This is a genomic window from Microbacterium maritypicum MF109, assembly GCF_000455825.1.
GTDB lineage: Bacteria > Actinomycetota > Actinomycetes > Actinomycetales > Microbacteriaceae > Microbacterium > Microbacterium maritypicum_A.
The window spans coordinates 1-57,671 of record NZ_ATAO01000195.1; the positions used below are offsets into that span (position 1 = coordinate 1).

The following is a 57,671-nucleotide window of genomic DNA, read 5'->3' on the forward strand; positions in this document are numbered from 1 at the left end:
GATGGAGACGAAGTTCGATGCGCGGTGCGATGCGATGGAGACGAAGTTCGATGCGCGGTGCGATGCGATGGAGACGAAGTTCGATGCCCGGTGCGATGCCCTGGACGCGAAAATCGATGCCCGGTGCGATGCCCAGGATGCGAAGTTCGATGCCCGGTTCGACACGATGGAGACGAAGTCCGATGCGCGTTTCGATCGCGTCGAGCAGCAGATCTTCGAGGTGAAGATCGCGATCGCGCGTCTGGAGGGGCCGGCACCCCGGCTCATCGCCGCGCGCTGAGAAGTGACGCCTCAGAACAGTCGGGGGATGCCCGACTCGATGCCCTTCATGTCGTCGTAGTCGAGCACCAGGCAGCGGATACCGCGATCCTCGGCGAGCACGCGTGCCTGAGGCTTGATCTCCTGCGCGGCGAAGACGCCCTGCACGGGGGAGAGGTGCGGGTCGCGGCCCAGCAGTTCGAGATAGCGGGTCAGCTGCTCCACGCCGTCGATGTCGCCGCGGCGTTTGATCTCGACCGCGATCGCGGCGCCGTCGGCATCGCGCACCAGCAGGTCGACGGGCCCGATGGCCGTCGGGTACTCGCGGCGTACGAGCGTCGCGCCCTCGGAGATGCGGTCCACCTGTTCGGCGAGCAGCCGCTGCAGATCGGCCTCGACGCCGTCCTTCTGCAGCCCGGGGTCAATACCCAGCTCGTGGGAGGTGTCGTGGATGATCTCGTAGATCTGCACGCGCAGCGCATCACCGGTCTTCTTGTGGGTGACGCGCCAGACCTCGACGACGCCGGCGCTGGCTTCTTCCTCGCCGGGGGTCTCGCTCGAGAGCGAGCACGGCGGGCTCATCCAGTTCAGCGGCTTGTAGCTGCCGCCGTCGGAGTGCACGAGCAGACTCCCGTCTCCCTTGTGCACGAGCAGACGCGTGGCAAGCGGGAGATGGGCGTTGAGCCGACCGGTGTAGTCGACCGAGCAGCGGGCGATGACGAGACGCACCCGTCGAGCCTACTTCGTCGGGAGTGCTGCGCGGTCGCAGGCGGTGGGCGCGGCGGTCATCGGTCGAGGAACGACCCGATCGCCTGAAAGAGACCGAGCTCGGTGGCGGCGGAGCGGGCGATGAGGAATCCGATGATGCCGATGATCCAGGCGGTGTTCTCCGCGCCGGTGCGCTCCATCCAAGCCGCGAAGCGTTCGAGCGGCCGCTGCACCAGGGGAGCGGCGACCAGGCGCAGGACGAGCAGCACGACAGCGGGCAGGATCATCAGCGCGCAGTACCCGACGAGCGACAGCACACGCAGCGGAGTGTCGATCCCCGCATCCGCCAGCATCGTCATCGCGACGATATACGGGAGCATGGTGGCGATCTCGACAAGCCCGGCGGCGATCGCGACGGCCATCACGGCGGTCCCGCGAGTGCGCGGGTCGAGCAGTCGCTCGCGCCACCGGGTGATGCGACCGGGGCGCGGCGCGGCGTCCGTCGTCATCGCGGGAGTCGGAGGGGGTGGCGTCGTCATCGACGAGCTGTGCGCAGCCGACCTCGTCGGCATCCCCGTCCACGCCGAGACCTGCGGGGTCGTGGGTCCCGACGTGGGGGTCGTCGACGTGGGCTTGGCGCGCTTGTCACCGGTTGGCATCACGAAGGCCGTGATGAGGAGCGCTCCTCCGACGAGCAGGCGGATGACCAGGCCGGCGGGCGAGGCCAGGAAGTCGGACGCCACGTCGACGAGATTCACCAGCCCCCAGAGGAAGAGGAGCCCGACGAGCAGGTAGAACGCGGCGATCGTCACCAGATACAGCAGGATGCGTCCGGCGCGCACCCGCCCCGGATGCAGGAGCAGGAAGACGGGGATGAGGAGAGTGCCGACGCTCAGCCCATCGATCAGCGCCAGGAGGGCGAGGGAGAGGGGAAGCGGCATTCCGCCGAAGAGTTCCATGTCTCCACGTTCACGGAACGGGGGACGGCTGCGGATCGGGCGAAAGTATCGTCTCCTTCGGCTCCCTCATCCCTTCGTCGGATGCGCGAGTGCGCGCGCCGTGGTTGCATGAGGGCATGCACGAGCAGGTCGAAGGCGGGTTCGGAGCCTGGTACCGCCGGCACCGCTGGTGGGCGGATCCGCTCGGGATGGCGATCCTCGCGGTCGTCATGGCGGGCTTCGGGTTCCGCGGCATCTGGGGTCCGTTCTCGATCCTCGAGACCTCCGTCTCGCCTTGGTGGGCACTGGCCCTCGCGCTTCCCGCGTGCGCGCTCGCCCTCGTCAAGCGGCGTATGCCCGTGACGGTCCTCGCGTTGGTCACGCTCCTCTTCGTGGTCGATCTGCTCACCGTCGGCGGCATCGGCACGCTCGTGGTGCTGCTGGACGTGTTGTGGACGGCGGCGTTCCTGGCGGGGCCGCAGGGGAGGCGGGTGCTGCTCCTCCTGCTGGGCGCTTCGACGATCATCTTCTTCCTCGCCGCCTGGTTCTTCACCGACGTGCCGTTCGCCGTGGCCTTCCTCATCGGCGTGCAGTTCGGCGCGATCTTCGGCACCGACTACTGGTGGGCGGTGGCGGTCTCCCAGGCCCACGAACTCGCCGAGCTGCATCGTCAGCGAGCGGAAGAGGCCGCCGCCGCCGCCGAGCGGGACCGCGTCGAAGCGGTGCAGCGTGAGCGCGAGACGATGGCGAGAGAGCTGCACGATGTCGTCGCCGGTCACGTGATGGCGATGGCGATCCGTGCCGAAGCGGCATTGTCGTCCGCACCCGACCGTGCCAGGGATCGAGAAGCCCTGCAGGCTGTGCGCGACGCGGGACTCGATGCTCATGGTGCGCTGCGATCCCTGATCTCGGTGCTCCGTCGCGGCGACGGGACTCTGGCGCCCGCACCGCGCTGGGCGGATCTCGGCGGAATCGTGCAGGAGGCGGAGCGGGCAGGGCTCGTCGTGCACCTCGTCGTCGATGACATCGAGGACATCGGTGCGGCGCGCGAGCAGGCCGTCATCCGCATCGTGCGCGAGGCGCTGAACAACTGCATCCGCCATGCGAGCGGCGCCGTCGTCGGCATCACGGTTCAGGAGCAGGACTCCGAGGTGCGGGTCGAGGTGCGCTCGCATGGCGGTGCGCCCAGCCGCGCTGCTGCACACGGCGACGAAGGCTGGGGGCTGCAGATGCTCCGGGAACGCGTCGGCGCGTTGGACGGCGTCTTCTCCGCGGGGCCGACCCCGGGCGGATGGGCGGTCGAGGGGCGCATCCCGATGGAGGTGCGGGCATGACGGCGCCGACCGTGCTGCTGGCCGATGATCACAGCGCGATCAGGGCGGGCCTGCGCATCATGCTCGAGACACAGGGCATCACGGTGGTCGGAGAGGCCGCGGATGGTGAGGTCGCTGTCCGCAACGCCGCGGCACTGCGCCCCGACGTCGTGCTCATGGATGTGCGGATGCCGGGGCGGGACGGGATCTCGGCCACCAGAGAGATCGTCGAGCGCGGTCTCGGCGACGTCCTGGTCCTGACGAGCTTCGACGAGGACGACCTCGTGTTCGGGGCCATCCGCGCCGGGGCCGTCGGATTCCTGCTCAAGACGGTCGACGCCCCTACCCTCGGGCAGGCTGTCCGCGCGGTCGCCGCGGGCGACGGCGCTCTGGATCCGCGGGTGACGAGACGTGCGCTCGCCGCCGTCGCCGAGAACGCCGCGCTTCCCGTGCCGGTGCCGGATGCGGGGAGGCTCGCGAATCTGACCGGCCGGGAGCAGGAGGTGCTCGAGGGGATCCTGCAGGGGTGGTCGAACGCTCAACTCGCTGCACGGCTGCGCATCTCGGTGCCGACGGTCAAGACTCATGTCTCGAATGTGCTCACCAAGCTCGGCGCGCGCAGCCGTTCACACGCGGCAGCGCTCGTCCGTGGTGGCGAGGACTGAACCTCACTCCGCCGCCGTGATCACTCCGCCGCCGTGATCAGCCCTGTGACGTCGTCGCGGCCGGCGTCTTCTCGTCGTCGCGGAGCGGGCGCGCGGCGCCGGAGAACAGCCCGGACATCACGACCAGTGCGACCAGGATGAACAGCGTGTTGAGCAGACCGATGTGCTCGCTGATGACGCCGAGCACGGGAGGTCCACCCAGGAACGCGATGTAGCCGATCGTGGCCGCAGCGCTCACCCGGGCCGCTGCCTTTGCCGGATCGTCGGCCGCCGCCGACATGCCGAGCGGGAAGCCGAGGGAAGCGCCGACGCCCCAGAGCGCCGCCCCGACGAGCACGAGCGGGAAGGTGGGCGCGAGGATGAACAGCAGGATGCCCGATGCCGCCGCGACCGCGAGGATGCGCAGCACCAGCACGCGGCCGAAGCGGTCGACGAGCGGACCTCCGAACAGACGCACGACGGTCATGCCCACCGAGAACACGGCGAGCGACACGGCGCCGGTACCCTCGGCGAAGCCGTGCCCCTGCTCGGTGCCCAGGGCGATCCAGTCGTTGGCGCCGCCCTCGGCGAATGACATGCCGAGCATGACCACGCCGATCAGATAGGTGCGCGGTTCGCGCCATGCCTCGAGCGCGGTGTGCATGCGTGCACGGAAGGCCGGCTTCTCGTGCGCCGCGGGATCGAGGGCGGCCTCGCGCACCGGCACCTGGAAGAAGCAGACGATCGCGATCACGGCGATCAGCGCACCCATGACCGCGGCGTGGGTGGCGACGTTGATGGAGAGCTGCGCCGCGAGGGCCCCGATTCCCGCGCCGATGACCGTGCCGAAGCTGAAGAATGCGTGGAAGACCGGCAGGATCGTGCGGCCCATCTGCTGCTCGATCGCCGTGGCTTCGACGTTCATCATCACGTCGACCGATCCGTTGCCGAACCCGAACAGCACCATGCCGATGATGACGACGGGTACGGAGCCGAACACATTGGCCCCGAGGCCCACGAGGACGATCCCGGATGCGAACATCAGCATCGTCAGGAGCATGCCCCGCCGGGCACCGAGGCGCGCCATCACGGCGGGACCTGTCGAGATGCCGATGATCGATGACACGCCCATGCCGAGCAGGATGAGGCCGACCTGCGCGTTGTCGAGCCCCAGCGCCTCCTTGATACCGGGTACGCGCGACGCCCAGGTGGCGATCGACAGCCCGCTCGCGAGGAAGATGGCGAAGATCGCCGCGCGCCAGCGCACGAACTGCGAACGGGAGAGGGCTGTTTCCATGCCGGACAGCCTATCGAATCGATTCGACCGAAGGGAACCGTGGGGAGCTATCCTCGAAGTATGAGCAGTCAGGAGACGCCGCGTCGGCCCACGATCGCCGACGTCGCACGTGAGGCGGGCGTGGCGACGTCCACCGCCTCGGTCGTCTTCAGCGGCAAGGCGAATGTGGCGGCCGCCACGCGGGAGCGTGTGCTCACCGCGGCGTCGGACCTCGGATACGCGGGTCCGGATCCCCGCGCGGCGTCGCTGCGTCGCGGACGCAGCGGCATCGTCGCCGTCGTTCTCGAGGGGCACCTGCGCGCGGCATTCCTCGATCCGGTGACGACGGCCATGATGGACGGCCTCACCGACGGTCTCGCCGACCTCAGTGCGGGCATCCTCCTGATGCGCGACGAACCGGGGGAGGAGGGGGCCGCCATCACGAACGCCCCCGTCGATGCCTTCGTCCTGATCGGATGCTCGGGGCGCACGAAGGCCTCGCTCGAGGTGGTCGTCGGCCGTGGTCTGCCGGTGGTCGTGATCGAAGGAGATGCCGGTGAGGATATCCCCCGCATCACGCTCGACAACGTCGCAGCGTCCGCCGACGTCGCGCGGCACGTCCGCGACCTCGGTCACCGCGACGTGGCGCTGGTCACGCTCTCGCTCGACAGCGAACGGGAACGGGCACTGGTGACCCCCGAACGGATCGCGAACGCGACCGTCGACGTCTCGGTGCATCGCCTCGAGGGGATGCGTCAGGTGTTCCCCGATGCGCCGGCGATCTCGGCGTCCGGCAGCCTCATCGACGAGGGCGTGCTGGTCGGACGGATGCTTCTGACCGACCCCGCCACCCGCCCGACGGCCGTGCTCGCCCAGAGCGACCTGCTCGCGGTCGGGGTGATCCGAGCGGCCGAGGACCTGGGGCTCCGCGTGCCCGAGGACCTCTCGGTCGCCGGTTTCGACGGGATCCCGCTCGACGGCTTCGGGGATCTCACCCTCACCACCAGCGTGCAACCGGCGGTCGAGAAGGGTCGCGCGGCGGGGGAGCAGGTCGCCCGCATGCTCCGCGGAGAACCGGGCGAGACGCAGCATCTCACCTGTGTGTTCCGCGCCGGCACGACCACCGGCCCCGTCCCACGCTGAGCGGCGCCCGCTCAGCTGCGCTGCGGACCGAGCGGCAGGCCGTTCTCCCCGAAATCGAGGATGCGGTAGCGCCCGCAGTCGATCACCTCGTCAGGGATGGCCGGTGACGAGAGGCGCCAGGGAACCGTCTGGGCGTCCTCCACGAGGAATGACACCTCACCGACATCGAAATCCGCTCGGCTCACGAGCCACGCGTAGCCGTTGAGCTCATGATCGACCTGCACGAGACGGGCGGGATCCTCCAGATGCAGCTTCGGCAGGCGTACCGTCCAGAACTGGCCGGCCCCGACCCGGCCCGACGCATCGACCCAGTCGGTCACACAGGCGAGATCGGCATCGGGGGCGGCGCTCGCAGCGGCGAGCCGGGGAACGCTGAACGTGCCGCCGATCACGAGCACCACGGTGGCGGCCGCCGCGAGGAGAGCACCGGCACGCCGCGGCACCCGCCAGGCACGGGGAGCCGCCACCACGGCGAGCACCGGCGCGAAGACGAGGGGCTGCAGGTACCGGGCGGCGTGGGTGCCGAGAGCGATCGCGCCGATCGCGACGAGCACGGGGGTGACCCATGCGACGGTCGCGACGAACCGCGTGCCGGGATCGCCCGCTCGCGCCGTGCGCGCGATGGCCGACGCGATGAGGGCGAGCACGATCAGGGCGCCGATGATGCCGGCGGGCGTCGCCGTGCGGTCGAGGAGAAGGGTTCCGTAGTAGCCCGCCGACTCCGGCCAGAGTTCGGGCTGGGCGTAGCCGGCTCCGGTGTTGGCGATCCATGCCCGAAGAGGAATGCGACCGAGGAAGCCCATCGCGGTGCCCAGGACCAGCACGACGAGCATCGTCGCCGTGCGGGTGCGTCGAGGCGACCGGATGAGCATCACGGCGAGGAGAAGAGCGATCGGAACCGTCGCCCAGGCGGCGAACAACGGGTTGGAGAGGGTGGAGACGGCGGCCGTCGCGCCCAGAGCGATCAACGACCCGGTCCCGCCCTCGTCGCGGTCGATCACCCGACGCACCAGACCGACGGACAGCACGACGGCGATCACCGTCGAGCAGTAATACGTGGTGGTGAGCAGCAGGGAGGCGAGTTCGAGCGCGTCCCGAGAACCCGAGACATCGGTCATCGCCAAGATGCCGAAGACCGCGAGCCCGAGGAGCGCCCAGCTGACCGGGGCGGTGTCGTCGCGTCGACGGCCCGAGACCAGCCGGAGGGCCCCGTAGAGAGCGAGCATGTTGATGACGGCATTGATCGTGAGCAATCCGTTCACGTCGACGGGCAGCACCGCATCGAGGCCGGCGAACACAGCAGACTCGGGCAGGAACAGCACGCTGGACATCGCCCAATCCAGCGGAGCGCCGGACAGGACGGATCGTGCGAACATCGCCACGACCAGGGAATCTCCATCGCGGAACAGCAGGTCGGCGCGAGCAGATGAAGCGACCTGCGCCACCGTGATCATCGCCACGGCCAGTGCCCCCACCCAGCCCGCGAGCTCTCGAACCCAGACCCGCCGCATGAGGCTACTCTCGCACGATCGTGCAAACGTGGACCGCAGGAACCTCTCGCGCCGGTAAACTGGTCTGACACCCGCCCGCCTGTGCCGAAATGGCCGACGAGCCCTGAGGGAGCCGCGTATATGCTGATGCTCCTCGCTGTGTTCCTCCTCGGGTCGCTGTTGATGCCCGTTCTGGTGCGCTGGCTCGGAGCTCAGGCTTTCGCCATCGCCGCCCTCGTCCCGGCCGCCGCCTTCGTGCATGCACTCGTCATGACGCCGCAGGTGCTCGACGGGCCGGTACCGTTCGAGTCGGTCGAGTGGATCCCCCAACTGGGTCTGAACCTCTCCATGAACATGGACGTGCTCGGCTGGGTGCTCACCCTGATCGTCACGGGCGTCGGAGCACTGGTTCTCCTCTACTGCCGTTGGTACTTCTACGAGGACTCGGCGGGCGTCGGACAGTTCGCCGGCGTGCTGTTGGGCTTCGCGGGCGCGATGTACGGACTGGTCCTGACCGACGACCTCGTGATCCTCGTCATGTTCTGGGAAGTCACGAGCATCCTCTCGTACCTCCTCATCGGTCACTACCGCCGCCGTGCCGCCAGCCGTCGTGCGGCGCTGCAGGCTCTGCTGGTGACGACGCTCGGTGGCCTCGTGATGTTCGTGGGCGTCGTGCTGCTCGTGGTCGACACCGGCACCTCGAGCATCCGCGAGATCCTCGTCATCGCGCCCAGCGGACCTCTCGTCGATGCTGCGATCGTCATGCTCCTGATCGGGGCGATCAGCAAGTCGGCACTGTTCCCGTTCCACTTCTGGCTCCCCGGTGCGATGGCCGCGCCCACGCCGGTGAGCGCGTATCTGCACGCCGCCGCGATGGTGAAGGCGGGCATCTACCTGATCGCCCGGTTCGCGCCGATCTTCGCGTTCAGCACCACCTGGCGACCGATCGTCATCACCCTGGGCATCATCACGATGCTGCTCGGGGGCATCCAGGCGTTGCGTGAGACCGACCTCAAGCGCATTCTCGCCTTCGGCACGGTCAGCCAGCTCGGCTTCTTCGCGATCGTCGTCGGCTACGGCACGCAGGCGGCGGCGCTCGCCGGTCTCGCCCTGGTCATCGGGCACGCGCTGTTCAAGTCGGCGCTCTTCCTGATCGTCGGCGTCATCGACCGTCAACTGTCCACCCGAGACATCAACGAGCTCTCCGGCGTCGGTCGGCAGGCACCCGTCATGGCGACCGCGGCATTCATCTCCGTGGCATCGATGGCGGGCATCGCGCCGACCATCGGCTTCGTCGCCAAGGAATCCACGCTCACCGCCCTCCTCGACGACGCACAAGGCGGATCCCCGTGGGGACTCGTCGCCCTCATCGGTATCGTCCTCGGATCCATGCTGACTGCGGCATATGGGGTGCGTTTCCTCTGGGGCGCGTTCTGGAGGAAGCGCGATGAGCAGGGCCAGCAACTCCCCGACACAGCCTGGCCCGACCCGCCGGTCGGCTTCCTCTCGGCCCCGATCATCCTCGCCGGCGTCACGCTCGCGGCGGGGATCGGCGCCCCCGCTCTCGACACGGCTCTGCAGGGGTACGCCCTCACCGCGACCCCGGGGCTCGACCATGCGGGCGAAGCCGTCGAGGGCCCCGGCCATCTCGCGCTGTGGCACGGCTTCGAGCCCGCACTGGGCATCTCGATCCTGTCGATCCTGCTCGGCATCGGGCTGTTCCTGGTCACCCGCAGGACCGGATGGGATCGCAAGCCGCGGATCCTGCGATTCACCGCGGCCGACATCTACTACTTCGTCATGCGCGGCGTCGACCGGCTCTCGGTGCTCAGCACCACGCTCACCCAGCGGGGCTCGCTGCCGGTGTACGTCGGCACCATCTTCGTGGTGTTCGTCGCCGCCGAGGTCACGGCCCTCATCGCGAGCGACATCGATCGGTACAACCTGTCCCTCTGGCACACCCCGGCGCAGATCGTGGTCGCGCCGATCATGGCGATCGCCGGCATCTTCGCCGTCCGTGCGCAGAAGCGCTACACCGGCGTGGTGCTCGTCTCGGTCACCGGACTCGGCATGGTCGTGCTGTTCGCGACGAGCGGTGCACCCGACCTCGCGCTGACGCAGATCCTGGTCGAGACGGTCACGATGGTCACGTTCGCGCTGGTGCTCCGTCGCCTCCCCGCGCGGATGGGCGAGCACAACGCCTCGGTCGGACGCATCCCCCGCGCGCTGCTGGCGATCGGCGTGGGCGTCACGATGGCCTTCGTCGCCGTCGTCGCCACCCAGTCGCGCATCGCCGACCCGATCTCGGAGGCGTTCCCGAAGCTCGCGTACGAGATCGGACACGGCAAGAACGTCGTCAACGTGGCGCTGGTCGACCTGCGCGGCTGGGACACCATGGGCGAGCTCTCGGTGCTCGTGCTCGCCGCGACCGGTGTGGCCTCCCTGGTGTTCGTCACGCACCGCGCCGACCTGCTCGCCGCCACCAAGAATCTCCCCCGGGCGACGCGCAAGGCCGCACGCAGCCGCCCGCTCGTCGAGACGACCGAGGGCATCCGATTCCAGACCTCCGAGAACGAGAGCAGCCCGCGGGCGTGGCTCGTCGGCGGTCAGAAGATGAAGCCCGAGAACAGGTCGATCCTGCTCGAGGTGATCGTCCGCATCCTGTTCCACACCATCATCGTGGTGTCGATCTTCCTGCTGTTCTCCGGCCACAATCTGCCGGGCGGCGGCTTCGCCGGCGGTCTCGTCGCGGGCATGGCACTCGTGATGCGCTACATCGCCGGCGGACGCTGGGAGCTGGGCGCCGCGGCCCCCACGGATGCGGGACGACTGCTCGGCACCGGCCTGATCCTCGCCGTCGGCACGGCGGTCGTTCCCCTGTTCTTCGGTCTCGCGCCCCTGACCAGCACCTTCTGGGAGTGGGAGATCCCCGGCATCGGACACATGGAGTTCGTCACCTCGACCATCTTCGACATCGGCGTGTACCTCGTCGTGATCGGGCTCGTCCTCGACGTGCTGCGCAGCCTGGGCGCCGAGGTCGACCGTCAGGCGGCGCTGCGCACCACACCGGGTCCTGAAGGATTCCTCTCCCGGGGCGGGAGGAGCAGCTGATGGACGTCTCCCTCACCCTGATCGTCATCATGGCCATTCTCTTCGCGTGCGGCGTGTACGCGATGCTGGAGCGCAGCCTGACCCGTGTACTGATCGGCTTCCTGCTGCTCGGCAACGCCACGAACCTGCTGCTCCTGATCGTGATGGGCGTTCCCGGCAACGCGCCGTTCTTCGGGACGGAAGGGGAGATGAGCGACCCGCTCCCGCAGGCGCTCACCCTCACCGCCATCGTCATCACGTTCGCGGTCTCGGCTTTCCTGCTCGCCCTGATCTACCGCTCCTGGCAACTGGGTCAGGCCGACACGGTCGAGGACGACGAGGCCGACATCGCGCTCCGCGAGCGCACAGATGCCGACGAAGACCTCATGGACGACGAGTCCGAGACCGACGACGACGAGGCGACCACCGACTTCGTCGGCGTGCAGACCGCGCCGATCACGGTGCTGCACATGCGCGATCATCCCTCGATCCACGACGATGCTCCGTTCGACGCCCCGACCGGGTGGGGGAGCGAGCCCTCCGAACCGTCAGAACCCTCCGACGAGGGCCGTGAACCGCGCCCAGACCAACCCCATGACCGCGACGAGAACGAGGAGGGCAAGCCATGACCGCCCTCGTCCCGCTCCTCGTCGCACTGCCTCTGCTGGGCGCCGCGGTCACCCTCGTCTTCGGTCGCAATGCGCGCCTGCAGGTCGTCGTCACGGTGGCCACTCTGGCCGCGGTCTCGGTCATCGCCGCCGTGCTCCTGGTCGTGGTCGATTCCGGTGCTCCGCTGGCGGTGTCGGTCGGCGGCTGGCCCGTGCCGTTCGGCATCGTGCTCTACGTCGACAGGCTCGCCGCCCTCCTCGTGCTCATCTCCAGCATCGTGCTGCTCGCGGTCCTGCTCTTCTCCATCGGCCAGGGTGCCGCAGACGGCACCGACGAGACGCCGATCTCGATCTTCAACCCGTCGTACCTGATCCTCGCGGCCGGCATCTTCAACGCCTTCATCGCGGGCGACCTGTTCAACCTCTACGTCGGCTTCGAGATCCTGCTCGTCGCGTCGTACGTGTTGATCACCCTCGGCAGCACCGAGTCCCGCATCCGTACCGGCGCGGTCTACATCGTGGTGTCGCTGGTCTCGTCGATCCTGTTCCTCGCGTCGATCGCGATGATCTACGGCGCACTCGGCACGGTCAACATGGCCCAGATCGCCGAGCGCATGTCGGAGCTCCCGCAGGAGACGCAGCTGGTGCTGCACCTGATGCTCGTGGTGGCCTTCGGCATCAAGGCCGCCATCTTCCCGGTGTCGTTCTGGCTGCCGGACTCGTACCCGACCGCACCGGCCCCGGTCACCGCCGTGTTCGCCGGCCTGCTGACGAAGGTCGGCGTGTACGCGCTGATCCGCACCGAGACCCAGCTCTTCGCCTCGAACAGCATCGACACGCTGCTCTTGATCATCGCGCTCGCGACCATGATCGTCGGAGTGCTCGGTGCCGTCGCACAGGCCGAGCTCAAGCGAATCCTGTCGTTCACACTGGTCAGCCACGTCGGCTACATGATCTTCGGCCTCGCGATAGCGACCCCCGCCGCGATCGGCGCCACGGTGTACTACATCGTGCACCACATCGTCGTGCAGACCACCCTGTTCCTCGCCGTCGGGCTCGTGGAACGTCGAGCCGGAAGCACCTCGATCCTGCGGGTCAAGGGGCTGCTGAAGGTCGCCCCCCTGATCGCCGTTCTCTATTTCGTCCCCGCGATCAACCTCGGCGGACTGCCGCCCTTCTCCGGCTTCATCGGCAAGTTCGCCCTCTTCGAGGCGGCGGCCTCGGTCGGTACACCGATCATGATCGTGCTGATCTTCGGCGGCATCGTCACGTCACTGCTGACCCTCTACGCCCTGATGCGCGCCTGGAACCTCGCCTTCTGGCGCGAAGAGGAGGACTCCACCGAGACCGAGGGACGCATCTCGTACCTCGGCAACGCGCCGGCGGCCGATGAACAGCAGGAGCGCCGTCGCATCCCGAAGATCATGACCGTGGCGACCGGCGGCATGGTCGCGGTCACGCTCGCGTTGACGATCTTCGCTGGTCCTCTCTACGCCCTCTGCGACCGCATCGGCGCCGCACTGCTGCAGCCGGTGAGCCTCGTGCAACTGGAAGAGGAGGTGGGCTGATGGCGCGCGACACCCGACGTCACCTCTGGCGCGACATTCGCGTGCAGCTGCCCTTCCTCGCCTGGCTCGTGGTGCTCTGGATGCTGCTGTGGGCGCAGTTCACGGTGCTGTCGTTCCTCACCGGACTCGTCGTCGCGATCTTCGTCACCCGCGTGTTCCGCCTGCCGACCGTCGCGCTCTCCGGCCGCATCAACCTCTGGTACGCCGCACTGTTCGTGGTGCAATTCCTGTTCGCGGTGCTGAGCGGTGCTCTCTCGGTCACGGTGCAGGTGTTCGACTTCCGTCGCCAGCCCGGCACGGCCATCATCGCGGTGCCGCTGCGGTATGCCGACGACCTGGTGATGACGCACGTCGCCGTCGTGTCGTCGCTGATCCCCGGGTCTCTCGTCGTGGAGACCGACCGCGACCGGCGGATCCTGTACCTGCACGTGATCGGGGTCCGGAATCTCGACGACGTGGAGAAGCAGCGCGCCGGCGTGCTCCGGTGGGAGCGACGCGTGGTGCGTGCGCTCGGCGACCCCGATCAATATCGTGCCCTCAAGGCCGACGAGCGCGCGGGCCTCGGAACGATGAAGGGCGGTGCCCGATGAACATCCTCCTGCTGCTGATCATGGTGGTGTTCGGCATCGCCGCTGTGCTCGCGCTGATCCGCATCGTGCGCGGACCGTCGATCCTCGACCGCGCCGTCGCCTCCGACGTGCTGCTCACCGAGGTGATGTGCGTGATCGGCGCCGAGATGGCGATCAACGGTCACACTCGCAACATCCCCGTGCTCTTGATCATCGCGGCGATCGGAGTGTTCGGGTCGATCGCCGTCGCCCGGTTCGTCGCGAGAAGGGACAACACGACACCATGAACGTGTTCGGTCTCATGATCCCGGATGCCGTCATCGACGTGGCGGTCCTGGTGCTCATCCTGCTCGGAGCGCTGCTGTGCCTGTCGGCGGCGGTCGGTCTGCTGCACTTCCGCGATGTGCCGTCGCGACTGCACGCGGCGACCAAGCCTCAGGTGCTCGGACTGCTGCTCATCTGCATCGCGATCGCGCTGTCGCAGCGGTCGGTCGGCGGCATCCTGATCGGGTTCGTGCTGGTCGCCCCGGTCGTGCTCATGCAGTTCGCCACCGCTCCGCTCTCGGCGCACATGGTCGGACGGCAGGCGTATCGCAACGGCACCATCGAGCAGCGCGGCCTCGTCGTCGACGAGCTCTCCGAGTCGAAGCAGACCCCGCCCGCTGCGGGCTGACATCGAGCTCTGATCCTGCCGGCTGCGCCGGGCGCTCGATGCCGGCACGCCTGATCCCGTGGGCCGCTCATGAGGAGGGCCCGGGGCGTCAGAGGCGAGCGGTGAACTCGTGGATCAGGCGCGCCGCGGGTTCGGAGTCGCTGATCAGCGTGCCGTGACCGTGGTCGGGGATGACTTCGAGGTCGGCGCCGGGGATGGCGTCGATGATCTCGCGGCACCAGCTCATCGGAGCCAGCGGATCGCTCTCCCCGCGCAGCACGAGCACGGGGCACTGGATGCGCACGAAGGCGTCTTCGGGCTCGTGCACGATGGTCGCACGCATCTTCCGGAACAGGTGGGGGCCGCCGCGGAGGTACTCCCGGGCCCCGCGCCAGATGACCAGGGGGCGTTCGCCGATGAGGTCGGTGAGCAGATACCGCGCCTGCGCGCCGATGTTGCGCGCGGCCTTGTTCACGGTGGGGCCGGCGAGCACCACTCCCTCGACGAGGGACGGATGCCGCGCGGCGAGCTCGGCGGCGATCTGACTGCCCATCGAGTGCCCGATCACGACGACGGGGCCCGAGTCGACGTGCTGCAGGTAGGCCGCGACGAGGTCGGCATGCCGTTCCATGGTGAGCGTGCGGGTGGGCTCGGGCGCCTCGCCGAATCCGGGCAGATCGAGGGCGATGACCCTTCCCTCGAGACGTTGCACGATATCGAGATAGACGCTCCGCCCCATGCCGATGCCGTGCAGGAGCAGATACGTGTGCGGGCCCTCACCGAACGTCTCGGCGATGAGGGTCGCACCTGCATGCTCGAACTCCAGGAGCGTGACGGGGGTGCCCTTGGGGGCGAGATAGGCGGATGGCACCCGTCAACGCTAGCCGAGCATCCTGGGGCGCTGCTTCAGATGCCCCGAGAGCCGTCGTTCAGCCGGCCGGGGTGAGCACCAGGGTGTTGACGGCCGCTGCCTTCACGGCCTTCGTCGAGTACGCCCACGGCTTCTGGATGCCCGCTGCCCAGTCCGCCGTCTGATCCGTGTAGTGCTCGTTGTACGCGTGACCCGAGGCGCCGGTGAGATGATTCCAGGTCGAGGCGTCGAAGTCGGAGAGGTCGACGACCATGCGCATCGACGGCACGGTCGTGGTGGCGTACGAGACCCCGAGCTCCCATCCGGTCGCGTTCACCACCGAGGCCCCTCCGCTGACCGGGAAAGGTCCACGGTTGAAGAGTGCTTCGATCGGCGCGATGCCCGAGGAGCCGAGTGTCTCGCTGGTGAGGGTGATCGCGTGCAGGTCGCCCCAGTTCCAGCGTGAGACGGTCGTGCCCTGCAGAGCCGCGAGCTCGTCGTAGGCCTCTTCCGCCGACAGTGCCAGCATCTGCTCCATCCCGTCGACGTCGATCTGCGCGTTGACCCAGAGCGGGTCGGAAGGATCGGCCAGCATGTCGGAGACGACGGTGAAGAGCCGACCTTGGCCGTCGATGGGGAGCGGCTGAGCGCGCTCGGCGAAGATGTTCTGCACCAGGTTCGACCACAGCACGTTCGCGTAGGCCGCAGCCGCCGACGATGCGGAGTTCTGCCCGTCCCACCCCTGCAGCAGTTCCACGGCCCCGGTCGGGCCTGCACCGGACACGTCGACGTCGGCCATGGCGGTCGCCAGCTGGGTGCCGATCCACATCTCGTTGTCCATCTGGATCTCGCGCATGTCGTCGGCGGTCAGCGGTGCGACGGCCGCGCGTCGCTCGATGAGGTGTGCGATCCGGGCGGCGCGGTAGCCGTAGTCCCAGTCGCGGGAGAGGAAGTAGGCGTAGTCGTCGGTGACGATCGCGTTGTTCGCGGTCACGATGTATCCCGAGGCCGGGTTGTACGAGACCGGCAGCTCCTCGAACGGGATGAACCCCGTCCAGTCGTAGCTGCTGTCCCACCCGGGCTGCGGCATCCATCCGTCGCCCGCGCCGCGGATCGGAAGACGGCCCGGGGTCTGGTAGCCGATGTTGCCCTCGGTGTCGGCGTAGATGAGGTTCTGTGCCGGCACGTCGAAGAGCGAGGCCGCGTAGCGGAAGTCGTCGAAGTCCTGCGCGGTGGAGAGCGCGAAGATGGCCGTCGCCGCCGTACCGGGATCGAGCGCGGTCCACCGCAGACTCACGGCGTACTCGGCATCGTCGGAACCGGGGGGTGCGGGCGTCGGAGCGATGGCTTCGGCGCCGAGGGCGGGTTCCGGGGCCCCCGCGATCGCCGTGAAGTCGTCGGTGAGTCCGGAGATGAGGGGCCCGTGGACGGTCGAGCGGATGGTCAGCTCGATGTCGTCGCCGCCCGCGACCTTGATCGTCTCGGTGCTCTCCTCGAGAGGCACCAGTGCTCCGTCGCGCCAGTACTGGTCGCCCTCGACGCGCTCGATGTACAGGTCGGTGACATCGGTGGTGAGGTTCGTGAACCCCCAGGCGACCTTCTGGTTGTGGCCGATGACGATGCCGGGAAGGCCGGAGAACGAGAAGCCTCCCACGTCGAACGGGCACTCCTCGCTCACCGTCGAGCACTTCAACTGCACCTGGTACCAGACCGAGGGCAGCGAGGCCCCGAGGTGCGGATCGTTCGCGAGCAGGGGCATCCCGGTTTCGGTGAGGTCTCCGGAGACGACCCAGGAGTTCGAGCCGATGCCCTCGCCGACATCGCCGACCAGCACACTCGCCGCTTCGATCACGCTCGAGGTCTCCTCCCATTCGACGGTCGTCGATGCCTGCTGCGCCTCGCCGTCGGTCTCGGAGGTGGTGTAGGCCGCAGGCTCCGCATCGGTGCCGAGTGCGGGAACGGTCGAGATCTTGGGCACGATCACGGGGTTCTCGTCGAACGGGTAGTCGGGATAGAGCTTCGCCAGCAGGTCACCGGTGGCCGCGTCCTCTGCCCCGTCCGCGCCTGTGCTCAGCTCTGCGGCCAGCAGCGAGCGTTCGGTCTCGTCCTCGATGTTGCCGCGCAGGTCCCAGGCCATGGCCTTGAGCCAGGCGACGGAATCCGCGGGTTCCCACGGCTCGGGAGCGTAGTCGGGGTTCTGCAGTCCGATCACGGCGTACTCGAGCGACAGTTCGGCGCCGGAGCGCGAAGCCAGGTAGGCGTTCACGCCATCCGCATAGGCCTCGTAGTAGCCGCGCGTGGTGTCGTCCATCGCCTCGACCTCGGCCTCCGCGACCGTGCGCCATCCGAGCGTGCGGAGGAAGGCGTCGGTGCCGGCCTGCGACTCCCCGAACATCTCGGCGACGCGGCCGGCGGTCACATGGCGGCGGAAGTCCATCTCGAAGAACCGGTCCTGCGCGTGCACGAAGCCCTGCGCGTAGAACAGGTCGTCGGTCGAGTCGGCGGTGATCGTCGGGATACCGCGGTCGTCGCGCTGCACGGTGACCGCGGCCGCGAGCCCGTCGAGCTCGATCGATCCCTCGGTCTGCGGGAAGGAACGCTGGATGGTCCAGGTCACGAAGAACGCCGCAGCCACGGCGATCACCACGACGGCGGCCACGACGAGGAACGCGATGCGCCCGATGCGAACGCCCAGCGGGAGGCGGGAAGGGGCAGCGGACTCCTGCGAATCGGTCATCATCGTCGAGAACACTTTCGGGTAGAAAGGTGGAACTCAGTTCCACCGAGCCCCAGCGCGCGTTTCAGGGCCGCGCCTTCGCATCATATCCGCACCGGCGCTCGCCACGAGGCGTTCCACGACGAGCACCGGGTCGATCATCCGATCAGGCTCGGCTGCAGATCGCGCAGGGTGCGCCGATGTGTCATCCGCGTCACCCCGATCATCGCGAACAGCAGCGCGCCGACGAGCCACACGCCGAGCACGGCCAGATCCCCGCCGGCACGCGCGAAGTCGCCGCCGTACATCAGCTGTCGCATCGCATCGACGACGTAACCCAGCGGCAGCACGTGATGCAGGGCGGCGAGGGGAGCGGGCAGCGTCTGCCACGGGAACGTGCCGCCCGCGGTGACCAGTTGCAGCACCATCAGAACCAGGCCGAGGAACTGCCCGACCGATCCGAGCCAGACGTTCAGGGCGAGGATGATCGCCGCGAAGGTCGCCGACGCGAAGACCATGATGCCGAGCGTGCCGAGCGGATGGTCGAAGGTGAAGCCGAGCGTGATGGCGAGGATGCCCATCAACCCGAGCATCTGCACGGCACCGAGCATCGCCGGGGTCAGCCAGCCGGCCAGCGTGATGCGGATGGGGGAGTGCAGTGCGGTGATGGCGCGCCGGGAGATGGGCTTCACGATCAGGAAGAGGGCGTAGATGCCGATCCAGGCGGAGAGCGCGGCGAAGAAGGGGGCGAGTCCGGCACCGTAGTCCTCGGCGGAGGCGACCTTGTCGCTCGACACCTTGACCGGGTCGGCGATCGTGTCGGCCTGAAGCGAGCGCAGGTCGGGGGTGGAGGCGGGAATCGCGTCGACGCCCTGGGACAGCCCGTCGCGCAGCTCGGCCGTGCCGGAGGCGAGCGTGGCGAGTCCATCGCGCAGCTGAGAGGCACCGTCGTTCGCGGCGGAGGCACCCGTGGCGACCGCGCCGGCACCGGTGGCGAGCTCCGAGGCGCCCGAGGCGAGGGAGGCGGCACCGGCGGCGAGCTGATCGACCTTGCCGACCGCGGCCTGCACCTGAGTGTTCCCCTCCTGCAGGCGAGCGCCGAGCGGATCGAGCGTGGCGAGCACCTGGTCGATCTCGTCGGGCGTGAGGCCCTGCTGCGTCAGGGTGTTCGCGATGTCGGTGCGCACCTGCGGCAGGGCGTTCGCGGCCTGCTGCACCGCGGATCCTGCCCGGTCGGCGACATCGGCGAGCTGACGGTTGCCCGCGCTCACCTGCTGCGCGCCGTTCGCGAGGCTCTGCGCCCCCGTGGCCAGTTGCGCCGTTCCGTCGGCGAGCTTCGCGGTGCCTTCGGCGAGCGTGGAGCTGCCGGAAGCGGCGGTGCCGGCGCCGTCGGTGAGCTGCGTGGCGCCGTCCGTCGCCGTGATCAGCTTGTCGCGCACGTCGCTGAGGCCGGTGAGCAGGCGCTCTGCGGCCTGGCTGCCGACCATCTGGGCGACCGAGCTGCGGATCTTCTCCACGGCCTGCGTGCCCATCGATGAAGCGAGGTAGTTGTTCGCGTCGTTGGTCTCGAGGTCGATGCGCGCCTGGTGCGGGTCGCTTCCCGCGGCCGAGGTGAGGGCGGAGGAGAAGTCGGCCGGGATCGTCACGGTGAAGTCCACAGTGCCGTGTGTCAGGGCTTCGGAGGCTTCGTCGGCCGACATCAGCTGCCAGTCGAAGGCGTTGCCCTTGAGGAGGTTCTCGGCCACGTCCTCGCCGTAGTTCACGGTCTCGCCGGTCGCGGGTTCGGTGCCGGTGGTGGGCGCGGGGGCGCCTTCGTCGTCGACCACGAGCGCGACAGGGACCTCGGGGAACTTCGCGTACGGATCCTGGTTCGCCCAGAGGTAGAGACCGCCGTAGAGGATCGGGACGCAGATCAACGCGACCAGGGCGATGATGCCCATCCGGCTCGCGGTGAGTCGCCGCAGCTCGGCGGCGATCATGGCGGGAACCTTCATCGCGCATCTCCGTTCTCACTCGTGGCGGGTGTCTCGTCGGCGGCGGGAGACGCGGGCTCGTCGATCGCGAGCGGTTCGACAGGCCCGGAGGCGTTGATCGCGTCGAACTCCTGCATCCGCTCCAGGGCGATGGCTGCCGAGCCTCCGATGATCACGAGCATCGCGTAGCCGCGGTCCGCGAATTCGCCCGCGATGCGCCACCAACCGTCGGGGCTTCCTCCGTGGCGGTCGGGCGACACGAGCACGATGCCCTCGACCCCGGATCGGAGCACCGCGAGTTCACACAGGATGCGCACGCGTGCGGCGGGATCGATGGAGCCGAACGGCACGCCGGCCAGCTCGGTGTAGCCGAGCCGCGCGAGCCAGCGTCGTGCGTGCAGCGGAGTGGCGCCGAGTCCGGCGAACATGAGCTCTTCCTCCACGACACCGACGAGGGCGACGTCGGGGTGCGGGTCGCTGACGGCGGGGGCGTCGACCAGAGCCACGCGACGACGCAATGCCTTCGGATCGTCGGCGGCGTCGATGCTCACGCGGCCGGTGTCGGGGCGCATGCGACCGCTCGCGATGAGTCCGAGCACCGTCGGTCGCTGCTCCGTCTCGGCCAGGGCGAAGCGCACTGAGCCGGTGTGGAACTCGAGCGAGATCGCCGGGAGTGCTTGGCCGTTGCGGCCTTTGCTCACGTCGTGCAGAGAGATCTTCATGCCCCGTCCTCCGGGGTGTTCGGGGGTTCCGTCGGGGCTGCCGCGGATGCGGCGAGGTCGGGGTGCGATGCGAGCAGCTCGTCCGCTTCGCGCCAGGAGAGTCCGGCCATGCTCAGCACCGTCCGCACGGCGAGGTCGGCGGCCCCCGTGCTGGCCGCATCCGTGCGGGAGATGACCGTGCGCGCCATCTCTTCGATGAGGCGAGCGAGGGTGGGGGCGGCGAGGTCGGTGCGGAAGCTGCCGTCGTCCTGTCCCCGGCGCACGAGCGCTGCCACAGTGCGGCGCAGGGGAGCGAGCGCGGTGGCGGTGTGTTCGACGTGCGTCTCATCGAGGGCGAGGGCGGCGGCCACCTGCACGTGCGCGGCTTCGTGCCAGAGGTGGGCGGCGAGGCGGGCGAGGGCGAGGCGGGCGTCAGCGTCGTCGATCGAGGCGGCGATGGCGTTGAACCGCTGCGCGCCGGTGGAGATGAGTTCGCGGATGAGGGCATCGCGATCGTCGAAGTGTCCGTACAGGGTGCGCCGCGAGAGCCCCGCGCTGCGCGCGATCACGTCGACGGAGGCGTGCGGGTGCAGCGCCAGGGTCGCGCGGGCGGCGGAGAGGATGCCGGCGCGATTCTCGACGGCGTCGCGACGAGGTGCACGGGTGGTCATGAGTTCACGATAGGGATCATGCACATGAATGTGCAAGGTATGGCGTGCGGATTCGTGGAGAGCGCCCAGGCAGGCGTACAGCGCTGATCGAGGACTGCTGTGTTATGTTACGCGTTGCGCGCTGGCGCGCACGGGGGATCGCACCGGTTCCGGACACGGGGGTTGTTCGGTTCGCGCGTGCCGACCGTTTCGAGTGGTGGGGGACCCGCTGTGGTCGAGGGAGGGTGTGATTTGGCAGGCATCGATGTGGCGCTCGAGCGCAGGACGATGAGCGAGGACGTCTATCGGCGGTTGCGAGATGCGATCGTGGACGGTGAGTTGCGACCGGGGGAACGCCTTCGCGATACCGACCTGGCGGAAGATCTGGGCACCTCCAAGACGCCCGTGCGTCATGCGCTGGCGCGCCTGGCGGAACAGGGGCTCGTCGAGATGCAGCGAAATCGCTTCACGCGCGTGGCGCCGCTCGACCTGGACCGGATCCGCGACGCGATCGCGCTGTTCGGCGACATCTGGATCGGATCGGTGCGGCATGCGATGCCGCTCGTCCGACAGGATGACGTCAGCTACCTCGTCGACCTGACGGAGGACATGTCCGACGCGGCGGTCGAGCGCGACGTCCTGGCCTACGGCGTGGCTCTGCGTGCCATCGCCATCGGCTTCGCTCGTCTCGAGGGCAATGCCACGCGGGCGTCCGTGATCGAGCTGCTCGGGCCGCAGATCCGGCGCTTCACGCAGCATGCCGCCGGCTGGTTCGATTGGGCCGCGAGCGAGCGATCCACCCTCGAGATCAGGGACGCCATCGTCTGCCGAGATGCGACGCAGGTGCGCGCGGCCCTCGTGACCCTGTTCGACGAGGTGCTTCCCGGCATCATCGACCGGACGGAGGTCGGAGACCGCTGAGGCAGGACGGGGACCGAATACACGATGCGCCGACACCCGAGGGTGCCGGCGCATCGGTGTCGGTCGATATGTCAGTCCGTGCCGGAGTCGAAGGCCGCGCCTTCGGACGCCGAGTCGACGGCGTCGGCCAGTGTCTCGTCGGCTTCGGAGATCGACCCGTGGACGGACTCGGTGATCTCGCTCGACTCGCCGGCGGTGACGCGGCCGACGAGCTCGCCGGTCGCACCGCCCACGAGACCGAGACCCGCGTACTGCTCGAGGCGTGCGCGGGAGTCGGCGATGTCGAGGTTGCGCATGGTGAGCTGGCCGATGCGGTCGACCGGGCCGAAGGCCGCATCGCCGACGCGCTCCATCGACAGCTTCTCGGGGCCGTAGGAGAGGTTCGGCGAGACGGTGTCGAGGATCGTCCAGTCGTCGCCGCGGCGCAGGCGGATCGTGACCGTGCCCGAGATGGTGAGCCCGACCCAGCGCTGGATCGACTCGCGCAGCATGAGCGACTGCGGCTCGAGCCAGCGGCCCTCGTACATCAGACGGCCGAGGCGGCGACCCTGTTCGTGGTAGGTCGCGAGGGTGTCTTCGTTCAGGATGCCGTTGACCAGGCGCTCGTAGGCGATGAACAACAGCGACATGGCCGGAGCTTCGTAGATGCCGCGCGACTTCGCCTCGATGATGCGGTTCTCGATCTGGTCGCTCATGCCGAGGCCGTGGCGACCGCCGATCGTGTTCGCCTCCATGACGAGGGCGACCGGGTCGGAGTACTCGACACCGTTGATGGCGACGGGGCGGCCGGCCTCGAACGTGACGGTGACGTCTTCGGTCTCGATCGCGACGGACGGGTCCCAGAACTTCACGCCCATGATCGGGTCGACGGTCTCGAGCGAGACGTCGAGGTGCTCGAGCGTCTTGGCCTCGTGCGTCGCGCCCCAGATGTTGGCGTCGGTCGAGTAGGCCTTCTCGGCGGAGTCACGGTAGGGGAAGTCGCGGGCGACGAGCCAGTCGCTCATCTCCTTGCGGCCGCCCAGCTCGGTGACGAAGTCGGCGTCGAGCCACGGCTTGTAGATGCGCAGGCGCGGGTTGGCGAGCAGGCCGTAGCGGTAGAACCGCTCGATGTCGTTGCCCTTGTAGGTGGAGCCGTCGCCCCAGATGTCGACGCCGTCCTCCTTCATGGCGCGCACCAGCATGGTGCCGGTGACCGCGCGACCGAGGGGCGTCGTGTTGAAGTAGGTCTTGCCGCCGGAGCGGATGTGGAAGGCGCCGCAGGAGAGGGCGACGAAGCCCTCTTCGACCAGGGCGGTCTTGCAGTCGATCAGGCGCGAGGCCTCGGCGCCGTACTCCAGCGCGCGGCCCGGGATCGAGGCGATGTCGTCTTCATCGTACTGACCGAGGTCGCCGGTGTACGTGAAGGGAACCGCGCCCTTCTCGCGCATCCACGCGACGGCGACGGAGGTGTCGAGTCCTCCGGAGAAGGCGATGCCGACGCGCTCGCCGACGGGCAGGGACTGGAGGACCTTGGACATGCTTCCCAGTCTATCGGCGGGCGGCGTGTCGCCCCGTGCTGCGTCAGATCACGCGCACATCGACGCCTAGCGCCGCATACGTTCCTATCGCGCGGCGATCGCATGTGACGAGCGTCACCCCGGCGGCCCTGGCGCACAACGCGACCAGGCCGTCGTAGACCGCTCCGCCGGCGATTCCAGCATCGGCGAGAACGTCGACGGCGGTGCGCGCGTCCTCTTCCGAGAGTGAGATCGATCGGGGGAATGCAGCCCGGATCGCGTTCGCCGCTGCCAGAGGGGTCAGGCGATTGGGGCCCGGCAGGCGCGTCAGCACGGAGTATGTCTCTGCTGAGGCGTGGCCGGCAAGGCCGAGGATTGCACCGGTGCAGGCGCTCTGGACCGCGATGTGCGCGGTGTTGTCTTCCACGAGGAGCGCGAGCGCCGCGCTCGTATCGAGGAGCAGGTCAGCGCTGGTCGGCAAGGCGCAACTCGCGGATGTCGTCGGGTGTGATCGCCATGCCGGACGACGCGACGACGAGACGCCCGTCCTTCTCGATGAGGTTGTCCGGGGCATCGATCTCGATGCGGATGCCGTTGCCGTCGAGGATGAGATCGATAGGACCAGGGATCAATCCGACGCGCTCGCGGAGCGCAGCGGGGATGACGATCCGTCCTGCCTTGTCCATGGTTGCCTTCATGCCATGAGAATACCATTCGAATGGCACAGAACGGGGGGCGAGGCGGGTGCTTCATATCGGTGTCCTCGTTCAGGATCCGCCGCTACATTGTGGCCATGCAGAGAGCAAGGTCGCGTGGATGGTGGTTGATTGCGGGAGGTGCGCTTCTCGCCGCGATACTGGTCGTGCTTCTCGTCCTGGCGGTCCAAGCCTTCCGCAGGTCGACGCTCGCGCGGCAGGACATGGCGGCGCACCTGTCGTTCCCCGCGACGTATCACGGCTTCGAAGAGGCCTCGGAACTCGCAGGTTTCACACTCAAGGAAGACGGATCAGCGGAGGTCTCGGCGCTGATGCTCGGCACCGAGGAACGGGAACTCGACGACGGGCGGGTGTGCCTCGATGGCGACGTGACCCCGGTCGTCGGGAAGGCCAGCTGGCGGACGGACGATGCGGGGTGGGTCGTCATCGAGGCGGGTGAACGGCAGACGCGCCTGAGCCAGGACGATCCGATGCTCATGGGCTGGGGTTGGGGCAAGGTTTATGTCCTGACGCCCTGCACCGAGGAGTACACGGCGACGTTCGTCACCCCGAACGCCGACTACTCCGACTGAACGACATCTTCATGGCGTGCCAGGCGCAGTGGGGAGAAGAGCACGATCAGTGCAGCCACGACGAACACCACCACGCCGACCGAACGCGAAGGCGGTCACGGCGCCCGTGAACGCGCCGAGCGTCGACGATGACCAGAAGAGTGCGAAAGCAGGGATGCGCAGAACCTCGACCGGCCTGTCGCTCATCGCCGCCTCGCTGGGTCGCCCGCCGCTCCCGCTGTGGTCATCCTATTAGCGCCCCTTTCTGGAGACGGGTGGGTCGACCCGGATGGCGGGCTCGGAGGTGGGAGAGTAGGCGCACGGAGGTCGGACATGGGCGAAGCAGTCCTGTGGGGTGTGGTCGCGGCGGCGCCGCTGTTCATCGGTGCGGTGCTCGCACTGCTGCGCACGTGGCCGCCGCGCTGGCTCGGCATCGTGCTGGGCTTCGGCGCCGGCGCGCTCATGGCGTCGATCGCCTTCGAGCTGTGGGAGGAGGGGCTCGATCTCGCCGGTCCTGTCCCCCTCGTGGTCGGTGTCGCGGCGGGAGCGATCAGCTACTACATCGCCGACCGCATCCTCGACGCCAGGGCCGCGAAGACCAAGGAGCAGGCGGGCGGGGGGCAGCTCGCCGTCGGCGCTCTGCTCGACGGCATCCCGGAGCAGCTGGTGCTCGGCATCGGTCTCGCCTCCGGGGAACCGGTCAGCATCGCGCTCGTGGTCGCCATCCTGGTCTCGAACCTGCCCGAATCGATCGGCTCGGCTGCCGACCTGCTCGAAGGCGGCATGGCGAAATCGCGGGTGCTGCTGCTCTGGGCGGGTGTCGCGGTGCTCTGCGCGGCCGCGACTGTCGCGGGCTTCGGTCTCGCGAGCATCACCGGCGATGAGTTCCGTTCGGCGGCGAGTGGTTTCGCCGCCGGCGCCCTGCTCGTGATGCTGGTCGATTCGATGATCCCCGAGGCGCAGTCCAAAGCCAAGGAATCGACGGGACTCGCGACCGTGCTGGGCTTCGCGCTCGCCGCCGGCCTGGCCCTCGCATCCTGAGCGACGACGGAGATCACCCGGAGACGGCGCTCAGTCCGCGCCGCGGAACTGGTCCCGTCGCACGGTACGGCCGGTGATGCTCTCGATGCGGAACGACAGCGGAAGGCTCCGATCCTCCCCCGCCCACGGATGCACGCGCGCGGCATCACCGGCCGCTTCGTCGTCGGGGACCCGCGAGAGGGGACCATGCAGCAGCACGCTCCATGCCGTGTTGCCGAGGGGGTCGTGGTAGTCCACCTCGAACGCGACCGGGAGCGGCTCAGAGGTCAGGGCGGCCAACACGCCGTCCGGCGCGGTGCGAAGAAGCAGGTCGTGACCGGAGACCGCGAAGTTCACGGGAAGGATCTGCACCCGGTCCTCATGGACGAAGCCGATCCGGCCGATCGTGGTGGTGGACAGCAGTTCGTAGGACTGCTGCTCGTCGAGTGCTCGAATCATGCGCGCATCCCTTCCTTTTGGCGCCAGGCTATCCAGCGCGACACGCGCCATCAAGGGAGTCGTGCGACGCCGGAGCGGAACAGCCCGCCATCCGGCGGATCGGAGGCGTCGGATCCGCCCGCGCTGGCGGGTTACTCTCGGGAGCGGCGTGCGGGAGGCTGGCGGAACACCGCCGCGATGGTGGCCGAGGACAAAGGAGTTCCGATGACTGACACGACCCTGGCGCGACCGCCGTTCGATCCCGAGCTCGAGGCTGCTCTCGCTCTCGTCGGCGACCAGCTGCCGTCGACCCTGACGCCCGAGATGATCCCGCTGATGCGCCAGTCGCCGGTGAGCGGCGACCAGGAGATCTTCACCGTGCTCGACGACCGCGGCTTCACACGCCGTGACGTCACGATCGCCGGATACGACGGAGGCGAGATCGTCCTGTCCGTGATCGAGAAGGAGGGCCGGACCGGCACCGGTCCGGGCTTCTTCCACACCCACGGTGGCGGCATGATCATCGGCAACCGCTGGCTCGGTGTGGTCGGCTTCCTCGACTGGGCGGAGCGCTACGACGGCGTGATCGTCACGGTCGAGTATCGGCTCGCCCCCGAGTTCCCCGACCCTTATCCGGTGGAGGATTGCTACGCGGGTCTGCTGTGGACCGCCGAGCATGCCGAGGAGCTCGGGATCGACCTGTCGCGCCTGCTGATCGGCGGCGGCAGCGCCGGGGGAGGCCTGGCTGCGGGCACCGCGCTGCTCGCCCGTGACCGGAAGGGCCCCGAGCTGATCGGCCAGCTGCTCATCTACCCGATGCTCGACGACCGAGACGAGTCGGTGTCCACCCGGCAGATCGACGGGATCGGGGTCTGGGATCGCGGGTCGAACGTGACCGGATGGACGGCGTTGCTCGGCGACCGCAAGGGTACCGACGACGTCTCGATCTATGCCGCTCCCGCGCGGGCGACCGATCTGAGCGGACTGCCCCCGGCGTTCATCGATTGCGGCAGCGCAGAGGTGTTCCGCGACGAGGATGTCGCCTATGCCACGAAGCTCTGGGAAGCCGGGGTCCAGGCCGAGCTGCACGTGTGGGCCGGCGGCTTCCACGGCTTCGACATGTTCGCCCCGCACGCCGCCGTCGCTCAGGCCATGCTCGCCGCGCGGGACAACTGGGTGAACCGCCTGCTCTCCTGAGTCCGGATTCCACCCTCCGGGGCCGCGCGCCGACCCCGTAGGGTGGAATCCCCGCGCGATGGAGCCGACATGCAAGATCTGCTGGGGCGTCTCACCGCCCTCGACCCGGATGCCAGCGAGACGCTCAAAGTCGTCAGCTACTTCGATGCCCTCGTCGCCCGCTCCGTGGGTGTGGAGAGCATGCTGCGGGGTGCGGCGGTGCTGAGCGGTGCGACCGTCGGCCAGCGCGACGGCCGGCACATCGTGCGCGTGCGGGCAGATGGGGTGCGCATCGATCCCGTCGAGCCGTCCCCCTCCTGGCCCGTCCGGGAGAGTGGGCCGGGTGCCGTCGCCTGGATCGAGCGGGAGGGCGATGCGCATTCGAACGACGCGATGATCCTGGAGCGGCTCAGCCTCGGCCTCGGCATCATCCGGGCGCGACGCGCGGTCGGCCCCGAGAGCGCGGTCGAACTCGCCATCAGTTCCTACGCCGGTGCCGAGGAGCGGGCGGCTGCGCTGCCGCGGCTCCGGCTCTCCGCGAGCATGCTGCGACTGGTCGCGTCACCCCCGGAGCCCGCACCGTTGCCGACGCACCCCTCGGCTGTGGTCGCCACCCGGCACGGACTCACGCGCGCGACGATCATCGACGCGCAGACGGACGTGCGGGAAGTCTGGCCCGAGACCGCTGCTCTGCGGTTGGGCGTCGGTCTCGCCGGACCGGGAGACCAGCTTCCCCAGTCGTGGGCATCGGCTCTCGTCGCCGTGCGTCTGACGAGTCCGGGCGAGCCGGTGGTCGATGCGGCCGACCTCGGAGCGCTGCTCCTCGTCGCCGACGCCGCCGAGTCGAGCCCGTTGCACCCGGATGCCGCCGCGCTCGCGGCCCTCGACGCCCGTAGTCGGGAGCTTCTCGACGCGGTCGCCGAAGAGCAGAGCGTGCGCGCCGCCGCCACGCGTCTCGGCCGCCATCATTCCAGCGTGCAGGAGCGTCTGACGGTGCTGGTGGAGACTCTGGGCTACGACCCGCGCACCTCCCGCGGCCACGCCCGCTACGTGCTGGCCCGGATGCTGCTGACGCTCGGCCCCTGACGCGCGTCGGCCCACGGCCCCGGCAGGGCTCCGGCACCGTCTCACTCGAAGCCGGGGTACTCCTGCAGCTTCGTCTGGAACTCCTCGCGATCGGCCTCGCTCAGCACTCCGCTGGCGATCACGGTCAGCTGCAGGCCTTCGAGGGGTTCGCCGGTGCGGGCGTTCTGTGCCTCGCGGGCGGCCAGGAATCCGCCGTCCCGATCGTTCGAGAGGTCGTTGATGGTGGCGTAGAAGCGCAGCGGATCGGGGAAGTTCTCGGTGTAGTACTCCCACGTCGTCTGCGTGCGCGGGTCGTCGCTGCCGTAGAGCTTCGCGATCATCGCGGGGTCGATTCCCGAAACCGAGGGATCGTTGAAGGAGTAGAGGTCCCACAATCCGTGCTCGACGACGACCTCGTTGATGACACGCATCACGTCGAGCTTGCGCTCGTCATCCTGGATCGGTTCGTTCGTCGCCCACGCCGCGGAGGTGAATTCGACGAGCATCGACTCGCCGCCGTAGCCGTTGCGCTCCGGACGCAGGTCGTCATCGCCCACCTGCACCCAGGTGTAGCCGAACTCGTCGGTGAGTCGCGTGCGGATGTCGGCGAACATGGTCTCGGCCTGCGCACGCACCTCCTCGAGCGACTGCTGCGAGAGGGTCTGCTGGGGGTCGGTGCCCTTGATCGCCGGATAGGCCTCCGCGTGCTTCTGCGCGGCTGTCTTCGTCCCCTCGTAGGTGCCGGAGGCTGAGGTCTGCAGGGCACTCATGCCGCCCACGGTGGCGACGTTGAAAAGGATCGTCACGACGAGCGCGATCGCCCCCAGCTTCCGTCCGCGTGCCGAAAACAGGGCGGCCGCGATGACCGCGACCACGACGAGCTGCAGGGCGAGCATCGTGACGCCGTAGAGCAGGTCGGTGCCGCCGGCGATCAGCGTCCCGAGCAGGATCAGCGCGAAGAGGATGGAGGTGGTGAGGGCGATCCATCCGAGGGCGTTCGCCGGCTTCCTCGGCTCTTCCGCCGGGGCGATCGTCGCGACGTTCGGGCGCGGTGCGGATCCGAACGCATCGCGCCGCGCTCCTCGGTAGCCGCCGGGTGGGGGCACGGGTGGAGCGCCCTCGGTGCCCGTGATGTAGCGCGCGCGCTGCCTCTCGTGATCGCTCACCACGGCTTGTCCGTCTCCGAACCGCCCTGGTCGTCGCCCTGTTGCTGATCGCGTTCCTGCGTCCCCTGCTCGAGCTTGTCCTGCAGGCCCTTCAGCTTGTCCTCCGACGGCTGCTCCTTCTCCCCCGGTTGCGGCTGGGGTGACGGCTGCTGCTCCTCCTGCTGCTTCTGCTTGAGACGATCGGCGGTGCCGTCGAGAGAATCGGCCATGTCGCGCTGCGGGTCGGACGACTGCTGCCGGGCCTCTTCGCTGCGGCACTCCTCTGGCGTCTCGACCGTGATCGTGAGCGCCTCGCCGTAGAGCGCAGCAGCGCCCGCGCCGTCGCCGTCCGCGCGTGCGGCGTCACCCATGCGCTCGACCACCAGGGCGAGATTGATCCGTACCCCGCACACCTCCAGTCCGGTGGCGAGGTCGAGTGCCCTTTCGAGCTCGGCCCGCGCCTCCGGCAGCTGCTCCGCCGCACCGAGCGCGGTGCCGATGTTGAACGGCGCCTTGTACGGCTCGAACCAGTTCAGGAGGTCTTGTCCGCGTGCGGATGCCTCCGACCCGGCGAAGTCGTCCACCAGGTAGGCGGTGATGGCCTGATGTGCGAAGGCGTACATGCTCAGCAGCTTGCCCACGAACAGGAGCGCGGCGAGGGTGAGCGGAATCGTCCCGATCGCGACCCAGCGGCGGACGCTGCGGCGGCGGCGGTTGGACCGGAGGAGGGCGGCGGCGCTGTCGGCCGTGCTGGCGGTGGTGGTCGAGGACCCGAGCTCGGTCGCCGCGGGTGCCGACGGATGTGTCACGTCCAACCCCCTTACCGATCGACCACTGCTCAGCGCGGGGAATTCTGGTCCCCGAAGCGGCAGGACGAAGCGCTGAACATCCTATCCGGGGATCCTCCGGATACGATTCAGCCGACCTCGAGTGCCGAGGTCGGCTGAATCATGGTGAGGGACGATGCCCGTTCCCGTGCGCTACTCGGCTGCGGTGACGCGGAACGTGTCGAAGGCCACGCCGAGTGCCGCGGTCGAGCTGCCGGAGCGGTTGCCGCTCAGGCCCACCCCGCCCGCGGGCTGCAGGGGCGTCGCATCCGACGCCTTGAGCTGCCAATCGGCCGGTTCCGTCGCCCCGGTCGCCCAGATCTTCGCGTTGATGGACGCCTGCGCGGTGCCCGTCACCGTGACCTTGAGGGTGTACGAGGTGTTCGCCGCGAAGGCGAGACCCGAGACGGCTCGGGTGGCCAGGACGGTTCCGTCACGGTGGGCGACGAGCCAGATGGTTCCGTCGGGACGGAGCCATGCGCGGACGAGATAGCGTCCGGCGGCGGAGTCGCGTGCGATGACTCCGATGTACGCACCACCGGTGGTGGCCCCCTGATCGACGCGGAAGGTCGTCTCCAGAGTCGGGCTCGGGACCGACGTCGCGTTCAGCGTGGCGTGTCGGGTGTCGCCCGCGGCCAGGTTCAACCGTCCGAAGCCGCCGGCGACCGTGGCCGCCGCCTGCGAACCGCCCGCGATCGTCCAGGCGCCGCCCGCGACCGCGTTCCCCCAGCCTCGGCTGGATGCCTGCTCGAAGTCGTCACCCGCGAGCGGCGCGGGTTCCGCCACGACGGATTTGCGGGTCGTGGTCGCCGAGCCGCCCACGTCGTCGGTCACGGTGAGGGTGACCGTACGTGTCCCCGCCGTCGAGTAGGCGTGGCTGGCGACCGCACCCGCACTGGTCGTGCCATCGCCCCAGTTCCAGCTGTAGCTGCTGATGGTGCCGTCGGTGTCGGTCGATGCCGCTGCGTCAGCCGAGGAGGTGAGACCCGATGAGGAGAGGGTGAAAGACGCGGTGGGCAGCGCATTGGCTCCCTGCACGACCACCGGCTTCTTGACGGACCCCACGAGCCCTTGGCTGTCGGTGATCGTGAGCTTGACCTGGTACGTGCCGGGCGCCGCATACGTGTGCGAGGGCGTCTTGCCCGTACCCGTCGTCCCGTCGCCGAAGTCCCAGCGGTACGCCGCGACAGTAGCGGATCCCGGCGGGACCGACGTGCTCGCGTCGAATGCCACAGCGAGCCCGACCGGGGTCGCCGTGTACGCCGCGACGGGCGCCGTTGAGCCCTTGGCGACCCAGAAGTGCGTCTTCACCTGCCCGGCGCTCAGCCCGTACGGGTAGATGGCGAACTGGTTGACGTTGCCGGTGAGGGACACCGACGTCGGGATGTTCGGCCAGTTGACCAGCTTGCCGCTGCCGATCTTCCAGAAGCCCTCGTAGGCCTGACCCTTGGTCACACCGGTGATCTGATCGTTGAGTTGGCCGTCGACGAAGAGCTTCATCCCCTCGGGGCTGACGGACGCCACGACCTGGTGCCACTGGTTGTCGTTGTACGCAGCCTTGGTCGTGATGACTCTCGTGCCGTCGCTGTACACCCCGAAGTTCAGGCGTCCGTCGTTCGACATATAGACGTTGCGGTCGTAGTTCTTCGAGAAGCCCGCTGCTGAGCTCTCGAAATCGAACAGCACTCCGCCGCTTGTCGTCGACGTCTGGAACCACATCTCGGCGGAGTACGCGGAAGGTGCGGGCATCTTCGTGGTGGTGTCGACGCGTCCGGTCTCGGTGCCGTCGAGGGCCGTCGCGCCCGTGCCCTTCGACGTTCCCGACGACAAGAGCTTCGCCCCTGCGCGGAAGATCGGGCTGTTCGCGCCGGCAACGTCCTGGCCGATGGTTCCCAGCGGGTAGTAGAGCTGGGGTTCATCGGCGAGCACCGCGTTGGAATACGGTGGCGTCGGGTCGGCCACCGTCACGGTCGCCGTCTTGCTCGAGACGGTGTTGCCGTTGCCGTCTGCGGCCGTGAAGGTGTACTGCTGCTGCGAGCCGGCCGGAGCCGTCGTGTCCTCGAAGCTGACAGCGGGCAGGTTCCACCAGGTGGAGTCCACCTTCGTGGTGAGCAGAGGAGTGGTCGAACCGGCGCGGCGCAGCTCATAGGTGAGCGTGAGGTCGTCACGGTCCCAGTTGGCCGGGATCGACACCTTCACCCGACCGGGCGTGAGAGACGTCGCGGTCGGCTGCCACTTGTCTCCGGAGAGGCGGGGGCCGTCTTTGGGGCCGGCGGGAGGAGCGGTCGAGAATCGCACGAGTCCCTCGAACTGGCCGTTGTTGACGGAGCGGAACTCGCCTCCGATGGAGATCATGTTGCCCGTGCCGGTGATCGACAACCCGGCCTGACCGAGTCCGGTGGTGACACCGACCGCCCAGTCGGGAGACCACGCATACGGCGAAGGCGCGGGAGTTCCGCCCCAGTCCTTTCGGCCCGGTGCCGCCGGCTGAGGTGCGAGGGTCCCCCGGGCATCGGCCGTGTATGCCTCGGAATAACGGTGCACGCGCGGGGCCTGTTCCGGGTGGAGACCCAACGTCTCGCAGGTATGGGTGTGGCTCGTGGTGTAGACGACCTTGCCGGTCGAGTAGACGCCGTAGTGGTCGCCGATGCAGTCCGCGATCCAGCGGACCTTGCCGGTGCCGGCCTCGGCCGCGAAGGTGCCTTCGAGGTTGCCGGTGGCAGCGTCGGCATAGCCCCACCCGGTGCCGTAGACGCCGGTGGCATCGGTGGTGAGGCTGAAGGTTCCGGCTTTACCGGCGTAGATGCCGCTACCGGCGCCGTTCCTCACCGTCTTGGCCAGCTCCCACGCGGTGTTCAGCGTGCCGGTGGTCTTGTCGACGGCTCCGCTGCCACGCATCTCGGTGTTGCCGTTGATCTGCGAGAACCGTCCGCCGATGATGGTGTCCTTGCCGGCGGGGTCCATCACCATCGCATCCACCTGCAGGTCGGTCTGCGGGGCCCAGGGCAGGAGCGCGCCGTTCGCGGTGTTGAACGCGGCGAGGTTCTTCCGTGCGGTGCCGTTGGCCTGGCCGAACAGGCCGCCAGCGTAGACCGCGGTTCCGGATGTCGTGAGAGCGTAGACGCCCGATCCGCCGATCGACGGGACGAACCCGGCGACCAGCTCGCCGGTCTTCGCGTCGATCGCGGCGATGTTCCAACGGTCCTTCCCGTTGACACTGTTGAACGAACCGCCGATGTAGATGCGGCTGCCGTCGGGAGATGCGGCGACGGCCTTGATGACGCCGTTGACCTTCGGTGCGAACGGCAGCAGTGCCCCGGTGTTGATGTCGTAGGCGAGAACGTTCGACCGCGCGGTGAGGGCAGTGCCCGGAGCGGCTTTGGGCTCGCGGGCGTTGTCGAACTTGCCCACGGCGTAGACGGTGGAGCCGATGGTGGTCTGTGCCCAGACGTAGCCGTTGTCGATCTGCACCGTTGGAATCGGGTCGGATGTGACGACGTCACCGTCGCGTTGCAGCAGTGGTGGCAACGTCGGCGCGGCGTCGGTCGCCACGGCGGCTCCACCCCCGAACGACACCAGCCCCGCCACGACCAAGATGCCGACGACGACACCAGCGGCCGCGGAGCGGGCGCGTTCAAGAACGTGATTGTTCCCCATGATTTTGTTTTCCCCAGTGATCTGATGCCGACGCGAGCGCCGACACGACATCGCAGTCACGCGCCGCGGAGGCTTCCCCAAGCCATGTGTTCCGCGATCGTCATGCATCTGCGAACCCCTGCCGGGACCAAGACAGTCCTCGACCGGTAAAACATTAGCAGCTGATATCGACGAAGCCTGAGTGTTAGATCTGGTTGCGTGAGCGGACGCGCTGTCGTGGCGCGCGCAGCTGCCGAAGTCGCGCGATCAGCAGGGCGGCACGCGTGAGCTCCACGCCGAGGATGGCCAGGGCGACGAGCGCCGCGATCCAGTAGAGCTCGATGACGTTGCCGACCTCGCCCGAATCGGCGTAGTCGGTGGTGGTCGACGGGGCCTCGGGGAGGGAGGGGGCGGCATCCGCCGTCCGAGTCGCGTACGTGACCCCGAGCTGGTCGGCGATCGTCTCGAGGTTCGACTCGTCGATCACCGAGAGAGCGTCGGCGCCCTGGTACTGGATGTAGTCGCCGCCCTGATCCGAGATGCCGCCCGTGGTGATGCGCATGGGCCCACCCTCGGCGGTGCCGTAGCCGAACACGGCTCCCGAATCGGTGTACTTCTCGCTCGCGCTGAACGACTCCGGCGCGGTGTCGACCGTCTGCTCCCCGTCGCCGAAGTAGAAAACCATGCGCGAGCGGTCGGGAGACGATTCGGCTGCCGAGGCGAGGGTTTCCGACAGCAGGGGGGCGGCGATGCCGATCGAGCTGCCGCGTGACTGGCTGGTGACCTCGGGGCGCAGCACCCCGAGGGAACCCAGGAGTGCCGTGGTGTCCGTGGTCAGCGGCATCCTCAGCTCGGCCGCGGCATCCGAGGTGATGAGGGCGAAGCGCGCTCCCGGATACTCCTCCACCAGAGCGCGCACGTCTGCACGGATGCCGTCGAGCCGCGGTTCGCCGTCATCCCAGTCCTCAGCCACGATGCTCGCCGTCGTGTCGACCACGAGCACGATGTCGGTATCCGTCGCGAGGGTCTGGGTCGCTCCCCCGGGGATGCCCGGACGCATGAGCATCGCGAAGCAGGCGAGCACCAGAAGCAGCCGCATGGCCCACAGGGCACGATGCCCGGCCAGCGCGCGACGATCGGTGATCGGCACCCCGGCGGACTTCGGCGGACGCACCAGCACCCAGACGGCGGCGACGGCGACGGGGGCGCATAGAAGAACGACGAGCAGCGGGTTGAGCACGGGTTGGAGGATCACAGTCGCACCCTCCACAGCACCACGACGAAGCCGAGCAGGCAGATCGAGAGCAGCACGATCCACAGGTTCGGGGTGTCGGTCCAGACCACCTGCGCCTCCCCGCGCAACTCGGTCGCCTCCTGTTCCTGCACCTGGGTGACGATGTCGGAGACGGTGGTCGTGTCGCGCAGGCCGAATGCGGCGCCGCCCGTCGCCTCGGCCGCAGCGCTCAGCTCGGCGCTGACGTCGGCATCCTTGCCCTGGACCGGGTTCAGCGCGAAGACTCGCACGTCCTTCGAGGCGGCGTAGGCGGCGGCCTCGTCGAGCGTGACGATCGAGGCGCCGTTGACCTCGTTGTCGGTGGCGAAGATGACGGAGCGTGAGCGCTCGGCGTCCGGGTTGTCGAAACCCATCGTGCAGGCGGCGAGACCGTCGCCGATCAGGGAGGCGCCGTCTCCATTGAGGGTGCCGACCCAGTGCTCCGGGACCTGATCGACGTAGTCGAAGCTCTGCGTCATGCTCTCGATGTGCTCGCGCACGAAGTCGTAGTCGTCGGTCAGGGGGAAGATCTGCACGGGCGAGCTGTTGAAGATCGTCAGTCCGATGCGTTCGCCCTCGAAGCTGTCCAGAAGCTCGTCGAAGACGTTCAGCACCTCTACGTCGACCTCGGTCATGGAACCGGAGACGTCGAGGCACAGCATGATGTCTCGGCTGGTGTTGACGGGCTGGATCGTCTGCGCCGACATCGGCCGCGCAGCCACCACGCCCGCGACGATGGCGGCGGTCGCGCCGAGGGCGAGGATGCCGGACAGCGCGAGTGCTCTCCGCGTCAGTGCGCGGCGGAAGGAGGGCAGCGCGCGCACGCGCTCGGCACGGGCGACGCGCGCGGCGTCGATGCCTCGGCTCGGGCCGCCCCGCCGGAGGCCGACGACGAGACCGATCGTGATCGCGAGCACCACGACCGCGACCGCGGCCGCGAGCATCCAGACGTTCGCTAGTGCCACGTGCGCACCACCGTCCTGGCGGCTTCGGCGCCGGCCACAGGATCGATCACCGGTCCCTGGCGGAAGATGCTCGGGTAGTAGTGCCTGCCGAGCGCATCGATGAGGGCGGGATGCACACCGCGGGCCACGAGATCGTCGAGTGCGAGCACCGGCGCCTCCAGGCCGCTGTACTCGTTCACGAAGGTGCGCACGGTGCGGCTCAGCTCGAGATTCGCCTGCCGGGCGGACATGCGGCGTTCGACGTACTCGGTCTCGATCTGCTGGATGCGCGCCAGGTACTCGGTGCGCAGCTGCGAGAGCACGTCGATGACCAGCGGTGCCTGCCCGGCGTTCGGGTCGGCGACCGCCAGGGTGCGCCGCGGTCGGGTGAGGACGATCAGCAACCACGCCCCCAGCACCAGTAGAGCCAGGATGCCGATTGCGAGCAGCATCCATCCCCAGCCGTACTGCGCCGGCGGATAGAGGTCGTCAGAGCCGGGCATTCGACCTCCGATTCAGCAGCGTCAGCAGCTGAGCGACGGCATCGTCCTGCCCGTCCAGCGTGGAGTGGCTGATCTCCATCCGGGTGAGCAGCTCGGCGAGGTGTGCGGCGTCGGCCTCGCGTTGCGCGGTCAGCTCCTGCACGATCTCGCGGTCGCCCTGCACGAATCCCGGCACCTGCCAGCGACTGTCGACGTCACTGCGGATGTGTCCGGTGGCGTGGTCCAGCACGGGCTCGGCGTCGCGCAGCGTGAGCCAGAGCACGTCGTGCTGCACGCGCAGTCGCCGCAGCATCCGTTCGGTCTCGCCGGTGACGGGGGCCTCGTCGGTGATCACGACCACGATCATGCGACGCGCGATCGTGCGGGTGACGAACGACAGCAGGCCATCACGGTCGCTCGGTGCGTCGCTCTGGTCGACGGCCCGATCGATCGTGCGCAGCGCGTGCTCGAGCGCCCCTTCGCTGCGGCCCGGCGCGAGGCGGCGCACCTTGGCGGCATCGCCGTACACCGTGGTGAAGTCGTCGCCGTGGCGCAGCGTCAGCACACCGAGCACTCCGGTCGCCAGGATCGCCAGGTGCTTCTTCGACTGCTCGTCTGCGGCGAGTGCTGACATCGAGCGCCCGGTGTCGACCACGAACAGCACGGTGTGCATGCGGGTCGCGCGCGAGCGCTTCACCAGGGGCGTTCCCAGCCGGGCGGTCGCCCGCCAGTCGATGTCGCGCACCTGATCGCCGTACTCGTACTTGCGCAGGTCTTCGAAGTCGAGGCTCCGCCCGCGCAGCAGCGACGCGTAGGCGCCGTCGAGCGCGTGCAGCGACTTGCGCGTCGAGTGGATGAAGAGCTTGCTCTTCACCTGCGTGATCAGGCTGGCCATGGAGATGTCAGGGTGTGGGGACCGACGCGAAGATCTGGTCGATGATCTCCTCGCTGCGGATTCCTTCGGCGTCGGCCTCGAACGTCAGCAGCACCCGGTGGCGCAGCACGAGGTGCCGGAGCTCGCGGATGTCTTCGGGCAGCACATGCGTGCGTCCCTTGAGCAGAGCCAGCGCTCTAGAAGCCTGGAGGAACGCGATGCTCGCACGCGGACTCGCGCCGTACTTGATGAAGCGGGCGCGTTCTTCGCCGATGTACGGCGCCGGGTTGCGGGTGACGTAGGCGATCGACACGATGTAGTTGCGGATCGCGGGGTCGACGTAGATGCGGCTCGCGACGTCCTGCAGCAGATGCACGTCGTCGAGGCTGACGGCGCTGGCGACGTGCCGGTCGGGGTCGAGCACACCCGAATCGATGCGGCTGAGCACCTCGAGCTCTTCGGCCGGGCTCGGGTATTCGACGATCTCTTTGAGCAGGAAGCGGTCCATCTGCGCCTCGGGCAGCTCGTACGTGCCCTCCTGCTCGATGGGGTTCTGCGTCGCGATCACGAGGAACGGCTTCGGCAGGTGGTGGATCTCGCCGCCGATCGTGGTCTGATGCTCCTGCATGGCCTCGAGCATGGCGCTCTGTGTCTTGGCGCTGGAGCGGTTGATCTCGTCGAGCAGCACGAAGTTCGCGTGCACCGGGCCGAGCACTGTCCGGAACGATCCCGTCGCCGCGTCGTAGATCTGGTTGCCCGTGATGTCGCTCGGCAGCAGGTCGGGCGTGCACTGGATGCGCTTGAACTGCGCCTTCACGGTGTCGGCGAGGGTGCTGGCCGCAGTGGTCTTCGCCAGTCCCGGCACGCTCTCGAGCAGGATGTGGCCGCCGGCGATGAGCGAGATGAGCAGGCTCGTGCGCAGCCGGTCCTGACCGACCATCTTGGCGGAGTAGGAGGCGGAGATGACCCGCAGCACCTCGGACGCTCTGGCCATCTCGGCGTCGGTGGGTGCGCCGTTCGCCGTGGCGGGTGAGGCTGTGGGGGCAGGGGCCTGCGCGGGAGCGGGCGGAGGCGGAGGTGCCACCGGCTGCGGGGATGCGGCGTTCAGGTCGTGCATGCTCTCTCCTCCTGGGGAGCGCGGCGCTTCTCCCCTCAGCCAGGGTAGCCGCCGCACCGAGGAGGAGAGCTGAGCGCCGTCACTGGCCGAACATGGACGAGGTCGCCGCGATCCATCCGAACGTGAGGGCGAGGATCGTCACGATGATCCAGATGCTCATGGCGATCGCGTTGAGGGCGATCCCCCATCCCGCCTGCGTGCGTGCGCGCGGCTCGCCTCGCAGCGAGACGATCCCGAGGATGAGTCCGATGGCGGGCGCGAAGAACGTCCAGCCGGCGAACACGGAGCAGATCCCGAGAACGAGACTGGCGGTGCCTTTGGCGGTCGACGTCGCAGCGACGGACGGCGCGGTGGTGGAAGGGGTGGGTGCAGAAGCAGTTGTTGACATGACATCCACGCTATGACGGGGTCTGTCGGCGGTCATCGGACTGGAGTACCCACGTCGTACGTCCAGCGGATGATTGCGCCGGTTCTCAGGTACGGGCGTCGGAGCGTGTTCCGGCAGCGTGGGCCGCTACGCCGACCGCCGGTCGAGGAACAGCAACTCGAGCGGTGAGGCCAGCAGCGCATCCACTCCCTGCGCGAATGCCTGGAAGTGAGGTGTGGCGAAGTGGGTGTCGAGCGCAGCCTGGTCGTCGAACGCCTCGCGCATGTAGAACGTTCCTGGCTCGCTGCGCGATTCGAACAGCACGTAATCCTGGTTGCCGGGCTCCGCGCGGGTCGGCTCGATCAGGCGCTGCAGCGCGGCGAGCAGTGCGTCTCGGCGACCGGGGAGGGCGCGCAGGATGGCGAGGCTGTACAGCGGGTCGGGCAGGGGTGAAGACATGATGTGGTCCTTCTCGTGGGATCGAGCACGGCAGGCTGCCGCGAGATCATTACTACTCGAAGGGGAGCAGTTACCCGCAAGGACTGCTGGTAACTTTCGGATACCATGAACGGGTGACTTCCCTCAGCACCTGCGCCGCCGGCAGGCCCCATGATGTCTACGACGCCCAGTGCCCGTGCCGGGGCATCCTCGATCTGCTCGCCGACAAATGGAGCGCGCTCATCCTCGGCGCACTCGAGGGCGGCCCGATGCGGTTCGGTGAGCTCAAGCGCAAGCTCGAGGGCATCAGCCCGAAGGTGCTCACGTCGTGCCTTCGGCGACTCGAAGACCGCGACCTCGTCGCGCGCGAGATCTTCGCCGAGGTGCCGGCTCGCGTCGAGTACTCGCTCACCGCCCTCGGCGCAGACGCGGCGAAGCCCCTGCAGAGCCTCCGTGATTGGGTCGAGTCGAACATCCAGCGCTTCCCCGATCTCTGAGATTCCGAGAGTGGGGTGGTTACCCGGAGGTGACTTGCACCCCTTGCGGGAAACCAGGTGCTCGTCGATACCGTCCTCGCATGACAGATCAGACACAGGCAACGAACGACCCGTGCTACGCGCTTCCCGAGGTGCCGAGCTTCGAGCTCCGCAGCTCCACCGTCGCTGACGGAACGCCCTTCGCCGAGGCGCAGTACTCCGGAGTCTTCGGCGTCCCGGGCGGACGCGACATCTCTCCCGAACTCACCTGGTCGGGGTTTCCCGACGACACCCGGAGCTTCATCGTCACGGTCTTCGATCCGGACGCTCCCACCGGATCGGGATTCTGGCATTGGGCCGTCGGCAATATCCCCGCGACCACGACCCACCTCGTCGAGGACGCTGGCTCCGAGAGCCGGGAGCTGCTTCCCGCCGGTGCCGTGGCTTTCCCGAACGACGCCGGGCTCGCGCGCTACATCGGCGCCGCTCCGCCTGCCGGATCGGGCGTGCACCGGTACCACATCACCGTGACCGCGCTGGATGTGGCGCGGCTCGATCTGGACTCCGGTGCATCCCCGGCGCTCCTCGGCTTCACGGCGGGCCCGCACACGATCGCGCGAGCCACGCTCGTCGCGTACGCCGGGGAGTAGACCTCGGGCTGACCACCCCCGTCCCGCGCGGGATACTCCCTGTCGGGCTGACCACCCCCGTCCCGGGCGGGATTCTCCCTGTCGGGCGGAGCTTTCGTCTCGAGATCTCCGCCCGACGGCGAGAACTCCGCCCGTCGCGGGGCGTCCATGCGTGAGCAGGAGTGGGCGGAAGCAGCTGCGGGGTCAGGCTGGGCGTCAGGCTGCGGCGATGGTGGCGTCGGCGGTCGAATCCGAGACGACCGCCCGGCGACGGCCCACCCACACGACGAGGGCGGCGGCGCCGATGATGATCGCGGCGATCAGCAGCACGTAGAGGGCGACGCCTCCATACCCGCCGGGCTGGGCAGGGTTGAGGAACGGGTACGGATACCATGACGGCTCACCCGATGCCGGCGCGATCACGAGGTTCGCTCGGATCAGCGTGTAGATCACCCAGACGATCGGGAAGATGGCGGCGATGCCCACGGCGCTCCAGCCGAGAGCCCGCCGTCTCGGGGCGAACAGCACATCGGCCAGCATGATGATCGGCACCACCACGTGGAGCACCTCGTTCGACCAGCCGACCGTCGAGCCCTGGGGCAGCTCGATGCCGCGAAGCAGCAGGTTGTAGACCACGCCGGTGACGATCATGTAGGTGCTGGCGCACATCAGCAGGATCGCGAGCCACCGAGGTTCCGCCGTCGTGCCGCGATGGGCGAGCGCCCAGAACCCGCCACACGCCAACGCGACCACGGCGAGGACGTTCGACTCGATCGTGAAGAAGCTGAAGAAGTTCGAGATGACGGTCGGCAGATGTGCGCCCCACTCGGTCGTGGCCGCAGCGGCGATCTCGAGGGTGCGGATGAGCTGCGCGATGATCGCTGCCGCGGAGAGCACGGCTGCGGCGATGCGCACGTAGGGCCACCAGGTCGTCATGTTCGCCTCCGGTCGCAACTGTAGTAGCAGACTTCCGTAGACCGCGGCACCGATATATCGATGTCGTCGAGGGGCTCGCCGCCTCCCGGCTCGCTGAGCTGGGGATCGCGCGCGGGGTGATCACCGGGCGCTGAACGGCGTCAGGTGCGTCGACGCCACCGCAGACGCGTGATGAGCACGCCGAGCAGGCACAGCGCCCCGCCGAGGAACATCAGCGGCGTCGGCACCTCGCCGAGGATCGCCCACGACATCAGGATCGCGATCGCCGGCACCACGTAGGTGGTCGCCGAGGTCTGACCCGCGGTGCTGCGCTGCAGCACGTAGGCCCAGGTGGTGAAGGCGATCGCGGTGGGGAAGATGCCGAGGTAGACGACCCACAGTGTCGCATCCAGAGGTGCCGTTTCGAGCGAGCCGATGAGGTTGCCGATCCAGGGCAGCAGCGCGATGGTGCCGACACCCGCTCCGAGCCAGGTGAGGGTGGTCGGGTCGACGCCCGAGGTGAGCAGGCGCTTCTGCACGAGCGTGCACCCGGCGTACATGACCGCGGCGAGGAGGGCGAGGAGCAGACCCGTGATGTCGGGGCCGGCGCTGGTGGACGAGTTCATGCCGATGAGCACGACGCCGAGGAACGCGATGGGTGCGCCGATCACGAGCGGCTTCGGGAACCCCTCGCGCAGGAAGAGTCCGCTGAAGACGACGACCATGAGGGGCGCGAGGTTCACGACCATCGCCGCGGTGCCGGCGTCGAGCGTGAGCTCGGCACTGTTGAGGGCGAGGTTGTAGACGCAGAACCAGCCGACGCCCCACACCGCGATCAGCAGCCAGTGGCGGCGTTCCGGGATGCGGACGCCGTGCCGCACGGCGATGATCGTCAGCACGACGGTGCCGACGGCCATCCGCAGCAGGGCCAGTGCGCCGGGGTCGTAGTGCGGGCCCGCACCGCGGATGCCGATGAAGGCCGAAGCCCACAGCACGACGGTGACGAGCGCTGCGACGAGCACGAGCGCGCCCTGTTTCTTCGGCGCATCGGTGCTGGTGGTCGCGCTGGTGCGCGTGTGGATTCCGGGGTCCCCGGATGCGGCTTCTGCCATCTTTCGATCCTGGCAGGGGCGTCCGACATCGGGCGAGCCGTCGAAGCGACATCCGCCGTTGCATTTCGGACGATCCGAGACGGTGGCCCATGAGGGGTGATTCACGAGACCTTCCCGACAGGTTCACCTTTCTCTCCCGAGTGGAGAAAAAGTTCCGTTCGATTACGTTCCTTATCCGTGGAGATTGTGGCGTCATATGAACACGGAAATCCGCACTTCACAGGAAAAGTCCAGCGTCAAGTAGGCCATTCGGGGGACAGACAAGACTCACAGCTGACGGATAGAGTCCCGAGCGAGTACCGCCGCAAGCCCACGGTCGAAGCGTGACGGTCCTGTTTCGAGGTCGTGGTCTGCGTGCATTCCGACGTGCGTGTGCGCGCACGCGCCGTGACTCGTTCTGGGGCTCCATCGCAGTCGTGATCTTCACGCGGTCCGATCCCAATCGTGTCCCCCTGGAGAAGAGTCCTGCGATGAAGACCAGATCTCACCGTCGGCGCCTGCGTTTCGCACCGGCGCGGCGGCTCCCGTTCGCGTTCGCCGCCATGCTGATGACGACCGTCGTCGCGGTCGGTCTCTTCCAGCCGCTCGAAGCGTCAGCGGCGACCGCCGCATCGGCCGCGCGGACGCAGGTGTCCGCGCCGGCGGGTCTCTTCACCCCGTCGACGGATGCCGCCGGTGTGGTCACGCAGTTCACCGATGGGGGTCCGGCTGTCCAGGAGGCGGCGAGGCAGGCGCTGCTCAAGGGCGGGCAGAGCATCGAGAGCTTCATCACCACGGGGCAGCACGAGGCGATCGCACAGGACTACCGCCTCATCGCGCTGCGACTGAGCCTCGCGGGCGGGCGCGCCGTCCGGCAGCAGGCGGAGGCCGTACTGACGGCGAACAATCCGGACCAGCTTCGTGCCTTCGTCACAGAAGGGTGGAAGGACGCCTGGGAGGTCGACGACCGCTCGGCGGCGTTCGTGCTCGCAGACACCGGAACGCCGACGGTGCAGCGCGAGGCGAACAAGGCTCTGGACTCGGATGACTCGAGCGCCGTGTCGCAGTTCCTGCTGATCGGTCAGTACGACGCGAAGATCATCGACGACCGCGCGGCGGCCTACGTGCTCGCCTCCACGGGATCGCCGAGTGTGATCGCCGCCGCGGAGGCCGCACTCGATGCGACGCTCCCGGACGGGTCCGAAGACGCACAGGCCGTGGCGGATTTCCTGCGTTACGGGCAGTTCGTCGCCGGGGCGCGCGACGCCGAGGCGGCGACCATCGCCCAGCTGACGAACCAGGTGATCGCGGCGAACATGGTCGCTCAGGAAGAGCGTCGCAACGCCGACAACGCCTCCGCGCAGGCGGTCCTCGCGGCCAAGCTCGCGAAGGAGGCCACGCAGCGCGCCGCCCAGCAGGCCGCCGCCGCGCAGGGCAACGCCGAACAGGCCAGCGCCGCCGCGAGCAGGGCAGCCGGTCTCGCCCGTCAAGCCGCCGACGCGGCAGATCTCGCCGTGCAGGCGGCTGCGGCAGCGCACCAGGCGATGAACGCGTCGATGAGCGCGGCGGGAACAGCCGCATCCGCGGCTGCGCGCGCCAACCGGGCGGCGGCGAACGCTGATGGTGCGGCGGCGAATGCGGCGGGCCAGGAGGGCATGGCGGCTGCGGCACGGGCAGAGGCGGAGAAGGCGCGCGACGCCGCAGACAAGGCGGCGAAGGCCAAGCGTGCAGCGGCCGAGGCGGAGACGGCGACGAATGCGGCGAACCGCGCTGCGCAGGCTGCGGGCGCCGCGGCCGGCTACTCGGGCGAGGCGGCCGGATATGCGATGGAAGCCTCTCAGGCGTCGGGAGTGTCATCGGCCGCTGCCGCGCAGGCGCGGGCTGCTGCGGCCAAGGCGAACGCGGCCAAGAACCGCGCGGCATCCGCCACGGCGCGGACGGACCGCCTTGCCGCCGAGACCTCGGCTGTCGCTCAGCAGGCCCGTGATGCGGCCGGGCGTGCGGCCGACAACGCCAACGCCGCGGCGATCGAGGCAGACACGGCCGCGGCCCAGGCCGGTGTTGCGCAGGGGGCTGCTGCTCGGGCGACCGCTTCTTCGGCGAAGGCGGCGGCCGCTGCTGAGGCCGCGACGAAGGACGTCGAGCTGGCGAAGACCATCTTCGACCTGGCGCGGAAGGCCGATGCGGAGCGTCTGGCCGCAGAAGAGGAATTCGGGCTGGCGCAGGCGGAGATCGCCGCAGCAGAGGAAGCCGAGGAGAAGGAGCTCAAGGACGAGGCCAAGAAGGAGGGCGCAGCCGCCGTTGCGGAGAGCAGCGCGTTCCTGAAGAAGATCACCGCTCCGGATGCGAACCTGCAGGAGCTGCTGCCAGAAGCGCGCTCGGCCATGCTCGCCCTGATCACGTCGGGAACCCCGTGGATTGCCGCTGCGGCCGAGCAGGCTGTCGTCGGCAATGACGAGGCCGTCGTCGAGTTCTTCAAGAACGGGTACGGCGTCGCGCTCGAGCAGGATCAGTGGGACGAGGCGAAGGCCCTGCTGTATGACGGTGACAACACGATGCTGCAGGACGAGGCCTATGACGTCCTCGAGAACGGCGAGGAGTACGTCGCGGCGTTCCTCAACGAGCGGCTTCCTGAGATCCGCGACCTCGAGAACCGCCAGATCGCATTCGTGCTCGCCACCGAGGGGGGACCGGCCATGCAGCGCGCGGCGAACCTCGCGCTCGATGCCGACGACCCCGCGGTCCTCGCCAAGTTCATCGCGGAAGGACAGTACGACGCGCTCGAGGTCGACCAGCGGGCGGCAGCCTTCGCGCTCAGCACGTCGGGCGGCCCCGAGGTGCAGGCGGCCGCGAACATCGCGCTCGAAGGTTCCCAGACGGCGCTGAAGAGGTTCCTCGAGCAGGGCCAGTACGAAGCTGCCAAGCGCGACAACGACACCGCGGCTCACGTGGCGCAGATGCAGAGCATGTTGCACCTGGCCGACCAGCAGGCCGCGGCCGCGCGGGAGGCGGCTGCGCTCGCGGAGAAGGCGGCGGCGACCGCGCGGCAGGCGGCGGCCGAGGCCCAGGCCAGCGCCGACCTGGCCCGGAAGTATGCGCAGGAGGCGCAGGGATGGGCTGCGCAGGCGGCCACGTCGGCCAACCAGGCGACTGCTTCGGAGAACGAAGCGCGCCAGTCGTCGCAGCGAGCGCATCAGGCGCTGACGGCCGCGACCGCCGATGCGAAGAAGGCCAACGGGTTCGCGGCGCAGGCGACGTCGTCGGCGCAGTCTGCCAGCGCGGCGGCGTCGCGGGCCAACGATGCCGCGAGCCGTGCGGCCACCTCGGCGACGAACGCCGGACTGGACGCGGAAGCCGCGGTGAAGGCGGCGACGGAGGCTCGCGAGATCGCGGCATCGAAGCAACGCGCGGAAGATGGGGCCGACAACTACCCGCCGCCTGCCGGCAAAGAAGGGGAGCTCACCCAGGCGCAGATCGATGCCGCGTACGCGCTCGGTGGAGACGCAGAGGTGCAGCGGCTGAAGGACGCCCACGCGTTGACACAGCCTGATGCCCTGCTGAACTTCATCATCCAGGAGGGCGGCAAGGTTCTCCTCGACCTCATCGGTGTGACGGACATCATGGACTGCGTCACCAAGGGCGACATCGGTGCGTGCTTCATGACGCTTATCGGGTTCGCGCCCTGGGGCAAGCTTGCCAAGCTCGTCGAGTCGATCCCGCTGATCATGAAGCTCGCCGACAAGGTTGTGGGCTTCGTCAACAAGGTCGGCGACGCGTTCAGCCTTCTCAAGAAGAACAAGACCAAGACCGACGACCTCGCCGCTCAGGCCTGTGGGGGGAACACCTTCGGAAGGTCGTCTGTCTCTGCGCAGTCGGGGATTCGTCCGGCGGGCAGCAACGTGTGCGAACTGCCAGGTCTGACCAACCCTCCGGGGGCGACTGTTCAAGTGAAGGGCAGTCGAGCGGAATATGCAGCCGGGATCAAGCCGGGGAGTTCCAAGGAGATCTTCGACAAGAAGGAGTACGAGAGCATGTTCGGCGAGTACGGTCTTGAGATCAAACGGACTCGCATCGCTGATAAGGCGACTTCCACCTACATCATGGAAGTGAAGAACGTGAACAAGCTGTACTACAGCAGCCAGATCCAGGACATGATCGAACTGGCGCAATACACGGGGAGATCAGAGTTCGTCCTCGTTGTCCGCCCGAACACGCACCTGTCCGCTCCCCTTGTCGATGCTCTCTGTAAGGACGTCCCCAAGTTCAGTTTTGTTGTCAAGTATCTGCCGAACGAGGTCCTGGGTGAGCTCAGCGAGAACAAGGTGCCTGGCATCTGTCCTTGATACTCGTCCATCACCACTCTCGGCGCCCAAGGGGAACGAATGTCTTACGATCTCGAGGTTTACGGTCGAACCGCTGTATCGAGCGAAGATGCTGCGCTAATCGTTGCTTCCGTCGACGGGCTGAGCCCTCGTCTCGACCCGATAACCGGTGGGTTGCTGTCGGCCGAGTATCAGAGCTCGGGTGAGTATTGCTTCACTTTCGAGGGCCCACTGAGGGTTGACGAGTCAGACCTTCCCGACGTTCGATTCGTCGCGCCGCTGCCCGACACCCTCTATCGGATCTCCGTGGAGGGAAGCCGACCGGAGAGCGTTTCGTATGCCGTGACGTTCGCTCAGGAACTCGCAAGACGATCTGATGGGCAGGCGATCGATCCACAGAATGAGGAGCCCCAGTCCCAGCCCCAGCGACGCGCCGCACGGTCGACGCAGAAGCTGCATCTTCACCTGAGTTGGTTCCGCCCCAATGACGGTGGAAAGGAGTTGGCATCCGACTACCTCGCCACGGCGAGAGAGGAGTTTCCTCCCGCCGTGCCGACGCGGTTCGGGACGCACGAGCCCCTGCAGGGCAGCCTTGCCGACAACGGAGTGAACGATGCCGAGTTCGGCCAGATGTACAGAGACAAGTGCCTGGCGAAAGAGCTCCTTTTCAAGGGAAAGAGCTTGCGCTGGGGGAGGATCACGGCGTGGTCTCAAAGTTTCTACCTGAGGTACCAACAGCTGTGGGTCACTTTCGATCTTGCCGCGCTCCAACGCATGGGAAGGACTGATGACGTCGAGCGATTCCTCGTCGCGGTCGCAGAAAGGACAGGTAGCTACTTCGCATTTGCAGAGGTCAATGCAACTCCACTCAAGACCGCCAGCTCACCGCACCACGTAGGCGCATGGAGTGGTCTCCCCGAACGTCCTCAATGGCTGACCTGGTACTCCGGCGGATACGAAGACATGGTTCTCCCACACCTCACGGCGGGTGTCACGACGAGGCATGCGCGCGGAATATCGCATCGATGGACGGACGAACCAAGCTCCGGTGAAGAGCTAGACGTCATCGTCGGGCGCGACACATGGCTGCCTAGCGACCTGCTTGCTCCCGCTGATCCGCAGAACCATCGCAAAGTGCTCGGCCCTGCCGCCACCATGCCCACGCAATTGAATGCGCTATGACCAGCGAGTCACCGAGGCTCTCGCCTCGTTCCCGAGCGACAAGGTCGCACCATCTTCGCCCGAACGTCGTACCGGCTCGCAGAGCCGGCTCCCAGGTCTCTTGAAAGGTATTGCATGTTCTCGTTGAAGTCTCGCCGTCGCGCGCGCATCGGCGCGGTCGGCATTTCCGCCGTGTTGGTGTCGGCGTTGCTCGTGTCGGTACCGGTGTCGTCTGCGGTGGCGGATGATGCTCCGGGGTTCCTGGTGGAGTCGGGGGCGTATCCGGATGCGGCGTCGGTGGGGGCGGCGAATGGGATCGTTCTGAAGGACGGCAACGGCGGGTTGCGGGTGGTGACGTGTCCGGTCCCGGTTCCGGTCGCGGCCGGACTGATCGAGGTGGAGTTCGAGAACGCGGGCAAGGGCGCGAAGGTGTGTTTCGAGACGGTGTTCCGTCCGGCCGTGTTGAACCTGGAGATCGCGGCGTCGTTCGGTGTGAAGGCCGGTAAGCAGCCGATGGATGTCACGTATTCGGTCGCGGGTGGTCCGGAGACGGCGATCCCGGTTCCGGCGGGTGGGCGTCGCACGGTCGACCAGAATCAGACGGGGCAGTCGACGGTCGTGGCGATCGAGGTTGATGCGGTGTCGACGGATGTGCCGGCGACGACGGCCACGCATCCGCGGACCGCTGTCACGAAGATCCGCACGGGTCTGGGCTCGTGCACGGGCACGTTGGTGGACCGGTCGTGGGTGCTGACGGCGGCGAGCTGCTTCGCGGCCGACCCGGCGACGTTGGTCGCGGGTGTTCCGGCCGCTCCGGCGCGGGTGCTGTTCGGTCCGGATGTCGCGAATGACAAGGTCGTGAGTGGTACCGGCGATCTGGGTGTAAAGGTCACGCACCTGGAGCCGGCCGGTAACGGTCAGGACGCGGTCCTGGCGAAGCTCGAGACCCTCGTCGACGACATCGTGCCGATGCCGATCGCGACATCGGCGCCTGCTGCGGGTCAAGACGTGGCGTTCACAGGCTTCGGCCGCACGAACAACGTCTGGGTTCCCCTCGCCAGCCGCACGAACACCTACCCGGTCACGGCGGTCAACTCGGCCACGCTGACGGCCGCAGCGTCCGGCGCTTCGCTCTGCCTCGGCGATGGCGGCGCCCCCGGCGTCCGCAGCGTCGATGGAACCGACACGCTCGTCGCTGTCGCATCGCAGTCGACGCAGACCGGTTGCTACGGCTCCGGCCTCCCCGCAGGCACCGCTTCGACCATCGCGACACGCGGCGACATCATCGCCGGATGGGTGGCCGCCACGGTTCAGAAGGGGCTCGACACGACCCCGGTCGCCGCTGCGGATCAGACGCTCGCACAGCAGATCGTGGCCACTGGCCGCGTGAGCGGAACCGAGGCGCTTGCCCAGATCCAGGCGTATGCCGACGGCTTCAAGCGCGGCCACTTGATCGGCGGACAGATTCGCGACTGCACGATCGACCCCGTCATCCTCTCCGCACTGAAGAAGGTCGTCGTGGATCAGAACTTCACGATCACGATCTCGTCCCTCAACGAGTACTGCACCACGGCGACTCCGTCGGCCACGAGCTACCACGCGAAGAACAATGGCGGTCACGCCGTCGACATCAGCGTCGTGAACGGCGTCGCGGCGACCGGCAACACCGCGCAAGACCAGGCTCTGGCGACCGCCATGTTCACCGCGCTGCCGGCGCCGGCGGGCATCGGTCAGGTCGCGTGCCGCCCGGCGCTCACGGTTCCGAACGGCTGGGCGCAGACCGAAGAGGACTGCACGCACAACCACTTCGAGTACCACGGCGTGCCGCTCACACAGGCCAAGCCCTCGTTCGATCTGAACAGCGATGGCAAGGCCGACGTGATCGGCATCACCTCTTCTAATGTGCTCTACATCTACCACGGCAACGGCAGCGGTGGATGGACGACCCAGACTTCCGTCAGCGCAGGGTGGGCTTCGGCCAAGACCCTCATCCACGGAGACTACAACGGGGACGGCAAGGGCGACATGATGGTCGTCAACACCGACGGCACGCTCTGGTACTACCAGGGTGATGGTGCGCTGGGCTTCCCGACGAAGGCGCTGGCTGCCCGCGGATGGGATGCGAAGGGCCTGATCACGGGTGGCATCGACTTCAATGGAGACAAGAAGGCCGACCTCGTCGCCCGTGAGTCCGACGGCCACCTCTACGCCTACCCCGGCAACGGGAACGGAACCTTCGGCGCCAAGATGAAGATCGGCCATGACTGGGGTGGGATCTCTCGGGTCCTCGCCGGCGACTGGACCGGTGACGGCAAGGGCGACATCCTCGCCACGACGACGACCGGGGACCTTCGCATCTACCCTGGCAACAACGTGACGCTCACCGGTGGTCCGCAGGTCGGCAATGGCTGGAACAACATCACGGCCATCACCGGCGGCGTCGACTACGGCGCGGATGGCAAGGCCGACCTCTTCGGCCGGGTTGGTGACGGCGGTCTGTATCTGTATCCCGGGCTCGGCATCTCCGGGTTCGGCGCCTCAACCCGTGTCGGCAACGGGTGGACCTCGCTCCGGCTGTTCAGCTGAGCCCCGTCTCGCGCACTCACATTCCTTGAAAGGCATTGCATGTTTTCGTTGAATTCTCCCCGTCGGGGCCGCATCACGGCTGTGGGGGTGGCGGCGGCGTTGGTGTCGGCGTTGCTCGTGTCGGTCCCCGTGAGTTCTGCGGTGGCGGACGACGCTGCCGGGTATCTCGTGGAGTCCGGGGCGTATCCGGATGGGGCGTCGGTGGGTGCGGCCGCGGGCATCGTTCTGAAGGACGGCAACGGTGGTCTGCGTGTCGTCACGTGCGCGGCGGGGACCGGGCAAGTCGAGGTGGAGTATCAGAAGGCCGGCAAGAAGGCGAAGGTGTGCTTCGAGGCCGTGTTCCGTCCGGCGGTGCTGAATCTGGAGATCGCGGCATCGTTCGGGGTCAAGGCCGGCGCGCAGCCGATGGATGTCACGTACTCGGTCGCGGGTGGCCCGGAGACGGAGATCCCGGTGCCGGCCAACGGACGTCGCACGGTCGACCAGAATCAGACGGGGCAGTCGACGGTCGTGGTGATCGAGGTGAACGCGGTGTCTACCGACGTCCCTGCGACCACCACCACCCACCCGCGGACGGCGATCACGAAGATCCGCACGGGTCTGGGCTCGTGCACGGGCACGTTGGTGGACCGGTCGTGGGTGCTGACCGCGGCGAGCTGTTTCGCGGCCGACCCGGCAACGCTTGTCGCGGGTGTTCCGGCGGCCCCGGCGCGTGCGCTGTTCGGCCCCGATGTTGCGAATGACAAGACGATGAGCGGCACCGGAGATCTGGGTGTGAAGATCACTCACCTGGAGCCGGCGGGCAACGGCCAGGACGTGGTCCTGGCGAAGCTGGAGGCACCTGTCGATGACATCACCCCGATGCCGGTCGCGACGACCGCTCCGGTCGCAGCCCAAGACATCGCCTTCACCGGCTTCGGCCGCACGAACAACGTCTGGGTCCCGCTCACCTCTCGCACGAACACCTACCCGGTCACGTCCGTCAACACGGCCACAGTGACCACCGCAGCCTCCGGTGCTTCGCTCTGTCTCGGTGACGGCGGCGCCCCCGGCGTCCGCGACATCAACGGCACGAAGACACTCGTCGCTGTCGCGTCGCAGGCATCACAGGCTGGCTGCTACGGCTCCGGCATCCCCGCCGGAACCGGGTCGGTCACGGCGACCCGCGGCGATGTCATCGCACCCTGGGTCACCGCGACGATCGAGAACGGCCGGAAGCTCGCCGGAATCAGCGCCGGTCAGGTGCTGGAGATCGAGAGCATCGCTCAGGCCGGTGCCTGCGTGACGACCAAGGACCGGAACACCGGTGTGGGCAACGTCGTCGTCGGCGTGGGCTGCACCGAGGTCTGGCAGCAGCGCCGTTGGGAGCTGGTGGAGGTCACCCCGACCGTCTTCGCCCTTCGCAACTATGTGAACCGCGACAAGTGCATCGCGGCCGATGCAGCGGGTACCGGCGTCGTGCAGGCCGTGTGCGCCACGACCGACAAGAAGCAGCAGTGGACCTTCCGGGAGCAGCGCGCCGGCGCCGTGAGCATCGTCAACGCCGCGTCGGGAAATGTCCTCTCCGCACCGTCGGCGACGACGCTCTCGCTGCGGGCGGACACCGGGGCGAACGCCGATCGGTGGAAGTACCGCAACGTCACCAAGATGCGCTACGACGTCGCGACCATCGGAAGCTACGTCTCGCTGCGGACCGCTGTCGGCGGGAAGTCCCTGGTCGCTGGCGCTGCTTCGGCGCAGGCGACGGTGAACGATGTCGTCGCGACCTCCCCGCTGGCCACCCGCGCGGCATCGACTTTCCGGGTCGTCGCGGGGCTGGCAGATGCCCAGTGCTACAGCTTCGAGTCGATCACGGTCCCTGGTCAGTACATCTACATGAACATGGGCGGCCTCGTCACCTTGACGCCGCCTGCGGTTCCGTACCGCGCGACGTGGTGCGCGGAGGATGCCGCGTTCGGTCAGGGCATCACATTCTCGACGGCGACGGACTCGTGGCGCGTGATGCGCAGCCACTCGAACGGCCTCGTCTACGGCGGAGCGTCCTGGTACGCCGGGATCCCGATCGCCGACGACTCGCAGAACTTCGTCCCCGACACCGCATGGACGATCGGCGAGGCCTGGGCTCCGCCGACGCTAGCCGCTGCGCAGGTGCTGGAGCTCGAGAGCGTCGCACAGGGCGGCAAGTGCTTGACGGCGAAGGAGCGCAGCGCTGTCGCTGGTGCCGTCATCGGTGCCGTCGGCTGCTCCGAGGTCTGGCAGGTGCGTCAGTGGGAGCTGATCGAGTCGGGTGCTGGAGCCTTCGCGCTGCGCAACACCGTCACGCGATCATTGTGTCTCGGCAGCGCTGACGCGGCCGGCAGCGCTGTCGTGCAGGCTTCGTGCGATCTGACCGATGCCAAGCAGCGGTGGTCGTTCACCACGCTTCCCTCCGGGGCGGTCTCGATCGTGAACGCCGGGTCCGGCAAGGCACTCGCCGCGCCGACAGCGAGCACGGTGGCGCTCGCTGCGCCCGTGGCCGCGTCGCCGCAGCAGCAGTGGCGCTATCGCAATGCGACCAAGATGCAGTACGACATCGCCCCGGTGGGCAGCCTCATCTCGCTCCGCACCGCCGAGACCGGGAAGTCCCTCTCCGCGACCGTGGGCGGCGCGCAGGCCACGATCCCGATGGTCACCGAGGCATCGACGTCGAATGCACGGAAGGACGCGACGTTCCGGGTGGTCCAAGGCCTCGCGAACCCGCAGTGCTACAGCTTCGAGTCGCTCTCGGCGCCGGGGCAGTACCTGTACATGAACATCGGGGGCAATGTCATCCTGAGTGCTCCCACCGTTCCGTACCGGGCGACGTGGTGCGCCGAGGACGCCGCGTTCGGGAAGGGACTCACCTTCAGCATCTCGGGCGACTCCTGGCGCGTGATGCGCAGCTACAAGAACGGCCTCGTCTACGGCGGAGCCTCGTGGTGGGCGGGCATTCCGAACGCGGATGACACGCAGAACTACATCCCCGATGTCGCATGGACAATCGGCGCCCCCTGGGTGACCGTGCCGTAGGGGCTCCCCGGCGACACGGGTCCACTCCCCGTCGCCGTTTCTGTCCTCCCGCAGGAGCGCGGGCACCAGAAACGGCGACGGGAGTCGTCGTCGTGACACATCACCCTGGTGACTTCCGCACATGGGGCGGCGGACCGAGCGCGATGCGCCGATTCTGTGCCCACCCGGGAGATAGGCTCCTGTGCCATGACGGAGCACAAGAACCAGCGGCAGCATCAGCCCGAACTTCACGGAGGGGTGCTGAGCGGCGGTGGCAGCCCGGCGCTGTGGGGCGCGCTGATCGGACTCATCGTGTTCGTCTTCGTCGGTGTCCCGATCAGCGCGGCGGTGCGCTTCGCGACCCATCCGATGTCCCAGCAGCTGTTCGGAGGCCGACTGTCGGAGGCGACCGTCGGCGGCTATACGGCGTTCTGGTGGATCGTCGCGATCATGCTCCTCGCCCTTCCCTTCCTCGTGGGGTGGGGTGTCGCGAAACTCTCGGCGCGAACCCTCACGATCATCGGCGCGATCGCCGTCGCGTTCTTCGTGGTCATCCTGATCCTCGGCCAGCTGTACGTGTTCTGACCGCCCCCGACGCTCCCCCGAAAGGCGCACCGAAGCCCTCCCGATAGGATGGGACCGCCCGAAGAGGGCCAGCTCATCGGCCGGTGCAAACCCGGCGAAAGCCAGGGGGTTACCCATGCCAGGAATCGTTATCGTCGGCGTGCAGTGGGGCGACGAAGGAAAGGGCAAGGCCACCGATCTTCTCGGTGAGCGCACCGACTGGGTGGTGAAGTTCAACGGCGGCAACAACGCCGGGCACACCGTCGTCGTCGGCGATGAGAAGTACGCGCTGCACCTGCTGCCCTCCGGCATCCTGTCTCCGGGCGTGACGCCCGTGATCGGCAACGGCGTCGTGGTCGACCTCGAGGTGCTGTTCTTCGAGCTCGAGGCGCTCGCCGCCCGCGGCATCGATGTCTCGCGCCTCAAGGTCAGCGCCAACGCGCACATCATCACGCAGTACCACCGCACGCTCGACAAGGTCACCGAGCGCTTCCTCGGCAAGCGCATGATCGGCACGACCGGTCGCGGCATCGGCCCGGCGTACGCCGACAAGATCAATCGCGTGGGCATCCGTGTGCAGGACCTGTTCGACGAGAACATCCTGCGCCAGAAGGTCGAGGGCGCCCTCGACCAGAAGAACCATCTGCTGGTGAAGATCTTCAACCGCCGTGCGATCACCGCCGACGAGGTCGTCGAAGACCTGCTGTCGTACGCCGAGCGACTGCGGCCCATGGTGGCCGACACCGGCTACCTGATCGCTCAGGCCCTGGACCGCGGCGAGGTCGTCGTGTTCGAGGGCGGCCAGGCGACGATGCTCGACATCGACCACGGCACCTACCCGTTCGTGACCTCGTCTTCGGCGACGGCCGGAGGCGCGGCGACGGGTGCGGGCGTCGGGCCTGGTGCGCTCGACCGCATCGTCGGCATCGTCAAGGCCTACACGACTCGCGTCGGCTCGGGTCCGTTCCCGACCGAGCTCTTCGACGAGCAGGGCGAGTGGCTGCGCAAGCAGGGCTTCGAGTTCGGCACCACCACCGGCCGTCCGCGCCGGGTGGGCTGGTACGACGCTCCCATCACGCGCTACGCGACGCGCATCAACGGCATCACCGACCTGGTGCTCACCAAGCTCGACATCCTCACGGGTCTCGAGCAGATCCCGGTGTGCGTCGCCTACGACGTCGATGGCGAACGCTTCGACGAGGTGCCGGTCAACCAGACCGACTTCCACCACGCGAAGCCGATCCTGGAGTACTTCCCCGGCTGGAACGAAGACATCTCGGTCGCGCGCACCTTCGAGGACCTGCCGCAGAACGCGCAGGACTATGTGCTGGCGCTCGAGAAGATGAGCAACACGCGCATCTCGGTGATCGGCGTCGGCCCGGAGCGCGACCAGGTCATCGTCCGCCACGGTCTGCTCGACTGACCCGCGCCCGTGACGCGCTTCTGGCTGGGCGGCTACGGTGCCGCGATGGACGGCTCGGCCGACGGCATCGGCCTGCTCGCGGGGGATGAGGGCCGCGAGGCCTCGACTCTCGCCTACCGCGGTGCCGTGGTCGAGACGCCGTCGCCGTCGTGGCTGGCGCAGCATCCGACCCTCGATGTCGTCTACGCGGCACTCGAGGGCGACTCCGCGGTGCAGGCCTTCTCACGCGCAGGGGAGACCGCCCTTGCGCCGCTGGGTGCGCCCGCGCCGGTCGGCCAGTACGTCTGCCACGTCGCGGTGGCGCCGAACGGTTCGGCCCTGATCGCCAGCTGCTACGGCGACGGTCGCGTGGTGCGGTTCGACCTGGATGCGGAAGGCCGTATCGTGCCTCCGAAGCCGGATGCCGCGGCGGCGCTCCGCGCAGCACTGTTCGGTGACGCCGACCCGGATGCTGCCGCTGCGACTCCGCCCGGCGACGGCGTCGCCGCGATCGACCCGTACGGGGTGGGCGGCGACCGCGTCTCCCACGCGCACGCTGCCGTCTTCCTGCCCGACGGACGCGTCGCCACGACCGACCTCGGCTTCGACCTCGTGCGGTTCTGGCGGCAGAGCGGCAGTGGGCTCGTGCTCGACCACGAGGTCGTGCTCCCGCTCGGCACCGGACCGCGGCACATGGTCCTGCACCCCAGCGGACACCTCCATGTGGTCACCGAGTACTCCTGTGAGGTCTTCACCCTCGCGCGCGCGGCAGACGGCACCTGGAGTGTCGTGTCGGTGACCCTGACGAGCCCGATCGCCGAGGTGGGGACGGACTTCCCGGCAGAACTCGCACGTACGCGCGACGGACAGTTCCTCTACACGGCTCTGCGCGGCAGCAACACCATCGCCGCGCTGCGGGTGCGGGGTGGCGGCGAGTCTCTGGAATCCGTGGCGCTCGCCGATTCCGGTGTCGACTGGCCGCGGCATCATCTGGTCCACGAGGGCAAGATGCTCGTCGCGGGGCAGCGCTCCGACACGATCACGCTGATCGACCTCGACGAGCGCACGGGCGCGCCCCTCGGTATCCGTCACGAGGCGCAGGTTCCGACCCCGACGCACTTCCTGCCGGTGCGCTGACCTCGGCGTGATTCATTCGCTCGCGGTGAGCAGCAGCGCCGCGTTGTGGCCGCCGAAGCCGAACGAGGTCGACAGCACGGTGCGGACCGGATGCGGTCGTTCCCTGTCGCGTACGAAGTCCCAGTCGTCGGCACACGGATGCGACAGATTCATCGTCGGGGGCAGCACCTGATCGCGGAGCGTCATCGCGATGATGACGGCCTCGACGACGCCGGCCGCACCGAGCAGATGTCCGGTCGTCGACTTGGTCGCGGTGAGGGGAACGGACGATGCTCTCCGGCCGAGCGCCTGCGTGAGCGCGACCAGCTCGGCCTCATCGCCCAGGACGGTGCCCGTGCCGTGCGTGTTCACGTGGTCGATCTCGGCGGCGTCGACATCGGCGTCCGCGAGGCAGGCGTTGATCGCCCTCGTCGCCCCCGCGGCGGCAGGGTCGGGCGCGGTGGCGTGATGTGCGTCGCTGGTCGCGCCGAATCCGGCGATCGTCGCGAGGGGCCGAATGCCGCGCTCCCGTGCGGCATCGGCGGATTCCACCAGTACGGCGGCCGCGCCCTGAGCCATGACGAAGCCCGTGCGGGCGCGGTCGAAGGGGCGTGAGGCCGACGAGGGGTCGTCGCCGAAGCCCGTCGCGACCGAGCGGAGGTTCGCGTGCGCGGCGAGGTGCAGCGGGTTGAGGCAATCCTCCATCCCGACGACCAGCACGGTGTCGGCGTAACCGTGGCGGATCCGTC

50 protein-coding genes (1 of these 50 running past the window's edge) are annotated in these 57,671 nt (G+C 68.3%); 24 read left to right on the forward strand and 26 right to left on the reverse strand.

Going from position 1 to position 57,671, the window contains the following annotated elements; translation table 11 throughout:
- The coding region (locus tag L687_RS32860; RefSeq protein WP_021200065.1) for a hypothetical protein at positions 1-280 on the forward strand (280 nt) is incomplete at its 5' end.
- A gap of 11 nt (positions 281-291) precedes the next feature.
- Here L687_RS32860 and nucS read toward each other — a convergent pair.
- Positions 292-987 (reverse strand): endonuclease NucS, encoded by a 696-nt coding sequence (gene nucS, locus L687_RS32865; protein WP_021200066.1) that lies wholly within the window; start codon positions 985-987, stop codon positions 292-294.
- A 56-nt stretch (positions 988-1,043) separates the two neighbouring features.
- Positions 1,044-1,925, reverse strand: coding sequence for a GAP family protein (locus tag L687_RS32870; RefSeq protein WP_021200067.1), 882 nt, complete (start codon positions 1,923-1,925; stop codon positions 1,044-1,046).
- Between the two features lie 116 nt (positions 1,926-2,041).
- Here L687_RS32870 and L687_RS32875 point away from each other — a divergent pair, with 116 nt between their 5' ends.
- Positions 2,042-3,238 carry a sensor histidine kinase gene (locus tag L687_RS32875; protein WP_021200068.1) on the forward strand — a complete coding sequence of 399 codons (1,197 nt, stop codon included), beginning with the start codon at positions 2,042-2,044 and terminating at the stop codon, positions 3,236-3,238.
- Complete coding sequence (locus L687_RS32880; RefSeq protein WP_021200069.1) at positions 3,235-3,882, forward strand: response regulator; 648 nt, start codon at positions 3,235-3,237, stop codon at positions 3,880-3,882. The genes L687_RS32875 and L687_RS32880 overlap by 4 nt, the downstream gene beginning before the upstream one ends.
- Before the next feature lie 37 nt (positions 3,883-3,919).
- On the opposite strand, the gene L687_RS32885 is transcribed toward L687_RS32880, so the two are convergent.
- Positions 3,920-5,158: an MFS transporter gene (locus tag L687_RS32885; protein WP_021200070.1), complete on the reverse strand. Its 1,239-nt coding sequence runs from the start codon at positions 5,156-5,158 to the stop codon at positions 3,920-3,922.
- A gap of 60 nt (positions 5,159-5,218) precedes the next feature.
- Here L687_RS32885 and L687_RS32890 point away from each other — a divergent pair, with 60 nt between their 5' ends.
- Positions 5,219-6,280 carry a LacI family DNA-binding transcriptional regulator gene (locus L687_RS32890; RefSeq protein WP_021200071.1) on the forward strand — a complete coding sequence of 354 codons (1,062 nt, stop codon included), beginning with the start codon at positions 5,219-5,221 and terminating at the stop codon, positions 6,278-6,280.
- An 11-nt stretch (positions 6,281-6,291) separates the two neighbouring features.
- Here L687_RS32890 and L687_RS32895 read toward each other — a convergent pair whose 3' ends face one another.
- The gene (locus tag L687_RS32895; RefSeq protein WP_021200072.1) at positions 6,292-7,791 is read right to left on the reverse strand and encodes a hypothetical protein; all 1,500 of its coding nucleotides are present in this window, start codon (positions 7,789-7,791) and stop codon (positions 6,292-6,294) included.
- Between the two features lie 120 nt (positions 7,792-7,911).
- Between L687_RS32895 and L687_RS32900 the strand changes: the two genes are divergently transcribed.
- From L687_RS32900 to mnhG, 6 genes are read left to right on the forward strand one after another with little or no spacing between them, the layout of a single operon-like run.
- A complete protein-coding gene (locus L687_RS32900; RefSeq protein WP_021200073.1) occupies positions 7,912-10,881 on the forward strand; it encodes a Na+/H+ antiporter subunit A in 2,970 nt (989 codons plus the stop codon).
- Positions 10,881-11,489: a Na(+)/H(+) antiporter subunit C gene (locus L687_RS32905; protein WP_021200074.1), complete on the forward strand. Its 609-nt coding sequence runs from the start codon at positions 10,881-10,883 to the stop codon at positions 11,487-11,489. The genes L687_RS32900 and L687_RS32905 overlap by 1 nt, the downstream gene beginning before the upstream one ends.
- Entirely contained in the window at positions 11,486-13,036 is a 1,551-nt protein-coding gene (locus tag L687_RS32910) for a Na+/H+ antiporter subunit D (protein ID WP_021200075.1), read from the forward strand. Before L687_RS32905 ends, L687_RS32910 begins: the two co-directional genes overlap by 4 nt.
- A complete protein-coding gene (locus tag L687_RS32915; protein ID WP_021200076.1) occupies positions 13,036-13,626 on the forward strand; it encodes a Na+/H+ antiporter subunit E in 591 nt (196 codons plus the stop codon). The genes L687_RS32910 and L687_RS32915 overlap by 1 nt, the downstream gene beginning before the upstream one ends.
- A complete protein-coding gene (locus L687_RS32920) occupies positions 13,623-13,892 on the forward strand; it encodes a monovalent cation/H+ antiporter complex subunit F (protein WP_021200077.1) in 270 nt (89 codons plus the stop codon). Before L687_RS32915 ends, L687_RS32920 begins: the two co-directional genes overlap by 4 nt.
- Positions 13,889-14,278: a monovalent cation/H(+) antiporter subunit G gene (gene mnhG / locus L687_RS32925; protein ID WP_021200078.1), complete on the forward strand. Its 390-nt coding sequence runs from the start codon at positions 13,889-13,891 to the stop codon at positions 14,276-14,278. The genes L687_RS32920 and mnhG overlap by 4 nt, the downstream gene beginning before the upstream one ends.
- Positions 14,279-14,366: 88 nt before the next feature.
- Here the strand turns inward: mnhG and L687_RS32930 are convergent, their stop codons facing one another.
- The 5 genes from L687_RS32930 to L687_RS32950 all read right to left on the reverse strand — a co-directional run bounded on the left by L687_RS32930 (position 14,367) and on the right by L687_RS32950 (position 21,168).
- Positions 14,367-15,128, reverse strand: a complete 762-nt coding sequence (locus tag L687_RS32930; protein WP_021200079.1) for an alpha/beta fold hydrolase — start codon at positions 15,126-15,128, stop codon at positions 14,367-14,369.
- A gap of 58 nt (positions 15,129-15,186) precedes the next feature.
- On the reverse strand, positions 15,187-17,844 hold the full coding sequence (locus L687_RS32935; protein WP_084487365.1) for a penicillin acylase family protein: 2,658 nt from the start codon (positions 17,842-17,844) through the stop codon (positions 15,187-15,189).
- A gap of 137 nt (positions 17,845-17,981) precedes the next feature.
- Positions 17,982-19,817: a YhgE/Pip family protein gene (locus L687_RS32940; RefSeq protein ID WP_021200081.1), complete on the reverse strand. Its 1,836-nt coding sequence runs from the start codon at positions 19,815-19,817 to the stop codon at positions 17,982-17,984.
- Positions 19,814-20,518, reverse strand: a complete 705-nt coding sequence (locus L687_RS32945) for a hypothetical protein (RefSeq protein WP_021200082.1) — start codon at positions 20,516-20,518, stop codon at positions 19,814-19,816. Before L687_RS32945 ends, L687_RS32940 begins: the two co-directional genes overlap by 4 nt.
- Positions 20,515-21,168, reverse strand: coding sequence for a TetR/AcrR family transcriptional regulator (locus tag L687_RS32950; protein WP_021200083.1), 654 nt, complete (start codon positions 21,166-21,168; stop codon positions 20,515-20,517). The genes L687_RS32945 and L687_RS32950 overlap by 4 nt, the downstream gene beginning before the upstream one ends.
- Positions 21,169-21,399: 231 nt before the next feature.
- Between L687_RS32950 and L687_RS32955 the strand changes: the two genes are divergently transcribed.
- Complete coding sequence (locus L687_RS32955; RefSeq protein ID WP_021200084.1) at positions 21,400-22,068, forward strand: GntR family transcriptional regulator; 669 nt, start codon at positions 21,400-21,402, stop codon at positions 22,066-22,068.
- Positions 22,069-22,139: 71 nt separating this feature from the next.
- Here L687_RS32955 and argG read toward each other — a convergent pair whose 3' ends face one another.
- From argG to L687_RS32970, 3 genes are read right to left on the reverse strand one after another with little or no spacing between them, the layout of a single operon-like run.
- Positions 22,140-23,585 (reverse strand): argininosuccinate synthase, encoded by a 1,446-nt coding sequence (gene argG / locus L687_RS32960; protein WP_021200085.1) that lies wholly within the window; start codon positions 23,583-23,585, stop codon positions 22,140-22,142.
- A gap of 43 nt (positions 23,586-23,628) precedes the next feature.
- Complete coding sequence (locus L687_RS32965; protein ID WP_021200086.1) at positions 23,629-24,045, reverse strand: PIN domain-containing protein; 417 nt, start codon at positions 24,043-24,045, stop codon at positions 23,629-23,631.
- Positions 24,029-24,262 (reverse strand): AbrB/MazE/SpoVT family DNA-binding domain-containing protein, encoded by a 234-nt coding sequence (locus L687_RS32970; RefSeq protein ID WP_029260826.1) that lies wholly within the window; start codon positions 24,260-24,262, stop codon positions 24,029-24,031. Before L687_RS32970 ends, L687_RS32965 begins: the two co-directional genes overlap by 17 nt.
- Before the next feature lie 95 nt (positions 24,263-24,357).
- Here L687_RS32970 and L687_RS32975 point away from each other — a divergent pair, with 95 nt between their 5' ends.
- Both L687_RS32975 and L687_RS32980 read left to right on the forward strand, forming a co-directional pair.
- Positions 24,358-24,852: a hypothetical protein gene (locus L687_RS32975; protein WP_152525896.1), complete on the forward strand. Its 495-nt coding sequence runs from the start codon at positions 24,358-24,360 to the stop codon at positions 24,850-24,852.
- Between the two features lie 312 nt (positions 24,853-25,164).
- Complete coding sequence (locus L687_RS32980) at positions 25,165-25,872, forward strand: ZIP family metal transporter (protein ID WP_021200090.1); 708 nt, start codon at positions 25,165-25,167, stop codon at positions 25,870-25,872.
- A gap of 30 nt (positions 25,873-25,902) precedes the next feature.
- Here L687_RS32980 and L687_RS32985 read toward each other — a convergent pair whose 3' ends face one another.
- Positions 25,903-26,310, reverse strand: coding sequence for a pyridoxamine 5'-phosphate oxidase family protein (locus L687_RS32985; RefSeq protein ID WP_021200091.1), 408 nt, complete (start codon positions 26,308-26,310; stop codon positions 25,903-25,905).
- A gap of 204 nt (positions 26,311-26,514) precedes the next feature.
- On the opposite strand from L687_RS32985, the gene L687_RS32990 reads away from it, so the two are divergent.
- Both L687_RS32990 and L687_RS32995 read left to right on the forward strand, forming a co-directional pair.
- Positions 26,515-27,486, forward strand: coding sequence for an alpha/beta hydrolase (locus L687_RS32990; RefSeq protein WP_021200092.1), 972 nt, complete (start codon positions 26,515-26,517; stop codon positions 27,484-27,486).
- Positions 27,487-27,555: 69 nt separating this feature from the next.
- Positions 27,556-28,551: a hypothetical protein gene (locus tag L687_RS32995; RefSeq protein WP_021200093.1), complete on the forward strand. Its 996-nt coding sequence runs from the start codon at positions 27,556-27,558 to the stop codon at positions 28,549-28,551.
- Positions 28,552-28,592: 41 nt separating this feature from the next.
- Here L687_RS32995 and L687_RS33000 read toward each other — a convergent pair whose 3' ends face one another.
- From L687_RS33000 to L687_RS33045, 10 genes are all read right to left on the reverse strand, one after another.
- Entirely contained in the window at positions 28,593-29,696 is a 1,104-nt protein-coding gene (locus tag L687_RS33000; RefSeq protein WP_235045229.1) for a hypothetical protein, read from the reverse strand.
- Positions 29,693-30,484 (reverse strand): hypothetical protein, encoded by a 792-nt coding sequence (locus tag L687_RS33005; RefSeq protein WP_029260832.1) that lies wholly within the window; start codon positions 30,482-30,484, stop codon positions 29,693-29,695. The genes L687_RS33000 and L687_RS33005 overlap by 4 nt, the downstream gene beginning before the upstream one ends.
- 171 nt (positions 30,485-30,655) lie before the next feature.
- Positions 30,656-34,159 carry a PKD domain-containing protein gene (locus tag L687_RS33010; protein WP_021200096.1) on the reverse strand — a complete coding sequence of 1,168 codons (3,504 nt, stop codon included), beginning with the start codon at positions 34,157-34,159 and terminating at the stop codon, positions 30,656-30,658.
- Between the two features lie 184 nt (positions 34,160-34,343).
- Positions 34,344-35,393, reverse strand: coding sequence for a VWA domain-containing protein (locus L687_RS33015; protein WP_021200097.1), 1,050 nt, complete (start codon positions 35,391-35,393; stop codon positions 34,344-34,346).
- Positions 35,390-36,376 (reverse strand): VWA domain-containing protein, encoded by a 987-nt coding sequence (locus tag L687_RS33020; RefSeq protein WP_231479933.1) that lies wholly within the window; start codon positions 36,374-36,376, stop codon positions 35,390-35,392. Before L687_RS33020 ends, L687_RS33015 begins: the two co-directional genes overlap by 4 nt.
- Positions 36,367-36,858 (reverse strand): hypothetical protein, encoded by a 492-nt coding sequence (locus tag L687_RS33025; RefSeq protein WP_021200099.1) that lies wholly within the window; start codon positions 36,856-36,858, stop codon positions 36,367-36,369. Before L687_RS33025 ends, L687_RS33020 begins: the two co-directional genes overlap by 10 nt.
- Positions 36,845-37,732: a DUF58 domain-containing protein gene (locus L687_RS33030; protein WP_021200100.1), complete on the reverse strand. Its 888-nt coding sequence runs from the start codon at positions 37,730-37,732 to the stop codon at positions 36,845-36,847. Before L687_RS33030 ends, L687_RS33025 begins: the two co-directional genes overlap by 14 nt.
- 7 nt (positions 37,733-37,739) lie before the next feature.
- Positions 37,740-38,828, reverse strand: coding sequence for an AAA family ATPase (locus tag L687_RS33035; RefSeq protein WP_021200101.1), 1,089 nt, complete (start codon positions 38,826-38,828; stop codon positions 37,740-37,742).
- A 79-nt stretch (positions 38,829-38,907) separates the two neighbouring features.
- Positions 38,908-39,216, reverse strand: a complete 309-nt coding sequence (locus L687_RS33040) for a DUF4190 domain-containing protein (protein ID WP_040569740.1) — start codon at positions 39,214-39,216, stop codon at positions 38,908-38,910.
- Positions 39,217-39,342: 126 nt separating this feature from the next.
- Positions 39,343-39,654 (reverse strand): putative quinol monooxygenase, encoded by a 312-nt coding sequence (locus L687_RS33045; protein WP_021200103.1) that lies wholly within the window; start codon positions 39,652-39,654, stop codon positions 39,343-39,345.
- A 113-nt stretch (positions 39,655-39,767) separates the two neighbouring features.
- Here L687_RS33045 and L687_RS33050 point away from each other — a divergent pair, with 113 nt between their 5' ends.
- Entirely contained in the window at positions 39,768-40,130 is a 363-nt protein-coding gene (locus L687_RS33050) for a winged helix-turn-helix transcriptional regulator (protein WP_021200104.1), read from the forward strand.
- Positions 40,131-40,210: 80 nt separating this feature from the next.
- A complete protein-coding gene (locus L687_RS33055) occupies positions 40,211-40,759 on the forward strand; it encodes a YbhB/YbcL family Raf kinase inhibitor-like protein (RefSeq protein ID WP_021200105.1) in 549 nt (182 codons plus the stop codon).
- 195 nt (positions 40,760-40,954) lie between these two features.
- On the opposite strand, the gene L687_RS33060 is transcribed toward L687_RS33055, so the two are convergent.
- The gene (locus tag L687_RS33060) at positions 40,955-41,674 is read right to left on the reverse strand and encodes a Pr6Pr family membrane protein (protein ID WP_021200106.1); all 720 of its coding nucleotides are present in this window, start codon (positions 41,672-41,674) and stop codon (positions 40,955-40,957) included.
- 140 nt (positions 41,675-41,814) lie between these two features.
- Positions 41,815-42,765: a DMT family transporter gene (locus L687_RS33065; protein WP_021200107.1), complete on the reverse strand. Its 951-nt coding sequence runs from the start codon at positions 42,763-42,765 to the stop codon at positions 41,815-41,817.
- 470 nt (positions 42,766-43,235) lie between these two features.
- On the opposite strand from L687_RS33065, the gene L687_RS0121670 reads away from it, so the two are divergent.
- From L687_RS0121670 to L687_RS33095, 7 genes are all read left to right on the forward strand, one after another.
- Positions 43,236-47,087: a putative toxin gene (locus L687_RS0121670; RefSeq protein WP_152525897.1), complete on the forward strand. Its 3,852-nt coding sequence runs from the start codon at positions 43,236-43,238 to the stop codon at positions 47,085-47,087.
- A gap of 39 nt (positions 47,088-47,126) precedes the next feature.
- On the forward strand, positions 47,127-48,248 hold the full coding sequence (locus L687_RS33070) for a hypothetical protein (RefSeq protein ID WP_021200109.1): 1,122 nt from the start codon (positions 47,127-47,129) through the stop codon (positions 48,246-48,248).
- 114 nt (positions 48,249-48,362) lie between these two features.
- Positions 48,363-50,813 carry an FG-GAP-like repeat-containing protein gene (locus L687_RS41890; RefSeq protein WP_021200110.1) on the forward strand — a complete coding sequence of 817 codons (2,451 nt, stop codon included), beginning with the start codon at positions 48,363-48,365 and terminating at the stop codon, positions 50,811-50,813.
- A 39-nt stretch (positions 50,814-50,852) separates the two neighbouring features.
- Positions 50,853-53,861, forward strand: a complete 3,009-nt coding sequence (locus L687_RS33080; RefSeq protein ID WP_152525898.1) for an AbfB domain-containing protein — start codon at positions 50,853-50,855, stop codon at positions 53,859-53,861.
- Positions 53,862-54,047: 186 nt separating this feature from the next.
- Positions 54,048-54,425 carry a hypothetical protein gene (locus L687_RS33085; protein WP_021200112.1) on the forward strand — a complete coding sequence of 126 codons (378 nt, stop codon included), beginning with the start codon at positions 54,048-54,050 and terminating at the stop codon, positions 54,423-54,425.
- A 115-nt stretch (positions 54,426-54,540) separates the two neighbouring features.
- Complete coding sequence (locus L687_RS33090; RefSeq protein ID WP_029260850.1) at positions 54,541-55,827, forward strand: adenylosuccinate synthase; 1,287 nt, start codon at positions 54,541-54,543, stop codon at positions 55,825-55,827.
- 9 nt (positions 55,828-55,836) lie between these two features.
- On the forward strand, positions 55,837-56,943 hold the full coding sequence (locus L687_RS33095) for a lactonase family protein (RefSeq protein WP_021200114.1): 1,107 nt from the start codon (positions 55,837-55,839) through the stop codon (positions 56,941-56,943).
- A gap of 12 nt (positions 56,944-56,955) precedes the next feature.
- On the opposite strand, the gene L687_RS33100 is transcribed toward L687_RS33095, so the two are convergent.
- Positions 56,956-57,671 carry the 3' portion of a beta-ketoacyl-[acyl-carrier-protein] synthase family protein gene (locus L687_RS33100; protein ID WP_021200115.1) on the reverse strand. Its footprint extends 529 nt past the window's final position, so the window shows 716 of its 1,245 coding nt (coding positions 530-1,245); its start codon lies beyond the right edge, outside the window; the stop codon is at positions 56,956-56,958.

Excerpts from the sequence above, each read along its gene's own strand:
- L687_RS32870 (WP_021200067.1), bottom strand. The coding sequence starts at position 1,925 with ATGGAACTCTTCGGCGGAATGCCGCTTCCCCTCTCCCTCGCCCTCCTG.
- L687_RS32875 (WP_021200068.1), top strand. The coding sequence starts at position 2,042 with ATGCACGAGCAGGTCGAAGGCGGGTTCGGAGCCTGGTACCGCCGGCAC.
- L687_RS32880 (WP_021200069.1), top strand. The coding sequence starts at position 3,235 with ATGACGGCGCCGACCGTGCTGCTGGCCGATGATCACAGCGCGATCAGG.
- L687_RS32885 (WP_021200070.1), bottom strand. The coding sequence starts at position 5,158 with ATGGAAACAGCCCTCTCCCGTTCGCAGTTCGTGCGCTGGCGCGCGGCG.
- L687_RS32890 (WP_021200071.1), top strand. The coding sequence starts at position 5,219 with ATGAGCAGTCAGGAGACGCCGCGTCGGCCCACGATCGCCGACGTCGCA.
- L687_RS32895 (WP_021200072.1), bottom strand. The coding sequence starts at position 7,791 with ATGCGGCGGGTCTGGGTTCGAGAGCTCGCGGGCTGGGTGGGGGCACTG.
- L687_RS32900 (WP_021200073.1), top strand. The coding sequence starts at position 7,912 with ATGCTGATGCTCCTCGCTGTGTTCCTCCTCGGGTCGCTGTTGATGCCC.
- L687_RS32905 (WP_021200074.1), top strand. The coding sequence starts at position 10,881 with ATGGACGTCTCCCTCACCCTGATCGTCATCATGGCCATTCTCTTCGCG.
- L687_RS32910 (WP_021200075.1), top strand. The coding sequence starts at position 11,486 with ATGACCGCCCTCGTCCCGCTCCTCGTCGCACTGCCTCTGCTGGGCGCC.
- L687_RS32915 (WP_021200076.1), top strand. The coding sequence starts at position 13,036 with ATGGCGCGCGACACCCGACGTCACCTCTGGCGCGACATTCGCGTGCAG.
- L687_RS32920 (WP_021200077.1), top strand. The coding sequence starts at position 13,623 with ATGAACATCCTCCTGCTGCTGATCATGGTGGTGTTCGGCATCGCCGCT.
- mnhG (WP_021200078.1), top strand. The coding sequence starts at position 13,889 with ATGAACGTGTTCGGTCTCATGATCCCGGATGCCGTCATCGACGTGGCG.
- L687_RS32935 (WP_084487365.1), bottom strand. The coding sequence starts at position 17,844 with ATGACCGATTCGCAGGAGTCCGCTGCCCCTTCCCGCCTCCCGCTGGGC.
- L687_RS32940 (WP_021200081.1), bottom strand. The coding sequence starts at position 19,817 with ATGAAGGTTCCCGCCATGATCGCCGCCGAGCTGCGGCGACTCACCGCG.
- L687_RS32945 (WP_021200082.1), bottom strand. The coding sequence starts at position 20,518 with ATGAAGATCTCTCTGCACGACGTGAGCAAAGGCCGCAACGGCCAAGCA.
- L687_RS32950 (WP_021200083.1), bottom strand. The coding sequence starts at position 21,168 with ATGACCACCCGTGCACCTCGTCGCGACGCCGTCGAGAATCGCGCCGGC.
- argG (WP_021200085.1), bottom strand. The coding sequence starts at position 23,585 with ATGTCCAAGGTCCTCCAGTCCCTGCCCGTCGGCGAGCGCGTCGGCATC.
- L687_RS32970 (WP_029260826.1), bottom strand. The coding sequence starts at position 24,262 with ATGAAGGCAACCATGGACAAGGCAGGACGGATCGTCATCCCCGCTGCG.
- L687_RS32975 (WP_152525896.1), top strand. The coding sequence starts at position 24,358 with ATGCAGAGAGCAAGGTCGCGTGGATGGTGGTTGATTGCGGGAGGTGCG.
- L687_RS32980 (WP_021200090.1), top strand. The coding sequence starts at position 25,165 with ATGGGCGAAGCAGTCCTGTGGGGTGTGGTCGCGGCGGCGCCGCTGTTC.
- L687_RS32985 (WP_021200091.1), bottom strand. The coding sequence starts at position 26,310 with ATGATTCGAGCACTCGACGAGCAGCAGTCCTACGAACTGCTGTCCACC.
- L687_RS32990 (WP_021200092.1), top strand. The coding sequence starts at position 26,515 with ATGACTGACACGACCCTGGCGCGACCGCCGTTCGATCCCGAGCTCGAG.
- L687_RS32995 (WP_021200093.1), top strand. The coding sequence starts at position 27,556 with ATGCAAGATCTGCTGGGGCGTCTCACCGCCCTCGACCCGGATGCCAGC.
- L687_RS33010 (WP_021200096.1), bottom strand. The coding sequence starts at position 34,159 with ATGGGGAACAATCACGTTCTTGAACGCGCCCGCTCCGCGGCCGCTGGT.
- L687_RS33025 (WP_021200099.1), bottom strand. The coding sequence starts at position 36,858 with ATGCCCGGCTCTGACGACCTCTATCCGCCGGCGCAGTACGGCTGGGGA.
- L687_RS33030 (WP_021200100.1), bottom strand. The coding sequence starts at position 37,732 with ATGGCCAGCCTGATCACGCAGGTGAAGAGCAAGCTCTTCATCCACTCG.
- L687_RS33035 (WP_021200101.1), bottom strand. The coding sequence starts at position 38,828 with ATGCACGACCTGAACGCCGCATCCCCGCAGCCGGTGGCACCTCCGCCT.
- L687_RS33040 (WP_040569740.1), bottom strand. The coding sequence starts at position 39,216 with ATGTCAACAACTGCTTCTGCACCCACCCCTTCCACCACCGCGCCGTCC.
- L687_RS33045 (WP_021200103.1), bottom strand. The coding sequence starts at position 39,654 with ATGTCTTCACCCCTGCCCGACCCGCTGTACAGCCTCGCCATCCTGCGC.
- L687_RS33055 (WP_021200105.1), top strand. The coding sequence starts at position 40,211 with ATGACAGATCAGACACAGGCAACGAACGACCCGTGCTACGCGCTTCCC.
- L687_RS33060 (WP_021200106.1), bottom strand. The coding sequence starts at position 41,674 with ATGACGACCTGGTGGCCCTACGTGCGCATCGCCGCAGCCGTGCTCTCC.
- L687_RS33065 (WP_021200107.1), bottom strand. The coding sequence starts at position 42,765 with ATGGCAGAAGCCGCATCCGGGGACCCCGGAATCCACACGCGCACCAGC.
- L687_RS0121670 (WP_152525897.1), top strand. The coding sequence starts at position 43,236 with ATGAAGACCAGATCTCACCGTCGGCGCCTGCGTTTCGCACCGGCGCGG.
- L687_RS33070 (WP_021200109.1), top strand. The coding sequence starts at position 47,127 with ATGTCTTACGATCTCGAGGTTTACGGTCGAACCGCTGTATCGAGCGAA.
- L687_RS41890 (WP_021200110.1), top strand. The coding sequence starts at position 48,363 with ATGTTCTCGTTGAAGTCTCGCCGTCGCGCGCGCATCGGCGCGGTCGGC.
- L687_RS33080 (WP_152525898.1), top strand. The coding sequence starts at position 50,853 with ATGTTTTCGTTGAATTCTCCCCGTCGGGGCCGCATCACGGCTGTGGGG.
- L687_RS33085 (WP_021200112.1), top strand. The coding sequence starts at position 54,048 with ATGACGGAGCACAAGAACCAGCGGCAGCATCAGCCCGAACTTCACGGA.
- L687_RS33090 (WP_029260850.1), top strand. The coding sequence starts at position 54,541 with ATGCCAGGAATCGTTATCGTCGGCGTGCAGTGGGGCGACGAAGGAAAG.